Source organism: Faecalibacterium hattorii (assembly GCF_003287455.1).
GTDB classification, from domain to species: domain Bacteria; phylum Bacillota; class Clostridia; order Oscillospirales; family Ruminococcaceae; genus Faecalibacterium; species Faecalibacterium hattorii.
In genome coordinates, this window is sequence record NZ_PRLC01000005.1 from 112,435 (window position 1) to 156,121 (window position 43,687).

The window sequence follows — 43,687 nt, forward strand, 5'->3', positions numbered from 1 at the left end:
GCAGAGCCGAAACTTCCGAACCGGCCTGCGTGAAACGGAAGATGTTGTCGATGAAGAGCAGCACGTCCTGATTCTTGACGTCGCGGAAGTACTCCGCCATGGTCAGGCCGGACAGTGCCACGCGCATACGGGCTCCGGGGGGCTCGTTCATCTGGCCGTAGACCAGCGCGGTCTTGTTGATGACGCCGCTCTCGGTCATTTCGCCGTAGAGGTCGTTGCCCTCACGGGTGCGCTCGCCGACGCCGGTGAACACCGAGTAGCCGTTGTGCTCGGTGGCGATGTTATAGATCAGCTCTTGGATCAGGACGGTCTTGCCGACGCCGGCACCGCCAAACAGGCCGATCTTGCCGCCCTTGGCGTAGGGGCAGATCAGGTCAACGACCTTGATGCCGGTCTCCAAGATCTCAGTGGTGGACTGCTGCTCCTCGTAGCTGGGGGCAGGGCGGTGGATGGGCCAATAGGCCTCGGCTTCCGGGGCGGGCTTGTTGTCCACCGGCTCGCCCAGCAGGTTGAACACGCGGCCTAGGCACTGGTCGCCGACGGGCACCTTGATGGACTCGCCGGTATCCACGGCCTCGGTGCCGCGCACCAAGCCATCGGTGCTGCTCATTGCGATGCAGCGGGCCACATTGTCGCCCGTCAGCTGGGCCACCTCGACGATGAGCTTCTCGCCGTGGTTGTCGATCTCAATGGCGTTGAGCAGCTCCGGCAGCTGTCCATCCTCGAACTGGATGTCCAGCACCGGGCCGATGACTTGGATCACCTTGCCGATGTGTTTTTCGGACATAGGCTACAACTCCTTTTCTAACCTCTCAGTCGAGCCTTCGGCTCGCCAGCTCCCCTAGTAGGGGAGCCTCTGGCGTATCCAGCAAGCTTCATCCGACTGCCAAGGCCTCCCCTATTAGGGGAGGTGGCAATGCGAAGCATTGACGGAGAGGTTCATTTTCGTTAAATCTCCGCGCCGGCCACGATCTCCGTGATCTCCTGCGTGATGGCGGCCTGACGGGCGCGGTTGTAATACAGATTCAGATGGTCGATCATTTCGCCCGCATTCTTGGTCGCGGCGTCCATGGCGGTGCGGCGGGCGGCCAACTCGCTGGCCACGCTCTCGCACACGGCACCGTAGACGATGCCCGCAACATATTCGGGGATGATGGCACGGAACACTTCCTCGCTGCTGGGCTTGTACAAGATCTGGCTGCGGCGGGCGGCGGCCTTCTGCTCCTCGGTAGGCTCGATGGTCAGGGGCAGCACCTCCATGGTGGCCGCCGTCTGGGTCATCATCGAGTCGAACCGGGTGTAGCAGATCTTCACCGCGTCGTAGTCGCCTTTCAAAAAGCCCTCGGTGATCTTACGGGAGAGGGAGAAGCACTCGCCCACCGAGATCTCTGCCGCCAGCAGCACTTCGTCGGTGAACAGGTCGGCCCCGTGGTGGGCGAAATATTCCGCCGACCGCTTGCCGATGGGCAGCACGGTAACGGGGCCTTCCTGCGCGTCGGCCTGTTTCAGCACGTTGCTGTTGTAGCCGCCCGCAAGGCCGCGGTCGCCTGCGATGACGATGAGCAGGGTGCGTTTGATCTCGTCCCGGCGCAGATACGGGTTGCGGGCGCGGGGGTCCGCCGCCGCAATGCCGGTCAGTGTTTCGTGCAGCGTCTCAAAATAGGGGCGGCTGTGTTCGACACGCTCCTTGGCACGGCGCATTTTGGAGGAAGCCACCAGCTCCATGGCCTTGGTGATCTGCATGGTACTTTCTACGCTTTTGATGCGCAGCTTGATGTCCTTCATGGAACCTGCCATGCGTTACGCCTCCTTCCCTCAGTGCGCCTTGACGAAGCTCTCGGTGTAAGTGGACAGAACGCCCTTGAGTGCTTCCTCGGTATCCTTGTCCAGATTGCCGGTGGTGCGGATGGTCTCCATGACCTTGGCACCGTCGGCATTGTTGTCGAGATATTCGTACAGGCCCTTTTCGTACTCTGCCACATCCGGCACCTTGATCTTCACGAGGTAATCGTGGATGGTCGCATACAGGATGGCCACCTGCTTTTCCACGGCTACGGGTGCCGAGCGGTTCTGCTTGAGCACTTCCACGATGCGCTCGCCCTGTGCCAGACGCGCCTTGGTGTCGGCGTCCAGATCGGAACCGAACTGCGCGAAGGACTGCAGCTCACGGTACTGGGAGTAGATCAGCTTCAGGGTGCCCGCGACCTTCTTCATGGCCTTGATCTGGGCGTTGCCGCCGACGCGGGACACCGAGATGCCGGGGTTGACTGCCGGCATGACGCCGGAGTGGAACAGCTCCGTCTCAAGGAAGATCTGGCCGTCGGTGATGGAGATGACGTTCGTCGGGATGTAGGCGGAAACGTCGCCCGCCTGCGTCTCGATGATGGGCAGAGCCGTCAGGCTGCCGCCGCCCAGCTCGTTGGAGAGCTTGGCCGCGCGCTCCAGCAGACGGGAGTGCAGATAGAAGACGTCACCGGGGTAAGCTTCACGTCCCGGCGGACGGCGGATCAGCAGCGAGAGGGCACGGTAAGCCACCGCGTGCTTGGACAGGTCGTCGTAGATGATGAGGACGTGCTTGCCCTTGTACATGAAGTATTCGCCCATAGCACAGCCGGAGTAGGGGGCGATATACTGCAGCGGCGACAGTTCGGACGCCGTGGCCGACACGACGATGGTGTAGCCCATGGCCCCGGCCTCGGTCAGGCTCTGGACGAGGTTCGCCACGGTCGAGCGCTTCTGGCCGATGGCCACGTAGATGCAGATGACGTCCTTGCCCTTCTGGTTGATGATGGTATCGGCGGCGATGGTGGTCTTACCGGTCTGACGGTCGCCGATGATGAGCTCGCGCTGGCCGCGGCCGATGGGGATCATCGAGTCGATGGCCTTGATGCCGGTCTGGAGCGGCTCCTTGACGGGCTGGCGGTCGATGATGCCGGGAGCCTTGCTCTCAATGGCGCGGAACTCGGTGGTCTCGATGGGGCCTGCGCCGTCGATGGGCTGGCCCAGTGCGTTGACAACACGGCCGATCATGGCGTCGCCGACCGGCACGGAAACGACCTTTCCGGTGCGCTTGACGGTGCTGCCCTCTTTGATGCCGACGTCGGAGCCCAGCAGAACGATGGAGACGGTGTTCTCCTCAAGGTTCTGGGCCATGCCGTATTCGCCGTTATCAAACTGGAGCAGCTCACCGGCCATGCACTTTTCCAGACCGCTGGCGCGGGCGATACCGTCACCGACCATGATGACCGTGCCGACCTCGCTCTGCTCGATCACGTTTTCGTAGTGCTTGATCTGCGCCCGGATGATCTTGGAGATTTCTTCAGGTTTCAGTTGCATTGTCTTGTATTCACCACTCAATTCTTTGTTCAGATTATTGGGGCGGATTAAACGGTGATCCCTGCGATGCTGCGGCGGAGGCTGGCCAGACGGTTCTGCACCGTGCCGTCCAGCTCGGTGCCCTCGATGTCCAGCCGGATGCCGCCCAGCACGCCCGGCTCAACCTTGGTCTTCAGGTCGATCTTCTTGCCGGTCACGGCCTCCAGCTTCTCGTGGAGCCGTTCGGTCTGCTCCGCCGTCATGGGGATGGCGGAGGTCGCCGTGGCTTCGAGGATGCCGTGGGCCTGATTGTACTTCACGCGGAACGCGCGTGCGCAGCCGGGCAGCTCCCGCAGGGTGCCCTTTTCGCACAGGATCTTCAGAAAGTTCAGCACATAGAGGTGGACCTTGCCCCGAAACGCTTCGTCCAGCAGGGCGCAGCGCTCTTTTTTCGGGATGCTGGGGATGCTGAGCAGGTGGAGGTACTCCGGGTCACCCTTCAGGATGGCCGAAACCTCGTCCAGCTCGCCCAGAATGCGGGTCTCCAGCCCTTCCTCCGCTGCTAGGTCGTACAAGCTTCCGCCGTACATCCTTGCGATCTCGGTCATGATGCTTCACCCACATTTTTGATAAATTCGTCGATCAGGTCCTTGTGGTCGGCTTCCTTGATCTCGCGCTCGACCACCTTGGAGGCGATCTCCATCGCCATGCCGCCGATCTCGTCCTTGGCCTCGTTCACAGCCTTCTTGCGCTCCTGCGCAATGTCGGCTTCGGCCTTCTGCTTGAGGGCAGCGGCCTGTGCGCGGGCCTCGCCCAGCAGCTCTTCGCTGCGGGCAGCCGCAGTCTTCTGGGCCGATGCGACGATCTGGTTGGCCTCATTGCGGGCATTCTGCAGGTTCTGCTCATACTCCGCCTTCATGGCCTCGGCCTCGGTGCGGAGCTTTTCGGCGTCCGCGATCTGGCTGTCGGCTTTGGCCTTGCGCTCGGCAATGACCTTTTTGACCGGGTTCAGCAGCAGCTTTTTGAAGATCACGAGCTGGATCATCAGGTTGCAGATCTGGGCCACGAAAGTCCAGCCGTCCAGCGTGATCAGTGCCTGATAAAGTTGCATAAGCGTCTCCCCTTTCTTTTATATTTTTTCGGGGAGCGCTCAGCCCAGATAGTTCATGAACATACCGGGTGCGAGGAAGATCAGCAGCAGACCGGTGACGAAGCCGTAAATACCGGTGGTCTCAGACAGTGCGACGCCGAGGATCAGGGTGCTGGTGACGTCGCTCTTGCATTCGGGCTGACGGCCAACGGCCTCACAAGCCGCAGCGGCGGCGTTGCCTTCGCCGATGCCGGGGCCGATACCAGCGATCAGAGCAAGACCTGCGCCGATGCCGCAGCCAGCCAGAGCGATACCACGAGCCAGAAGTTGAAAGTCAGTCATAATAGTTGTCCTCCTGAAAAATTGTGTTGGGGGATGCCGGATTTAGTCCTCACCGGCAGCACGTTTGATGAAGATGGTGGTCAGAGTACAGAAGATGAACGCCTGAATACAGCCGCCGAACCAGTCGAAATACAGGCCCGTAAAGGCCGGGATGCCGATCTGGAACAGTTGGAGCTGGCTCAGGAAGCCGGGCAGCCAGCCGAACACGACATGGCTCAGGCTTGCCAGCGCCCAGTACAGCAGGGTGGAAATGACCGTACCGGACAGGATATTGCCAAAGTGACGGAACGCCATGCTGACGGGGGTCGAGATCTCCGACAGGACGTTGATGGGTGCCATGAGGAAGATGGGGTCGAGCAGCCCTTTCAGGTAAGCAAGGATGCCGTTCGTCTTGATCTTGTAGTACATGATCAGCACGAAGACCACGATGGCCCATGCGGCCTCGGTGTTGAGGTCAGCCGTCGGGCTCCACAGGCCCACCACACTGATCAGGTTGCACCCGATGCTCAGCGCGAAGATTGCGCCGACCAGCGGGATATACTGGTCAAAATGAGTTCCCATATTGTCACGGACGAACTGATCCAGCCGTTCTACGATGAACTCGGCGGCGGCCTGCCGCTTGGAGACATTTTCCAGTTTCAGGTCATGCCCCAGCCAGAAGGCCAGCGCCGTCAGCAGCGCCATCACGATCCACGTGCTCACGAGGGTCTGGGTGATCTTGAGATCTCCCAGCACCGGGATATTCGTATGGATGGTATACAGGATCTTTGCGCCGTTCAGTTCCATTTGTTAGGTTTCACCCCCTTTTTCACCGGGAGCTTCGGCCTGTGCAGGGGCCTCGGCCGGAGCGTCTTCCACCGAGACGTCCTGCGCGGGGGCCGCTGCAAGGGGCTTATACTTGCCCGTTATTTGCAGGTAATAAATGGTGATCCGAGGGAAAAACAACGGCAGGACACTGGCAAACGGCTGGAAGCAGGGGGCAGCGATGGCCACGATGACCCAGACGGCCTGCATCAGCATCCGGCTGTTGTGGGAAAGCTGCAATTTTGCCTTGCGGCGCTTTTCGTCCGGCTCGTCAAGGATCTTCTGCACGACGAAGCAGATGCCCGCAAAGTTTGCGACGGCGACGGCTGCACCCACGAGCCCGCCCAGCACAACGGTATCGTCGAACTTGACCCAGCCCACCAGATGCAGCGCCGCGAAGATCACCCACATGGCCGCCGTGCAGACGGCGGTGCCGCAGGTGATGCGCAGCAGTTCTTTTTTGGATTCCGGCTGCAATTTCATAGCAAACCCTCCAACGTTCATTGATGCGAGTTGAAGCCGACACGATGATTCTTGTCCTTTTTGGCGCGATCCATCCGCTCCTTGGCAAAGACCCAGAAATTTTGTGCCCCCGCAGCCAGCCCCAGAAAAATGCCCGGAAGGTACACCCACTCCGGCCACGCCCAATGGCTCGTGGCCCACCAGCAGCCGCCCAAGCACAGCAAAAGCGGCAGCAGCATATTCAGCCCCAGCTGGGTCAGCCAGACGATATCCTCCAGCGCTTTGTACAGGCCTTTCAACGGTGTTCCTCCTTCTGGTTTTGGCTGCGAAGCGCACACCATGCGGCAGCTCTTTCGCAAAGAATCTTTTTTGTCAAAGAATCTTATAGGGATAGTATAATTCAAAGCGTCGGATTTTTCAATCAATTTTCCACTGAATTCTAGTAAAACTTCATAGTTTGTTTATTCTTACTTCATAACTGTCCGCAGCAGACGGATTTTGTCCGCCACAGGCAGCATCATGACCAAAAAACGAATGAGTTCTTTGTGCAAAAAGCCCCGCCGGGCTCGTGTGACCGAACCCGGCGGGGTGAAAAAGAATTTCGATTTTTCGGCTTACCAGAGGTTTGCCGTCTCGTTGTACAGGCCCTCATAGCTCTTCGCGGAGAGATCCCAGCTGAAGTCGCACTCCATATCGTACTTGATGAGGTTGTTCCAGTCTTCCTTGTTGTAGTAGCGGTCCTGTGCGCGGCAGCATGCGTCATACAGCTCGTGGGCGCTGTAGCCCGCGAAGGTGAAGCCGTTGCCCTCGCCGAGGGTGCAGTCGTGGATGGAATCCCGCAGACCGCCGGTCTCGCGGACGATGGGAGGCGTGCCATAGCGGCAGGCGACCATCTGAGCCAGACCGCAGGGCTCACTCTTGGACGGCATGATGAAGACATCTGCGCCCGCATAGATCTCCTGCGAGAGGGCGGGTTCGAAGCCGATGTAAGTGCCGACGCGGCCGGGGTGGCGTGCGCACAGCTCGGAGAAGAAGTTCTCGTACTGGCCCTCGCCGCTGCCCAGAACGACCAGCTCGATGCCGCGGTCCACCAGACCGTCGGCGATGCTCTGGACGAGGTCGAAGCCCTTCATGCCGACCATGCGGCTGACCATAGCAAAGACGGGGCTGCCGTCCTTGTGCAGGCCGAACTTATCCTGCAACGCTTCCTTGCACTTGGCCTTACCTTCCACGCAGTTGGTGACGTCGTAGTTGAAGGGGATCATCGGGTCGGTGGCGGGGTTGTTGGCGTCCATGTCGATGCCGTTCAGGATGCCGCACAGCTTGTACTGCTTCTCCCGCAGCAGGGCGTCCAGACCGTAGCTGAACCACGGGTCGAGGATCTCCTGTGCGTAGGTGGGGCTGACGGTGGTGATCTTATCGGCGGTCTCGAAGGCACCCTTCATGAAGTTGGCGCAGCCATCGTACTCCACGATGTGCTGGTCACGGCGGCCGATGCCGCAGGTGTCCTCCAGAATGTCGGTGCCGTACTTGCCCTGATAGGCGATGTTGTGGATGGTGAAGATGGTCTTGATCCGGTTGAACTTATCCAGATGGCGGTAGTACAGGTTCAGGTAAACGGGCACCAGCGCGGTCTGCCAGTCGTTGCAGTTGATGATGTCCGGGGTGAAGTCGATGTAGAACAGCGTCTCCAGCACAGCGCGGGAGAAGAAGGCGAAGCGCTCGCCGTCATCGTAGAAGCCGTACAGGCCGCGGCGCTTGAAGTAATACTCGTTGTCGAGGAAGTAGTAGGTCACGCCGTTGACCTCGGCCTTGAACAGGCCGCAGTACTGGCTGCGCCAGCCCACGGGCACGGAATAGTTGGTGACATACTCCAGCTTATCGCGCATCTTCAGGTCGCCGTACAGCGGCATGATGACGCGGGCATCCACGCCGTCCTTGACCAGTGCCTTCGGCAGGGAACCTGCAACGTCGGCCAGACCGCCGGATTTGGCAAAGGGAGTCGCTTCCGAAGCAGCATACAGGATTTTCATAAGATCGCTCCTTTCCAGAAAAGCGGTTAAAAAAGAGCGGGCGGGGGCACAAAATGCCCCCGCCCCTCTTTTCGAGAGGGGCTACCGGGGAGGGAGCCGCCCCTGTGAAAAAATCAAAGGAAGGTCATCAGACCATGTGGTTCTTCTGCACGTAGACCGGGAAGCTCTCGGTGCCGGACAGCTTCTTGCCCGCAGTGATGCGGACGTTCTTATCGGTCACAACGCAGTCCAGCTGTGCGCCGATCTCCACGATAGTGTCCTGCATCAGGACGCAGTTCTTGACGACGGCACCCTTCTTGATGCGGACGCCGCGGAAGAGCACGCAGTTCTCGACGGTGCCCTCGATGACGCAGCCATCGGCCAGCAGAGAGTTGGTGACGGCGGAACCGGTGACGTAGCGGACCGGGTTGTCGTCGCGGATCTTGGTGTAGACCGGGCTGCTCTTGGGGAACAGTGCGTTCAGGTTCTTCTCGTCGATGAGCTTCAGGTTCTCGTCGAAGTAGCTCTTCATATCGCAGATGTGAGCCACATAGCCGGTGTACTCCACCGCACGGATGTTCAGGATGTTGACATTGTGGGCGAGGATGTCGCGCTCAAAGTAGATCAGGCCGCGGGCAGTGGCATCCTTGACCAGCTTGATCAGGGTCTCGCGCTCCAGAACGTAGATGTTCAGGTCGAGGTTCTGGACGCCGGGGCGGTAATCGTTGAACAGCAGCTCGGTCACGCGGCCGTCAGCATCGACGGTCAGGGTGTAGTTGTCGTTCTTACGGCCTTCGGGGATCTCAGTCTTCTGGTAAGCGATGGTCACATCGGCACCGCTTGCCTGATGGGCGGCCAGCAGGGCGTTGAAGTCGTAGTTGATGGCGATGTTGGCATCGCTCATGACGACGTACTTCTCCTTCTGGTTCTCCAAGAAGTTCAGGATGGAGCCCAGAGCCTCGACACGGCCGGAATAGATGCGCACGCCCTTCTCAGCGAAGGGGGGCACGATGTTCAGGCCGCCGTGGCGGCGGGCCATATCCCACTCACGGCCGGTGCCCAGATGGTCCATCAGGGAGTGGTAGTTCTTCCGCACCACGATGGACACGTTGGAGATGCCGCAGTTGGCCATGCTGGAAAGCACGAAGTCCACCATGCGGTAACGGCCGGCAAACGGGATGGATGCCATGGCTCGCTCGGTGACGAGCTCCGGCACGGTGGTATCATAGCTGTTGGGGAAAATGATGCCCAACGCATTGTTGTTCTGGCTCAGCATACTTCCTCGCCCTCCTTAACGGAATCAAATACTTTGGCGCCCTCTTTGATGGTTGCGCCCGCGCCGACGGTCAGGCCGGTGCCAACGTGTGCAATGGCACCGTCGCCACCGATCTTTGCACCGGCGCCCACGACCACATCTTCAGCGAGGATGCAGCGCTTGACCACAGCACCCGCCTTGACCACGACGCCATCCATCAGGACGGCATCCTCAACGGTCGCGCCCTCTTCCACGACGACGCCGGCGCTCAGGACGGAGTGCTTGACGCGGCCGTAGATCTGGCAGCCCTCGGTGATGAGGGAATCCTGCACGACGGCACGGGGGCCGATCTTCTGTGCGGGCAGAACGGGGTTGCGGCTGTAGATCTTCCAAGCCTTATCGAAGATATCGATGCCGGAGTTCTCCGGGTCGAGGACCTCCATATTGGCTTCCCACAGGCTGTCGATGGTGCCGACGTCGCGCCAGTAACCGTTGAAGCGGTAAGCGTACATCTTGCGGCCGTCACGCAGCAGGGCGGGGATGATGTTCATGCCGAAGTCGTTCTTGGAGTTGGGGTCTGCCTCGTCCTCTTCCAGATACTTCTTCAACACATCCCAGTTGAAGATGTAGATGCCCATGGATGCCAGATTGGACTTCGGCACCGGGGGCTTCTCCTGAAATTCGGTGATCTTGTCGTTCTCGTCCGCGACCATCAGGCCGAAGCGGGAAGCTTCCTTCCAATCGACTTCCATGACGGCGACGGAGAACTCCGCACCCTTTTCCTTGTGGAAGCGGAGGAAGTCGGCGTAGTCCTGCTTGCAGATCTGGTCACCGGACAGGATGATGACGTATTCCGGGTCATAGTTATCGATGAAGCTGATGTTCTGGTAGATGGCATTTGCGGTGCCCTTGTACCAGTCGGTGCCCTTGGCCTGTTCATAGGGCGGCAGGGTGTGGACGCCGCCGTGCAGACGGTCGAGGTCCCAAGGCTGACCGTTGCCGATGTACTCGTTCAGCTTCTGGGGCTGATACTGGGTCGCGATGCCAACGGTATCGATGTTGGAGTTCACGCAGTTGGACAGCGGGAAGTCCACGATGCGGTACTTGCCGCCGAAGCCGACCGCCGGTTTTGCCGTTTTCTGTGTCAGCGCATACAAGCGCGAGCCACGTCCGCCGGCAAGGATCATTGCCACAATTTCTTTTGCCATAGCTTTATTCTCCCCTTTTACACATTTCCGGATTGGTTTGAAATTGGAAATGGTCTAACGATGTGCGTGGTGCGTCCGGCTTATTTTTCGGACGCCTTGGGCTCCGCAGCCTTCTTGGCGCGGGGCTTGCGTGCAGGCTTTTCCGGTGCAGCTTCCGCCGCCGGAGCCGCCTCTGCTTTGGGTTTGCGGGTGCGCTTGGGCTTCTCCGCAGGAGCTTCCGCTTCCGCCTTGGCCTTTGCGGGGGCTTTCTTGGGTTTTGCAGCCTTTTCGGCTTTCTCGGCCTTGCCCGGCGCTTCCTCGGCTGCGGCAGCTGCCTTTGCCTTGGTGGTGCGGGTGGTCTTCTTGGGGGCCTTTTCCGCCTTTGCGGGCTTCTCGGCCTTGGCTGCGGTCTTCTTCTTGGCCGTCGTCTTTTCCGCCGTCTCCGCCTTATCTGCCGCCTTGCGGGTGCGCTTGGTGGGCACCTCGAAGTACAGGGTGCTCATGGGCGGCAGGGTGATGGTGATGCTCTGTTCAAAGCCGTGCAGCGGCTTCTTATGGGTGCGGACGGACTTGTTGTGGACCGTGCCCGAACCGCCGAAGGCCTCGTCGTCGCTGTTCAGCACTTCCTTGTAGGTGCCGGACACCGGTGCACCGAGGGTGTAGCCCTCGCGCAGGACGGGGTTGAAGTTGCAGACCACGAGGATCTGCTTACCCGCAGCATCCTTGCGCAGGAAGGCGACGACGCTCTGCTGGAAGTCGTCCGGGACGATCCACTGGAAGCCCTCCCAACTGTAATCGATCTGCCAGAAGGCAGGGTGCTCTTTGTAGAAGGCGTTCAGCGTCTTCACGTAGGTCTGCAGCTCGGTGTGCTTGTCGTAGCCCAGCAGCATCCAATCCAGCTGCTTTTCCTCGCTCCACTCGGTGAACTGGCCGAACTCCTGCCCCATGAAGAGCAGCTTCTTGCCGGGGTGGGCCATCATGTAGCCGAAGAAAGTGCGCAGGTTTGCGAACTTGGCCTCGTAGTCACCGGGCATCTTGTTGATGAGGCTGCCCTTGCCGTGCACGACTTCGTCGTGGCTGATGGGCAGCACGAAGTTCTCGCTGAAGGCGTAGAAGAAACTGAAGGTGACCTTGTTGTGGTTGCCTGCGCGGAAGAGCGGGTCGGTCTTCATGTAGCTGAGCATGTCGTTCATCCAGCCCATGTTCCACTTGAAGTTGAAGCCGAGGCCGCCGTCCGAAGCGGGCTTGGTGACCATGGGCCATGCGGTCGATTCTTCCGCGATCATGTACTTGTGGGGGTGGCGGCCCAGAATCGTGTTGTTCAGCTTGCGCAGGAAGGCCACGGCTTCCAGATTTTCCTTGCCGCCGTCCTTGTTGGGCTCCCACTCGCCCTGCTTGCGGTTGTAGTCCAGATACAGCATGGAGGCCACGGCATCCACGCGCAGACCGTCGATGTGATACTGCTCCAGCCAGTACAGGGCGCTGGAGATCAGGAAGCTCTGCACCTCGCTGCGGCCGAAGTCGAACACCATGGTGCCCCACTCCTTGTGCTCGCCGCGCTTGGGGTTCGGGTCCTCATAGCAGGGCTCCCCGTCAAAGTTGTACAGGCCGAACTGGTCCTTGGGGAAGTGGGCGGGCACCCAGTCCATGATGACGCCGATGCCGGCTTCATGGAGCTTATCCACAAAGGCCATGAAGTCCTTGGGGGTGCCGTAGCGGCTGGTGGGGGCGAAATAGCCCGTGACCTGATAGCCCCAGCTTCCATCGAAGGGATACTCCATGACGGGCAGCAGCTCCACGTGGGTGTAGCCCATCTCCTTGATGTACGGGATGAGCTGGTCGGCCAGCTCGGAATAGTTGTAGGGGACATTCTCGCCCTTGGTCTTCCAGCTGCCCGCGTGCATCTCGTAGATATTCATCGGCCCGTTGATGACATCGGTCTTCTTCTGGGCCTCCTGCCATGCTTCGTCGTGCCACGCAAAGCCGCTCAGGTCGTAGACTTTGCTGCCGTTGGACGGGCGGGTCTCAGCGTGGAACGCATAGGGGTCGGCCTTGTAGACAAGGTCGCCCGCACGGGTCGTCACGCAGTATTTGTAAACGTCATATTCTTTCATGCCGGGGATGAACAGCTCCCACACCGAGTCGTTGTCCACCTTGCGCATCGGGTGGCTGCCCGGTTTCCAGCTGTTGAAATCTCCCACCACGCTGATGGCGGTGGCATGAGGTGCCCAGACGCGGAACACCACGCCGGACTCTCCGGCGCGAGTCTCGATATGCGCACCGAAGTAACGGTATGCTTCGCAGTTATTTCCCTGCTTGAACAGATAAATCGGCAGATCCGAAGGGTCCGCGTGGATTTTTTCTTCCGTCGGTTTCATAAACAGCTCCTCCCCGTACAGGCCGCAGAGGGGCCCATACCTTTTTACTCTCTTATATTAAAGAATTTTCGCGCAATTTTCAAGGCTTTTTCCAGAAAATGTACCATAATCTTTTCGTTGATATTTTTTCGATATATACAACATATCCAATTTTACGCAAATTTTATAGGCAAACCTGACAGAATATAGAATAAAAAGAACACATCCGGCTCATTCTCTGCGCAAAATGCAAAAAGAGAACGAACCGGATGTGTTTTTCATTCCGTGTGCGTAGGATGTTCGATTTTCAGCTTACAACGTAGACATTGACCTGAATGGCCCCGTTGATGACCGACTCGGCATAGGTCTCGTAGAACAGATCCACGAGGATCTCGCCCTTCTGGACGGCGATGCCGGTGTCGGTGGCGATGGCGTAACCGTAAACGAAACGGCCATCGGTGGAAGTGATATACAACAGGGTGCCATAGGGGATAACATCGGGGTCCACGGCAACGGTGCCGTAGCCCAGACCCAGACCCGAGGAGCCCTTGCCGGTCTTGGAATAATAACCGGTGGCCTTGCCCGTCAGGACTTTGCTGTAGGAAGCGGGGGCGTTGGTGGTGCCGTCCGCGCCGGTCAGGGGCGAAACGGGCGCACCCACGCCGTAGGTCTTGACGACATGATCGGTGGGTTCGACGGTGGTGGTCACGTCAACCACCGTGCTGTTCTCCAGCTCGCCGTCCACCCAGCGCTCGCGGGTGGTGACTGCCTGCTGGCCCTCTGCACCGTGCTGCAAGGTCGTTGCGCGGCCGGTGTTGCGGAAGTACAGGCTGGTATAAACATACTGGGTGTCGTAGGGGATGGCCTGTGTCTCGACCTTGTCCTGATAATCGACCCGGTGGACAACGATGTTGCTGCCCGCCGTCACCAGTTGGTCAAGGGCCGGTTCGGTGTAGTCGTCGGCGTCCAGCGTGATGCCGGCACGCTCCAGCGCATCGGCCACGGTGCCAAAGGCAAGCTTGACCGGGTATTCCTGACCATCGGCCTGAATGGTCACGGTGAATGCGCGCTCGATGTTCAGGGAAGCGAGGCTGCCGCTGAACGCGGTGTAATATACATGGTCGCCCTCTTCGGCCTCAATGCCGGAAAGGCTCATCACGCGGGCGGGGTCGCTGTCAGCGCTGACCACCAGCTGCCGCGCACCATAGGAGTCAGTGACGTAGGTCAGCCGCAGATTCGCGGCGGTCACAGCCAGCGTGAACACGAGGCTCACAGCCATGACGCAGAACGCCAGCACACGGGGAGCGGCGGCACGGGTGCCGCTGCTCAATGCTTTCTTAAATTTGACGGAAGCGATACGGAACAACTCCTCTCTTTTTACAGTTTGGAATACGATGCGGGCCTTCCATCACCCGCCGTTGCACAGAGTTTTTCCCCTCCGTGTCCGGGAGCCGTAAGACGGCATTTCACTTCAACGTGATAAATTTTATACGCTGCAACGTCTGTTGAGCGGGAGCTATTTTAACAGACCGAAACCGATTTGTCAAATCGGGCATTTCGAGTTTGCTATATTCTTAACATAGTTTTTTGTGAATTTTGTACATAGTTTTCACTCAGAAAGAGGAATTTCGAGCGTTTCTTTCCGATTTTTTTACAAAAATCGGGCCTTGTTTGTTCACGATTTTTTAACATTTCAATTGGATCTTACCGGCATTTTTCGAGCGAATTTCCCTCTGTTTTAGGCGAAACAAACCATTCACGGACGCCATTTTCCACCCTAAAAAATGGCCCGAATTACTTCCAAAAAGGTGTTGTTTTCGTCCCGTTTTCCAGCCCGAAAATGTCACCTTGGCAAAATGCCGAAACGCAAAAAACCGCAATAAAAAAGACCACACTTCCGCATTCCGCCGCCCCGCTGTACAATCGGTTCAGACGCAGAAAGGAGGTCTGATCCATGACCCAAAAGGACCGCAAAACTCCCCCGCTGACGGTGCTGGATGTCTCCCGCTGGCAGGGCCGCATAGACTGGGACGCGGTGCAGCGCAGCGGCAAAATCGACGGCGTGATGCTCCGGGTGCTGGGCAGCAAGAACGGCAAGCCCTACCTCGACCCCATGTTCGAAGAACACTATGCGGCGTGCACCAGCCGGGGCATCCCGGTGGGCGGCTACTACTACACCTGTGCCGTCACGCCCCGGCAGACGGCCGAAGAGCTGGCCGCCCTGCGCGCTGCGCTGGAGGGCAAAACGTTCCAGTACCCCCTCGCCATCGACGTGGAAAGCGCCGGGCTGCGGGTGCTGGCTCCCGAAGCCCTCGCCGCCCGCGTGGCCGAAGCCGCCGCCCAGCTCGAAGCGTGGAACCTCTACGCCATGGTCTACACCTACACGAATTTCGCGGACACTGCCCTTGCGATGGACGCCCTCACCGCCTACGACCTCTGGCTCGCCGATTACCGCGGCAAATGCCCCACCCGCCCCCACGGGATGTGGCAGTACACCAGCAAAGGCCGGGTGGCGGGCATCGACGGCCCTGTGGATCTGAGCGACGCCGCCAAGGACTACCCCGCGATCTGCAAACGCACCGGCCTCGGCACCTTCCAAGCGGGCTGAGCCGGACACAAACGAAAGGAGATTTTATGAACCACAAGATCGCACCCGCCACCATCGCCCGCACCGCTGCGCTGGCGCTGGCGCTGACCAATCAGGTCCTCAGCGCCACCGGCCACGCGATGCTGCCCATCGAGTCGGCCCAGTTGGAGCAGCTGGTCTCCACCGGCCTGACCGTGGCAGCCGCCCTTATCAGCTGGTGGAAGAACAATTCCTTCACGCCGGAAGCCATCGAAGCCGATGACTACTTCTGCAAGCTGAAGGAGCACAAGTAACGCAACGCCCCCGGAACCGCGCGGTTCCGGGGGCGTTGCTTATCGCTTCCGTCTTGTGGAAAAAAAGCGTATGGGCAGATGGCGAAGAATGATAGTCAAAAATCATCTTGGCCAGCGCTCTTTTCTGGACATGAGTGGCGCGAATGGTACATGAGGATGCGTCTGGTACCAGTAAGCTGTGGTAGCGACATCATCCTGACGTTCAAAAAGACCTCCGTGACCGGCACCAATCTGCTGCAGAGTTACCTTAAGGTCCTTCTCAAAAAGGATAGGATCAAGAAGGTGCCAGCGGTAGAAGCTGCGTTGCGGCATCTGATCATCATTGTGGTAATCATTATGAAGGAAGGTATCGTGGCTAGAGTAGTAAGGATAGCCAAGATACGGAGTACAGTACTGATTTTCAACGGTTTGGCCATTTTGCTGTGTTGCAAAGCTCCATGCACCGCCGAAGTAATCTTCTGTTCCGGTTCCGCAAATGGTTGGATAATCCTTGTCTCCATCAATGTAGAATTTCATCTCACCTTCTCCGTACCAGTAGCGTTCGAGGCTGGTAAGCGCAAGATAAGTTCCAACGTACTGGCCTTTCCCTTTGATGTTGTCGAGGACAACGTAGTCTTTTGCCTTTTCCGTTATGCGCTGACGACGCCACTGGGCATGGAAATAGGCAGCATCCTCCGGAACCGTTGTCAGGCAATAGTCGATCTGATAAAAGAAGGCCGGAATCGGCTCATCGCACTGATTTTCAATGGTAATACGGGCGTTTTTACGGAACGGCATCGGGAAATAGCTGTTGAAACCACGGGTCGGATTGACAGCAATCGGGACTGAGTTTACCTGATAGGAAACACCGAAGCCGCAGCAGAAGAAATCGCCAAGCGGGCATTCAACGGATGGGAATTCTTCATCGTCCCAGTACATGCGCAGAACAAGATCCCGCAGAACATAACGGTTCCGTTCACTGGTACGGTCTATAACGGTGATCCAGATGTGCTGAATCATGCCTTCTCCCTGAATCTCACCAAGTGTTACGGTCTCTCCTGCTTCTATTTTCGGGATACACGGGGAACCTTTTCTGGACGGACCAAGATCGCTGGATGCCATGCCGCCTTTTCCTTTTTCTCCGTTCCGGTTTTCCCAGTTGATGGAACGGGACTGTCCGTTTTTCAGCCGGAAAATATTCTGTAAACCACAATCAAACATCATATATTCCTCCTACTAATTTTTGTCATTATCCCTTGCTATATTTAACCAGCAATTAAGTGGTCAAAATGGGCTTGTCCACCAGTAATTTGACCACTATAAACCCATAAATTTCCGTTCAAATTTCATCAAAACCGAACAGTCCATGCAGAATTTTGGGTATAGAAAAAGCCCGGAAAATTGCGTATTTCCGAGCTTTTTAGCATTTTTAAGTTGTAGATTAGCGCTTGGAGAACTGCGGTGCACGACGAGCAGCCTTCAGACCGTACTTCTTACGTTCCTTCATACGAGGATCGCGGGTCAGGAAGCCAGCCTTCTTCAGGACTGCACGGTTCTCATCGCTCTGCTGCAGCAGGGCGCGGCTCAGGCCGTGGCGGATTGCGCCAGCCTGACCGGAAACACCGCCGCCGGAAACGCGGACGACGACGTCATACTTGCCCTCAAGGCCCAGCAGGACCAGCGGAGAGCGGACGATCAGCTTCAGGGTCTCCAGACCGAAGTAGCTGTCGATGTCACGGTCGTTGACGGTGATCTTGCCGGTGCCGGTGTAAACGCGAACGCGGGCAACGGAATTCTTACGACGACCAGTGCCGTAGAAATAAGGTTTGGTTTCGTACATATTCGATTGCCTCCTTCTTAGAACTCGACGGTTTCGGGCTTCTGAGCGGCGTGAGCGTGCTCAGCACCCTGATAGCAGTGCAGACGGGTCAGAGCCTTAGCACCGATGGTGTTGGAAGGGATCATGCCCTTGACCGCGTAGGTCATCGCCAGATCGCTGTTCTCAGCCATCAGCTTGCTGTACTGGATCTTCTTCAGGCCGCCGATGAACTTGCTGTGGGTGATGTGGAACTTCTGCTCGGCCTTCTTGCCGGTCAGAACAGCCTTGTCGCAGTTGATGACGACAACGTAATCGCCGCAATCGACGTTGGGGGTGTAGTTGACCTTCTGCTTGCCACGCAGCAGAACAGCGGCCTCAGCAGCGACGTGACCCAGACTCTTGCCGGATGCGTCGAGCAGATACCACTTGCGCTCGACTTCAGCGGGCTTGACGAGAGTAGTGCTCATATCTATTTCCTCCTGATAAGTGTTTTAACGGTTCAGGCGCCCTTTGGGAGCGCGAGTGTCAGTATACATCACAAAAACGCGCCTGTCAACAGAATTTTTAGATTTTTTCAGTGCAGATTTTCAGTTCTCTCAAAATCTCTCGTTTTCTCTTGAAATCTCTTGATTTTGAAAATCGCATTTTCAAACACGATTTTTGCGTCCGGGGGCAGATTTCTGCGCCGCGGCGCTACAATTTTGGCAGAAGTTGTGCTATACTATATAAGATATTGTAAAAAGGAGATCGTTCCATGCCGAAGAACCTTCCATCGCAGGACTCCTCCCAGCAGCGGGCTTCCAAACTGCTGCTGGCGATGGGCGTGATCGTCCTGCTGGGTGCGCTGGCCTATTTTGTGCTGACGCTGGTGGTCAACCGCCGCACCCCCGCAACCCCCGATACCCACTACACCGCCGACAACGGCATCGTACTGAACTACGAAAGCGCCGTCTGGCCCGTCTGCGAGATGGCCGAAGACGATACCCTCGGCCACGCGCTCAGGCTGGCCTCCGGCACCGACAGCGACAACGCCAACTATCAGGTGGTGCTGTTCCAGCGGGGCGATGCCTCCACCTATGAGGACTACATTGGCCAGTCGGAGTCCGACCTGAAAAGCGCTTACGGCGTCATCAGCCCGCGCAAGGTCAAGATCACGGTAGACGGAGCCACCGTTACCGCTGTGCGGTGCGACATTCAGGCTTACTATGCCGTCCTTGCCACCGTGGAGTACGACAGCGGCGACGTCATCTACGTTTCCGGCCTGACCAAGCTGGCCTCCATCAGCGATATCGTGAATCTCGTCGAGAGCGTTTCCCTGTCCTGAAGCCAGATGCGCGTTTGGAGGAATGTTTCATGCAGACAACGAATTTTGAAAAACACGTCTGGGCCGAGATCGACCTCGACGCTTTGCGCGCCAACTTCCGCGCCGTGAAGGAGCGGGCGGGCAGTCTGCCCCTCTGCGCCGTCGTCAAGGCCGACAGCTACGGCCACGGCGCGGTCCAGTGCTCCCGCGTCTTCGCCGAGGAGGGGGCCGCGTGGCTGGCCGTCAGCTGCCTTGCCGAGGCCATGCAGCTGCGGCGGGCGGGCCAGACCCTGCCCATCCTCATCTTGGGCCATGTGGAGCCGGAGTTCGCCGCTGCCCTCATTGAGCACCACATCACCGCCGCCTGTTACTCCCTGCCGCAGGCCAAGGCGCTGAGCGCCGCCGCTGTGGCCGCGGGCGGGCAGGTGGACATCCACCTCAAGGCCGACACCGGTATGGGCCGCATCGGCTTTGCGCTCCGCACCGACTTCGACAAGGCCATTGCGGAAATGCTGGAAGCTTGCGCCCTGCCCGGTCTCCATATGACCGGCCTGTTCCAGCACTTCGCCGTGGCGGATGACAACAGCGCCGACAACATTGCGTATACAAACGAGCAGTATCAACTCTTTGTCCGCGCTTACAAGGCTCTGAAGGCCGCTGGGCAGGAGCCGCCGCTGGTCCACTGCGACAACTCCGCCGGGGTCATGCTCCACCCGGAGTGGCCCAAGGGCGAGATCACAGCTTCCTGCATGGCCCGCCCCGGCATCATCCTGTACGGCTTCGACCCCAGCGACGAAGTACGCTTCGGCAAGTTCCGCCCCGTGATGAAGCTCAAGACCGTGGTGAGCATGGTCAAGGAGCTGCAGCCGGGCCAGTCCACCAGCTATGGCCGCCGCTTCACCGCCGAAAAGCCCACCAAGGTAGCCACCCTCTGCACCGGCTACGCCGACGGCTACCCGCGCCAGCTGAGCTGCGGCAAGGGCATCGTGGAGATCCACGGCACCCCCTGCCCCGTGCTGGGCCGGGTCTGCATGGATCAGCTCATGGTGGACGTCACCGCCCTGCCGGATGTGCAGGAGGGGGACGAGGCGATCCTCTGGGGCGGCGAAGTCAGCGACAGCGCCGAGGACATCGCCCGCAAGACCGATACCATTTCCTACGAGGTGCTCTGCGGCGTTTCCCGCCGGGTGCCCCGCGTTTACCTTGAACAGGGCCGGATCACGGCCGTCGAGGACTGGATCTTACAATAACCCACCCACTATTTTCCGTTGGAGGAACAGATGGCAAGAGACAACATCCGCAATTTTTGCATCATCGCACACATCGACCACGGCAAGTCCACCCTGTCGGACCGCATTCTGGAACTGACCAAGAGCGTGGACGAGCGCACCATGGAGGACCAGATCCTCGACAACATGGACATCGAGCGGGAACGCGGCATCACCATCAAGGCTCGCGCCGTTACCATGAACTACACCGCCAAGGACGGCAAAACCTACGAGTTCAACCTCATCGACACGCCGGGCCATGTGGACTTCGCCTACGAGGTCAGCCGCAGTCTGGCCGCCTGTGAGGGCGCGATCCTCGTCGTGGACGCCACGCAGGGCGTTGAGGCCCAGACCCTCGCCAACACCTATATGGCCTTGGAGCACGACTTGGAGCTGGTGCCCATCCTGAACAAGATCGACCTGCCCTCCGCCCACCCGGACGAGGTGGCGCAGGAAGTGGAAGACGTCATCGGTCTGCCCTGCATGGACGCGCCCCGCGTCTCCGCCAAGACCGGCCTGAACATCGATCAGGTGTTGGAACGGGTGGTCAGCGACATCCCTGCCCCCACCGGCGACCCGGACGCCCCCCTCAAGGCCCTGATCTTTGACAGCATCTACGACAGCTACAAGGGCGTCATCGTCTACATCCGCGTCTTCGAAGGCACCGTCAAGCCCGGCGACACCATCCGCCTGATGGCCACCGGTGCCCAGTTCACGCTGGTGGAAGTCGGCCACATGGGTGCCACCAGCCTGACCCCCTGCGGCCAGCTCCAAGCCGGTGAAGTCGGTTATCTGACCGCCAGCATCAAGACCGTGCAGGACACCCGCGTGGGCGACACCGTCACCCTCGCCGACCGGCCCACCGCCGAGGCGCTGCCCGGCTACCGTCAGGTCAAGCCCATGGTCTTCTGCGGCATCTACCCCGCCGATGGTGCCAAGTACCCCGACCTGAAGGACGCACTGGAAAAATTACAGCTCAATGACGCCTCCCTGACCTTTGAGCTGGAGACCAGTGCTGCGCTGGGCTTCGGCTTCCGCTGCGGCTTCCTCGGTCTGCTCCACATGGAGATCATCACCGAGCGGCTGGAGCGGGAGTTCGACCTCGACCTCATCACCACCACCCCCAGCGTCCGCTACCGCCTGACCCTGACCGACGGCACCGTGGAGATGATCGACAACCCCTCCAACTACCCGGACCCCTCCAACATCGTCAAGCAGGAGGAACCCTTCGTAGACGTCCACCTCTACACCCCCAACGAATACGTCGGCAGCCTGATGGATCTGTGCCAGAACAAGCGCGGCGTCCTCATCGACATGAAGTATCTGGACGATGTCCGCGTGGACCTGCACTATGCGCTGCCGCTGGGTGAGATCGTCTACGATTTCTTCGACGCCATCAAGAGCCGCAGCCGCGGTTACGCCAGCTACGATTACGAGTTCAAGGAGTACCGCGAGAGCGACCTCGTCAAGCTGGACTTCCTGCTCAACGGCGACCCCGTGGACGCTCTGTCCATGATCGTCTTCCGCGACAACGCCTACGCCAAGGGCCGCCGCATCTGCGAAAAGCTGCGGGACAACATCCCCCGCAACCTGTTCGAGATCCCGGTGCAGGCCGCCATCGGCGGCAAGATCATCGCCCGCGAGACCGTCAAGGCCATGCGCAAGGACGTCCTCGCCAAGTGCTACGGCGGCGATATCTCCCGTAAGAAGAAGCTGCTCGAAAAGCAGAAGGAAGGCAAAAAGAAGATGCGCCAGCTCGGCACCGTCTCCCTCCCCAGCGAAGCCTTCACCGCCGTGCTCAAACTGGACAGCAGCGACGATTAAACTTTTATCCAAAATGCTACGCCCCCCGCGCCGTGCAGTAAAACCTGCCGACGCGAGGGGCGTTTGTGTTATTTCATTTTACCACGGCAATGCTTTGATGCAGTTCTTGATCCCTTTCAGGGAGTGGATCATGATCTTGGTATAACCGTAGATGAGGAGGGCTTCCTTCGCGCAGGTGACGCCAGCTTTCAGCAGCTGCCACGCGAACTGGAAGTAGGGCTTATAAGGGCGCAGGGTGTCCTTGACATCGGTGACGAAGTCGGTCATCCATGCGGGCGCGCCGCCGCTGACGAGCTGCTGCTCTTCGGGCGGGATGAGCGCACACTGTGCGGGGAGTTTCAGTTTGTGTTCCATACCGTTCCCTTTCACATCACAAGCCCGGCAGCGGCCAGAAGAAGCACGCCGCCCACGATGAGGATGGTCGCCTTATGGCGCTCCCAGATGCCCTCGGCGCTGTCCGCCGGGGCCGTCGGCTCAGTCACGGGCTGGTCGATGGGGTCCCACTGGGCGTAGATGGTGGCATCCTCGCCGGAAAATTCCGTTTCACCCGCTACGATCGCATCACCGCCTACGATGTCGGTGTACCAGCCCTTGAAGGTGTAGCCCTCCATGGTGGGGGTGGGCAGACTGTACAGCTTGCCGTCGCCGCTGGTGCGTTCCACCACCGGGATGCCGGTGCCGCCGCAGGTCTCGAAGTAGATGATGACCTTGCCGCCGTTCTCACTTTCGTCCAGCGGCTGTGCGGCCAGCGCCGCCGGGGCCAGCCCGCACAGCGCCACAGCGCAGAGCAGGACCGCGAGCATCTGTTTGATTCGTTTCATTGCACTTCCTCATTTCGGGGCGTTCTCAGACGCCGTAACCCTGTGCCTTGATGGCTTCCACGACCTGCGAGACGTACTTCTGGCAGGTGTCGTGGTCGGGGGCCTCCACCATAACGCGGACCACCGGCTCGGTGCCGGACTCACGGACAAGGATGCGGCCAGTGTCGCCCAGCGCTTCTGCAACTGCCTTGACTGCCTCCTGTACCGCCGGGTCGTTCTGTGCAGCCTTCTTGTCGGTGACACGGACGTTCTCCAGCACCTGCGGATAGATGGTCAGCGGCTCGGCCAGCTTGCTCATGGGCATCTTCTTGGCCAGCATCACTTCCATCATCTTCAGGCTGGTCAGGATGCCGTCGCCGGTGCTGGCGTACTTGGAGAAGATGATGTGGCCGCTCTGCTCACCGCCGATGCGGCAGCCATTCTTGGCCATGTACTCGTACACGTATTTGTCGCCGACGGCGGTCTTGGCGTAGCCGATGCCCAGCTCGTCGAAGGCCTTGTACAGACCAAAGTTGGACATGACCGTAGTGACCACCGTGTTGTTCAGCAGCTTGCCGCGCTCCTTCATGTAGCAGCCGTAGATGTACAGGATGTGGTCGCCGGTGATGACATTACCCTTTTCATCCACACACAGGCAACGGTCAGCATCGCCGTCGTAGGCGAAACCGATGTCCAGCCCCTTCTCTACCACGAACTTCTGCAAGCCCTCGATGTGGGTGGAGCCGGCATTGTTGTTGATGTTCAGGCCGTTGGGCTGTGCATTGATGACGTAGGTATCGGCTCCCAGAGCATCGAACACAGACTTGGCGATGGTCCAACTGGAACCGTTGGCGCAGTCCAGACCCACCTTGATGCCCTTGAAGGAGTAGATGCCCAGACTGATGAGGTAGCCCATGTAGCGGTTGCGGCCGGACACGTAGTCCACGGTGCAGCCGATGTGCTCCCGGTGGGCGAAGGGCAGCTCCGGCCAGTCCTTGTCAAAGACGTGGAGCTTGCCGTCGAGGTAATCCTCCACCAGCAGCAGGGTCTCTTCGGGCATCTTCTCGCCGTAGCAGTCAATGAGCTTGATGCCGTTGTCGTAGTAGGGGTTGTGGCTGGCGGAGATCATAATGCCACAGTCAAAATCATCCACGCGGGCGATGTAGGCCACAGACGGCGTGGTGGTGACATGGAGCAGATAAGCATCTGCGCCGGAAGCCGTCAGGCCCGCCACCAAGCTATACTCAAACATATAAGAGCTGCGGCGGGTATCCTTGCCGATGACGATGCGGGCCGGGTCGGTGTTGCCGTTCCGCTCCCGGATCATGTTGTAATACCAGCCGAGGAAGCGGCCCACCTTATATGCGTGGTCAGCCGTCAGCGTTACGCCGGCCTCGCCGCGGAAACCGTCGGTCCCAAAGTATTTTCCCATAATGTGCTCCCCCTTTTTTCGATGTTCTATATAAATTGGAAAGAATGCAATGATTTTCCTACACCCTATATAATAGCATACTGGAGGAAAAGAATCCACCTGTTTTGTTTTAATCTTGACCGCCTCGCTTCCGACTATATCTGCGACCGCTTCCAGTGGGATAAGGTCGTGGAGGCCACGCTGAAAGTCTACCGGGGCGAAGTGTAATGCCCCTTACCCAGCAAAAAAGCCTGTGCGGGATCGCTTCCGCACAGGCTTTTCTCATTTTCAGGAATTAATTGCCGCAGCTCTCGCAGTGGTCGCAGTCCTCTTCCAGCTTACCGACGATGGGTTCCGGATCGATCCCCTGACGGCGGTAGTAGTCGGACAGGGCAGCCTTGACGGCCTGTTCTGCCAGAACGGAGCAGTGGACCTTGATGGGAGGCAGACCTTCCAGAGCCTCGACAACGGCCTTGTTGGTCAGCTTGAGGGCGTCGTCAATGGTCTTGCCCTTGATCAGGTCGGTGGCCATGCTGCTGGTGGCGATGGCGGCACCGCAGCCGAAGGTGAGGAACTTGACGTCCACGATGACGTTGTTCTCGATCTTCAGGTACATGCGCATGATATCGCCGCACTTGGGGTTGCCGACTTCGCCCACGCCGTTGGCGTCGGGGATCTCACCGACATTGTGCGGATTTGCGAAATGCTCCATGACCTTTGCGCTATACATACTTGCCATTTTACTGCTCTCCCTTCAGGCTGTACTGACGGGCCTTGTTCTGGCCCTGCAGCCACATACAACTCATCGCACGGCGGCGGGGGATCACTTCCTCCAGCACGTCGCACAGGTATTTTGCTTCTTCCATCGTGTTCTGCGGGCCGAACGTGAACCGCATGGAGCCGTGGCCGATCTCTTCCGGCACACCGATGCTCAGCAGGACGTGGCTCGGATCAAGGCTGTCGGAGTTGCAGGCCGAGCCGGTGGAGGCGCAGATGTTGTGCATATCGAGGTCCAGCAGGATGGTCTCACCCTCCAGACCGGGGAAGCTGATGTTCACGTTGCCGGGCAGACGGGGGGTAAGGCCGCCGTTCAGCCGGGCTTCGGGGATGTTCTTCAGGATGCGGCCGATGACGTAATCGCGCAGTTCCTGCTCGTGGGCCATCCGCTTTTCCAGATCGGTCGTAGCCAGCTCCAGAGCCTTGCCCATGCCCGCGATACCGGCGACGTTCTCGGTGCCGGCGCGGTGGCGGGCTTCCTGACTGCCGCCGTCGATGAGGTTCTGGGGCCAGACGCCCTTCTTGCAGTAGAGGGCGCCCATGCCTTTGGGGCCGTTGAACTTGTGGGCGCTCATGGACAGCATATCCACGCCCAGCTCCTTGACGTCCACGGGGATGGCACCCACCGCCTGAACCGCGTCGGTGTGCATCCAGACGCCGTGCTTGTGGGCGATCTCGGCGATCTCCTTGATGGGCTGGATGGTGCCGATCTCGTTGTTGGCCATCATGATGCTGACCAGTGCGGTGTCGGGGCGGATGGCAGCCTCGACGTCCTCCGGGCGGATATAGCCCTCGGAAGTCGGCTTGATATAGGTGACTTCAAAGCCCATGCGCTCCAGAGAAGCCATGCTGTGCATGATGGCGTGGTGCTCGAACGCGCTGGTGATCAGGTGCTTCTTGCCCTGACGAGCCTTGGTGAAGGCCGTACCCTTGACGGCCCAGTTGTCGGCCTCGGAACCGCAGCCGGTGAAGAAGATCTCAGCCGGAGCCGCATTGACGGCCTTGGCGACCTGTGCGCGGCCGGTGTCCACGAACTCTTTTGCCTCGTAGCCGACGCTGTAATGGCTGCTGGGATTGCCGCATGCTCCGCTCAGAGCCTCGGTCATCACGGCCAGTACTTCGGGCGCACAGGCAGTGGTGGCAGCGTTGTCCAGATAGACAACCTTTTCAGAAATTTCCATGGGGATCCTGTCCTTTCCTCGGATGAAATCGGGTACTCTCGAACCCGAACCAATACTTTTGACTTTCTATTTATACCCTAGTATTCCCACTATGTCAATATGGATTGCGCAAATTCCGAGATTTTTTACAATTCATCCTTTGTTTTTCCCGGTCAGCTTTCCCAGCAGCACCTTCCAGCGGGGGTAGCCCCAGCGTTTGTCCTCCTCGAAATCGTCGGCCAGCTTCCACGGGAAGTTCGAGCCGTCGAAGTAGAGGTTCCCGGCCTCGTCCACGCGATCCAGCTTTTTGGGCAGATAGTCCTCGTCGTAGTAGCTCTTCCGGCGGTCGGGCAGGGCCCAGTGAAGGGTGCCGTCGGAGTCCATGCCGGACGCCCAGACGCCGAACACGAAGGTCGCCGCCTCGCCGTAGCAGTGCTGCTCGAACCGGATGGCACCATCATAATAGAACTTGATGACCTCCAGCGTGCCGGATTCCTTTTTGCCGTCCCGCCCCAGCGTCGGGCGGTAGTCCTGCTGATACCGGCAGCCGCAATGGCTGCCCGCAAACTGTTTCGCTGAAAAAGGCATAAGTTCACGTCCTCCTTCTACGTACTCCTTAAAAGTGTCCCTCAAAATCTCCCTCGATCTCATACGGCCAGCTCAGGATGCCGCCGAGGTCGTACAGGTTTTCGTAGCCGAGGCTCGCCAGCTTCTGCACTGCATCGGCGCTGCGGCGGCCGGTGCGGCAGTAGACGAGCCACGGCGCGCGCTTGTCGGGCAGCACCTCTGCGGCGCGGCTCAGTACCTCGCCCAGCGGCAGCAGCTTTGCGCCCGGAATGTGGCCCACGGCGTATTCGTCCGGCTCCCGGACATCCACCGCCACAGCTTTGCCCGCGTCCAGCAGCCGGATGGCTGCGGCGGGATCGATCTTTTGAATCATAGTATCCTCTCCTGAATCTCATACTTTCTCTATTATATGATACCAGACCTTTTTTGTTTCGACAAGAGAAAGCCGCGTTTTCACTTTTCAAAACCGCCGGAGCGTGTTATACTAAGAAACGAACAAGGAGTGCAACGCTATGAAATTTTCGACAAAAAGCCGCTATGCCCTGCGGCTGATGGCCGAGCTGGCCCGCTACGCGCCGGGCACTACCGTCTCGCTGAAGGAGATCAGCGAGCGGCAGAACCTGAGCTTGAAATATCTGGAGCAGATTGTGACGCCGCTGGCACGGGTCGGCCTCGTGAAGAGCGAGCGCGGCAGTCAGGGCGGCTACCGCCTGACCAAAGCCCCCGCCGACTACACCGCCGGCGAGATCCTGCGTGCCATCGAGGGCAGCGTGGCTCCCATCCCCTGCCTTGGCAGCGAGACCAACGAGTGCCCCATGTCCGACCAATGCTTCACCCTGCCGTTTTGGGCGGGGCTGGACGATGTCATCAACCAGTACATCGACAGTGTCACGCTGGAGCAGCTGGCCCAGAGCCTTTCCTCCGCCAACGATGGCTGCTGCGGCTGCAATTCAAAAAATTAAAATTCATGCTTGACATTTCGCCAAGAATCTTATATAATAATCAAGCATTCAGCGAATGCAGCATAGAATTAGGGGTATAGCTCAGCTGGTAGAGCAGCGGTCTCCAAAACCGCGTGCCGTGAGTTCGAAACTTACTACCCCTGCCACAAACGTTCGGAGCAGTAGTTCCGGACGTTTTGTTTTGCCCTTTTTGCCGGGTCCGGAAAGTTTTTTGCAGTTTTTGTAATTTCCCGCTTGACAAGAAGTCATTCTTCAGGTATAATAATGCTCGTTCCGGCGGTGAACAGCCGCGAACTTGAGCGATCATGGCCCGGTAGCTCAGTTGGTTAGAGCACCAGCCTGTCACGCTGGGGGTCGTCGGTTCGAGCCCGATCCGGGTCGCCATTTGCTGCTATAGCTCAGTTGGTAGAGCGCATCCTTGGTAAGGATGAGGTCTCCAGTTCGAATCTGGATAGCAGCTCCACAGCAAGACCACTTGAATCCTTGAGATTCAGGTGGTTTTTTGTTTGCTGTTGAAATTCAGACCCGATGATGCTATAATAAAGATAAAGAGAACGCTGTCCGGCAACGGTCAGCCCCTCTGCCGATTAGTCATAAGAAATGACCGCTAAGTTTCGGAGCTTTGGGCGGTCATTTCTTATGCAGGTATGTAAAAACAGTCCAACTGATCTGAAACGTCACATAGATCGCACCGCCAATCAGTGCGAGCAGCTGTAAAACTTCCGACAGTGTCATGGGCCATTCCCCCTTTCCGCCAAGGCGTCAGGGGAACCATTCTAAGAAAATCGCCTCCCCTGCGCAAGCAGAAGGGGCCGACCGCCTACCATATGGACAGCGTTCTCATTTCATAAGTATAACAGAAACGTCAGCTTCTTTCAATCTGTTTTGTCAGATCGAAGAAAGCTGGCGTTTTTGTTCCATCAAAATGCCCAAAACAGGGCTGTTCTTTCTCCGTTTCGTCCATTGAACTTTTCCACAATTTCCTGTATACTTAGTGTAATCTAATTAGTTATTTTTGTAACAATTGGCTGAGTATTGGATTTGGAGGTAGATTCCTATGGCACGTTTCACTCTTCCCCGCGATCTTTACCACGGCAAGGGCTCCCTGGAAGCCCTGAAGACCTTTACCGGCAAAAAGGCCATCGTCTGCGTCGGCGGCGGCTCTATGAAGCGGTTCGGTTTCCTCGACCGCGCGGTGGGCTACCTGAAGGAAGCCGGCATGGAAGTGGAACTGTTTGAGGGCATCGAGCCCGATCCCTCCGTCGAGACCGTCATGCGCGGCGCCGAGGCCATGCTGAAATTCGAGCCCGACTGGATCATCGCCATGGGCGGCGGCTCCCCCATCGACGCGGCAAAGGCCATGTGGATCAAGTACGAGTACCCTGACATCACCTTCGAAGAGATGTGCAAGGTGTTCGGCATCCCGCCGCTGCGCCGCAAGGCCCACTTCTGCGCCATCTCCTCCACCTCCGGCACCGCCACCGAGGTGACCGCATTCTCCATCATCACCGATTACCAGAAGGGCATCAAGTACCCCATCGCGGACTTTGAGATCACCCCCGATGTCGCCATCGTCGATCCCGATCTGGCCGAGACCATGCCCAAGAAGCTGGTGGCCCACACCGGCATGGACGCCATGACCCACGCCATCGAGGCTTACGTCTCCACCGCCCACTGCGATTACACCGATCCGCTGGCCATCTTCGCCATCCGAATGATCCAAGGCGACCTCGTGGACAGCTACAACGGCGATATGGCCAAGCGCGACACCATGCACAACGCCCAGTGCCTTGCCGGCATGGCGTTCTCGAACGCTCTGCTGGGTATCGTGCACTCCATGGCCCACAAGACCGGTGCCGCCTTTGCGGACTACGGTGCCCACATCATCCACGGCGCAGCGAATGCCATGTATCTGCCCAAGGTCATCGCCTTCAACGCCAAGGACCCCGAAGCCAAGAAGCGCTACGGCGTCATCGCCGACGAGATGAAGCTGGGCGGTGCCAACGACGACGAGAAGGTCAAGCTGCTCATCGAGTACCTGCGCGGCATGAACGACGCGCTGAACATCCCCCACTGCATCCAGCACTACGGCCCGGACTCCTACCCCGCCGAGCAGGGCTTCGTGCCGGAGGAGGTCTTTTTGGAGCGTCTGCCGGAGATCGCGAAGAATGCCATCGCCGACGCCTGCACCGGCTCCAACCCCCGCCAGCCCAGTCAGGAAGAGATGGAGAAGCTGCTCAAGTGCTGCTACTATGACACGGACGTTGACTTCTGAGCTTTTTGCGCTTTCCTGAGAGTTTCCTCTTTCCCATAAATGCAGAGCCGCAGACCGGTTGGTCTGCGGCTCTTGCGTTTTCAGACGAACATAAAAAACACCCCAAAGCCAAAGGGCCTTGAGGTGTTTTGAGCTGGAGCTGCTATCCAGATTCGAACTGGAGACCTCATCCTTACCAAGGATGCGCTCTACCAACTGAGCTATAGCAGCACAATCACAGCTCAATTAGTTTACCATAAAGCAGCTTTCTTGGCAAGAGGTTTTTGCGATTTTTTTGATTTTTTTGCAAAAAAGGGGCCGCCACGGCATATGGCGGCCCCTTTGTGGGTCCTATTACTCGATCAGGCCGTTCAGCAGCGCCAAGCACTTGCGGCTGTGGAGCTTACGGATGGCCTTAGCTTCGATCTGGCGGACACGCTCACGGGTGACGCCGAAATCGCGGCCGACTTCCTCCAGCGTGCGGGGGCGGCCATCGTCCAGACCAAAGCGGAGGCGGATGACCTTTTCCTCACGGGGGGTCAGGCTCTTGAGGGCCTGATTGATCTGCTGAGCCACCATGGCGCGGTCCGCAGCCTTGCCGGGAGCCTCGGCGTTTTCGTCGGCGACGAAATCGCCCAGCGAGGAGTCCTCCTCCTCGCCGACGGGGCTCTCCAAGCTGGCGGGTTCCTGCGCCATCCGCTGAATCTCGCGGACACGATCGACGCTCATATCCATGGCCTTTGCCAGCTCTTCCGGGGTGGGCTCGTGGCCGTTCTGGTAGACGAGCTGGTTGGTGGCCTGACGCATCCGGTTGATGGTCTCGACCATGTGGACCGGGATGCGGATGGTGCGGGCCTGATCCGCGATGGCGCGGGTGATGGCCTGACGGATCCACCATGTTGCGTAGGTGGAGAAGCGGAAGCCGCGGTCGCAGTCGAACTTCTCGGCGGCCTTGATCAGGCCGATGTTGCCCTCCTGAATCAGGTCGAGGAAGGCGAGGTTGTGGCCGACGTGCTTCTTGGCGATGGAGACCACCAGACGGAGGTTTGCTTCGCTCAGGCTGCGGCGGGCGTTCAGGCCGTCGCGGCGGATCTTCAGCAGCTCCTGACGGCGCTCTTCGGTCAGGGGGCCGTTCTCGATCTCTTCCTCTGCCTTTTCCTCCGCAGCCTTTTCCTCGGCGTCCTCGCCGGGCTTCTCACTGCCGTCCTCGTCGAGGTCCTCGGTGTAGCTCCGGCTGTTCTCATCCTCTTCGAACGAGAAGCGGGCGCTGTTCTTCTTGATGTACTCCGGCGCGCTGTACTTGATGCGGTCCGCCTGAAGGATGTGTGCCGCCTCGGCACCGGCATGGATGCGGCGGCTCAGCTCGACCTCCTGCTCTGCGCTCAGCAACGGGATCTGGCCGATCTGCTTGAGGTAGTTCTTCACGGGGTCGTCCAGCAGCTCATCCATGGCGGCCTTCAGGTCGGCGGGGTTCTCCTCTGCCTGTTCCTCTTCGCTGTCGTCGCCGATGCCCAGCTCGTCGCTGTTGGCCTCGGCGTTCTCCACCTCGGCAATGATGCTGTCCACGTCCAGACTGGCATCCTCTTCCGCTTCGTTGTCCAGAACCTTGATGCCGCGCTCCTCCAACAGGGTGTAGAGGGTCTCCACATCCATCCGGCACTGGGCGGCCAACGCCTTGGCCTCCTGTGCGCTCAGGGTGCCTTCGCCTTTCGTCAACAGTTCCTTCAAAGTCATGCCCATTTCGCTCTCTCCTTTTCACCTTGGGCGGTTTCCCGTTCAAAGTGACGTTGTATCATAGTTTTGCCCGCTGCCCGGCCGTTCAAATCACAAGGCCGCCGTTTACGCCGAACACCTGCCCGGTGATGTACCCGGCATCCTCCCCCGCGAGGAACACCAGCAGCTTTGCCACCTCGTCTGCGCTGCCGAGGCGGCCCACGGGGGTCTCCTCCGCCAGCGCCGCCTTATCCTCGGCGGTAAAGGCAGCCATCATATCGGTGTCGATGACACCCGGAGCCACGCAGTTGACGGTGATGCCGCTGGGGCCCTCCTCTTTGGCGAGGGCCTTGGTCAGGCCGATGAGGCCCGCCTTGGCAGCGGAATAGTGGACCTCGCAGCTGCCGCCGGTCTGGCCCCACATGCTGCTGACCGTCAGGATGCGGCCCGCCTTGCGGCGGATCATCCCCGGCAGTGCCAGCTGGCACAGGTGGAACGCACCGGACAGGTTCACGTCCAGCATATGCTGCCATTCGTCGGGGGTGATGTCGGTAAACAGCTTCTGTTGGGCGATGCCCGCGTTGCTCACCAGCACATCCACCCGGCCCAGCGCCTGTTCCGCCGCGCGGAACGCCACCTCACAGCTGGCGCGGGAGGCCACGTCGCACTGGACGGCGATGCAGCCCGGCAGCTCCTGCTCCAGCGCTGCCGCCGCGTCGGCATTGGTGTGGTAGAGCACCGCCACGCGGTATCCGGCCTTATAAAAGGCTCGTGCCGCCGCCGCACCGATGCCCCGGTCGCCGCCGGAGATCAGCACACACCGCACCGCCGCCGGTTCCGGCTGCTGCGGCGCTTCCGGCACAGCGGGCGTTTCGGGGACGTCTGCCGCTTCCGGCGGAACCGGTTCCGCCGCGGGCTTCCGGCCCAGCTCCGGCACCACGATGGTCGGTTCCTCATCGGGTGCAGGGGTCGGCGGCTCCGGCTTTTCCGGCTCGGCCTCCTCGGCGGGTGCCTTGGGCATCTCCACCGGGGCGGGGTCCTCGTCCGACAGATTGAATGTCAGCTCAAATTCGTCATCGTACAAGAGTCAGCCCTCCTGTCGCTTATTCTCTGCCGGTGCCAAGGGGCACTCCGGCAGGAGAAACCGCCGGCCCACGCTCCCCAGAACATCGCTCTGCTCATTTCTTCCGGTCAAGTCCGGTCCTGCGGCGTGCCTGTGGACGATCGCGTGTGGTTTCGACAAGTTTCCATTAAATAATATAGCACAATTTCTCGAAAAAAGAAAGTGGGAACCGAATGATTTTTCACGCAGTTCCCACTTTTTTTGATTTTTCACTTCGTGACCGGCGGCTTCCAGCGGGGTTTTGCGGCCCGCTTTTCCCGCAATTGGAGGAAAAAGGCCTGCAAAAGCGCCTGTGCCTCCTCGGCGCGGAGGCCCCGCTCCACCGCCGGGTGGTGGTTGAAGGGCATGGCGAACAGGTCGGCCACCGAACCGCAGCAACCTGCCTTGGTGTCTGCCGCGCCGTACACCACCCGCTTGATCCGGCTGTTGATGATGGCCCCGCTGCACATGGGGCAGGGCTCCAGCGTCACGAACAGCTCACACTGCCACAGCCGCCAGCCGCCCAGCTTTTTGCACGCCGCGTCGATGGCCAGCAGCTCAGCATGGTGGAGGGCGTTTTTCTCGGTCTCCCGCGTGTTGTGGGCCGCGGCGATGATCTCGCCGTCCCGCGCGACGACGGCTCCCACCGGCACTTCACCCAGTGCGGCGGCCTGTTCGGCCTCGGCCAGCGCTGCGCCCATCAGCTCGTAATCGGTCATGGTATTCCCCTTTCTGCCAGACAGTCGGCCAGCACGATCCCATTGTTCAAGATATGCAGCACAAGGCCGGGCAGAAGGCTCCCCGCCCGATCGGCTGCCCAGCCGAAGATAAGGCCCATCCCCAGCGCATACGCTTTAGCGGTCCAGCTTCCGTGCATCGCCGCAAACAGAACGGCTTGTCCCGCGATGGCCGCGTTCTTCCCCAGCGGCTGCAAAAGCCGGAGCGCGGCCCCGCGGAAGATCAGCTCCTCCGCCACGGGCAGCACGAGGCAGTTGCCCAGAACGCCCGCCAGCCCCGCCGGGGCCGCAGCCTCTGCCGGGAACAGCACGCTGAACGCCGCCGCCAGCCCGGCCCAGAGCAGGGCCGCGATGCCAAAGGTCTTCCAGCGGGCCGCTTTTTCCTGTTTTTCCTTCACGCACAGCCCTCCCATCGGCGGACATTGTACCATATCCGCTCCCCTTTGCGCAAGCGGCGGGTCGTTTTTGCGAAAATGCGAGGAAATTTTGTTAAATCAATTGACTTTTCAAGGCGGCATCTGGTATAATTTTCACGACTTTTTTGATGATTTGGTCGTTTTGCGACCGTGAGCCCTTGGAGGTACTACAATATGATCCGCATTCTTACCGATTCCGCGTCCGACATCCTGCCCGCCGAAGCCGAGCAGCTGGGCGTGACCGTCATCCCGCTGAACGTCACTTTGGAGGACAGCACCGTCCTGCGCGACGGCGTGGACATGACCCCCACCGAATATTACGGCATCCTCGCCGGGTGTCACAAGCTTCCCACCACCAGCCAGCCCAGCCCGGAGCTGTTCGAGAACTTCTTCACCGAAGCGGCCGCCGCCGGGGACGAGGTGATCGGCATCTTCCTGTCCCACGAGTTGTCCGGCACCTACCAGTGCGCCAAGCTCGCCGCCGATATGGTCAACGCGGACAACATCCTCTTCGTGGACAGCGAGAACGTCTGCCTCAGCGAGGCGCTGCTGGTCCGTCTGGCCGTCCACCTGCGGGATTCCGGCAAGAGCGCCGGGCAGATCGCGGCCATTCTGGAGCACGCCAAGGAGCACCTGCACCTCGTGGCCGTCATCGACGACCTGAAGTACCTGCGCAAGGGCGGCCGTCTGCCCGCCGCTGTGGCCGTCGCGGGCGGGATGCTGGGCATCAAGCCCCTCATCACCATCAAGGAAGGCAAGGTCGCCATGGCGGGCAAGGCCCGCGGTCTGCCCGGTGCCTACGTGGCTCTGTTCAAGAAGATCGAGGAACTGGGCGGCATCAACCCGTCCTTTGCGGCGCTGGCCGGTTACACCCTTTCCACCCGCGAGGTGGCCCCCATCCAGACCTATCTGCGCGACAACCTCCAGCAGGAGGACCCCCTCGTGCGCCAGATCGGCTGCGTCATCGGCACCCACGCCGGCCCCGGCGCCTTCGGTCTCGCCTTTTTTGACAAAGACCTTGTGCTGGACCTGTGATCGCGCCTTTCCAGATGCAAAATAAGGAGCTGTGTTTACCGCACAGCTCCTTATTTTTATGCTCACAACACCGCATCCGACGCGAGTTTGCCCAGCAGGAGCACGAGCACCACGAGCATCATGGGGCGGATGAATTTTGCGCCGTTCTTGAGGGCGAAGTGGGAGCCCAGCAGGTTGCCCACGATGCCGCTGATGGCGCAGGGGATACCCACCGAGAAGACCACCAAGCCGCTGGCCAGATAGGTGGCGAGGCCGGCGTAGTTGCTGGCAAGGTTCAGCACCTTGGCGTTGCCGCCCGCGGTGCGGAGGTCAAAGCCCATCAGGGTGGTGAAGGCGATGATGGCAAACGTCCCGGTGCCGGGGCCGAAGATCCCGTCGTACAGGCCGATGCCAAGGCCGATGGCGAGGGCCAGCGCAGCCTTTTTCGCGTTCATGGTGCCATCGTCCCGGTTCTCGTCCGGCAGCTTCCGCCGCCAGAGGATGAGCACCGCCGCGATGGGCAGGATGACGAACATCATGGCCTGAAGCGCCTCATCGCTGAGCAGCAGCACGACGTGGGAGCCGAGGGCGCTGCCCGCAAAGCTGCCCACCGCCGCCAAGAGGCCGACCTTGATGTTCATGGCCCCGCTGCGGAAAAAATTCACCGTCGCAAAGGTGGTGCCGCACGCGGCGCTGAACTTGTTGGTGCCGTAGGTGTAGTGGGGCGGCAGCCCCGCAAAAAGGTAAGCGGGCAGACTGATGAGCCCGCCGCCGCCCGCTGCCGAGTCCACAAAGCCCGCAAAGCCGGTCATGCACATCAGGAAGACCAGCATGAGGGGAGAGATCGTGTTTGTCATAGATACAGCTTCCCCTCACATGCAAGGATCTGGTCGAGGATCATCCGGGAGACGCGGGCACCGTAGACCATGGCGGGGTGGTCGTTGTACTCGATGATGTCGTGGAAGTCCTTGTTCATCAGGACGATGACGTACTCGCCATAGGGAGTGTGGACGATGCCGCCGTCGTTGCGGCATGCGTTCATGCTGCCGCTCTTGCTGGCCACCCAGATGAGCTCCGGCTCGCCGGTCTCCTCACAGTCCAGATAAAACTGGGGGAAGTCGTGGGTCAGCATGGTGTTGTAATGCTGCTGGCGGAAGATGGCAAGCATCTCCGCGCTGGCCTCCTTGCTGACGAGAGTGCCCTTGGCCACCTGCGCGAACAGTGCGGCGTAATCCCGCGGGGTGGTGGTGCCGAGGTCGTCGTAGCGGTCAAAGTGGAGGGGGTTGTGGAGCACGGTGTCCGCGAACCCCAGTTCCCGGATGCACGCATTGATGGTATCCAGCCCCAGATAATCGATGATCATGTTGGTGGCGATGTTGTCCGAGCAGATGATCATCATGGTAGCGGTATCCTTGACCTTGAGCTTTGCGCCCACGCCCAGCGCCCGCAGCATTCCGGAACCGTCAACGAACTGGCTCTCCTCGTAGGTGATCTCTTCCTCAAGGCTGGCCTTGCCCCGGCTGACTTGGAGGTAGAGCGCCGCCAGAATGAAGGCCTTGATGGTGGAGGCCGTCTCAAATTTTTCGTCCGCACCGATCTCAACGGTGTGCCCCTGTAAGTCGTCCACAAAGACGCTCATCTTCCCCTGATAGGAGTACAGCTCAGCGGCGATCCGCTTTTCCAGTGTCATATTTTTATCCATAACGGAATATTCCCTTCTGTTTTTACAAATTCTCCTCAAAGAAGCGCTGGGCGTTGCGGTAGAAGATCCGCTCCACCTCGTCCTCGGTGAAGCCTTCCTTCCGCAGGGCCTCGGCCAGCAGCGGGAGCTTGGAGCAGTCGTCCATTTCCAGCTTGCCGCCGATGCCGTCAAAATCGCTGCCGAGGCCGATGATTTCGATGCCGCCCACCTGCTTGAAATGGGCCGCATGCTTTGCCATCAGGGCCGTGGTGCTGCGGCAGAGCTGCGGGCGGGGCTGGTCATCAAGGAAGCCGCTGCAATAGTTCAGGCCCACCAGACCGCCGCGCTCTGCCATGGCCCGGATCATCTCGTCCGTCAGGTTGCGGCAGTGGGGTGCCAATGCCCGGCAGTTGGAGTGGCTGGCCGCAAAGGGGCGGGTGCTGTGCTCGGCAATGTCCCAGAACCCCTTATCGGACAGGTGGCTCACGTCCACGATCATATGCAGCTTTTCCATCTCCGCCAAAAACTCGAAGCCGCGCTCCTTCAGGCCGGTCTCGGTGTTGGGCTGGCAGGGCCAGATATCCCCGCCCCCGCCGGGCACCACGTTGGGGCTGGCCAGCTCGTTTTCGTGGTTCCACGTCAGGGTCATCATCCGGGCACCCAGCTCGTACATCCGGCGCAGCACGCCGAGGCTGCCCTTGCAGCAGCCGCCCTCTTCGATGGTCAGCATTCCGCTGATCTTGCCCGCCGCCGCATTTTTGCGGATGTCCTCCGGGCGGTAGACCGGCGCGATCTTGTCGGAGTACTTCGCCATAATCCGCTTGAAGACATCCACCTCTTCCAGCGCCGTCACCAGCGGGTCCGCGCCGGGGGTGGGATCGGCCAGATTCACAAAGGCGGCAAAGCATTGCAGCATATAGTCGCCCTTCTGCATCTTTTCCAGATCGATGTGCAGGTCATTTTGGGCGAAGCTCTTGTCCTCGCCCCGCCGCTCCGCATAGCGCAGCTCGCTGAGGGTATCACAATGTAGATCGAAAACTTTCATAAGTGCTGTCCTTTCTATAACAGTTCCTTTATACAACTTCTCCGTCTCGCTCACGCTCGACAGCTCTCCTAGTAGGAGAGCCTCTGGCGAAACCGTTCACTTTGCATAGACTGCCAAGGCCTCCCCTATAAGGAGAGGTGGCATTGCGAAGCAATGACGGAGAGGTTGTACGAAGGGAAACTTCATCCATTTCAAAACAAGCTTCCCACCGCATACAGACTCTTCACCAGATCCTCCCGGTAGAGCGGGTCGGCGGGGTCAAGGCTGTTGAGCACCACACCGCCGCTCCGGGCGGCACCGGTGGAGTGGATGTACCGCCCCTCGCCCAGATAGAGCGCGATGTGGCCGGGGAAATAGAGGGCGTCGCCCCGCTTGGCCTGTTCCAGCGGGATCTTGTGCATCGGCCAGCCCTCCACGAGCTTTGCATCCCGGTAGATGAGGACGCCGCACTGCATATAAGCGCTGCTCACAAGGCCGGAGCAGTCGATGCCGCGGCCCGACTTGCCGCCCCAGCGGTACTCGGTGCCCAGATACTTCTTGGCCTGTTCGGCCAGCGCATTGCGGAACGCCTCCTCGCTGCCGCCGAACCAGCGGTCAATGGCGCGGGGGACCAGCTCTTCCGGCTTGCAGCCCTCGGCCTTGGCAAGGGCCTCGTCAAAGGTCCGCCCCGCTTCCTGCGTGAAGACCGCCGTCATCGAAAAGCGCACCGGTTCCAGCGCCACATCCCGGACATAGCCGCTGCGGCCATCCACCAGCCCCACCTTGGCCCAGCCCGTGTGGGCTTCCGCTTCCGGGTCCGGCAGACGGCGCAGCACCGCGCCGCGTTCCAGCTCTGCCAGCCGGACGCCCTGCACCTTGGGCAGGGTCAGCACGTCGGTGGCCCGGCCCGCCAGCACCAATTCGGCAGAAAGATATCCCCGCAGTTCTTTTTCGCCGCAAAAATACAATTCGGACGCGAATACATATCCGTGGTAGCCGTAAAATGTGACCACTTCGGCCATGGTTTCCGGCAGGGTGATCCCGTCCGCCGTCACGCCGCCGGGCTCGGTGCGCACCTGACACACCTGCCCGTACAGCCCCTCGTCCCCGATGGTGGACACAACGCCCGCATCGCTTTCCTTCGTCGTCTCCGGCAGGTCGTAAATGGTCACGACCGGCCGTGCAAACATTGCAAATTTCATCCTTCCGGCACCTCCAACAGTTCCAGCAGCTCTTCCGGCTTCATGGACAGGATGGCGCCATCCGCGCTGCCTGTCACCGTTTCCGCCAAGGACTGCTTGGCTTGCTGCAATGCAACGATCTTTTCTTCAATGGTATCCTGCGCAATGAGCTTATACACCTGCACCGGGTTCTGCTGGCCGATGCGGTAGGCGCGGTCAGTGGCCTGATTCTGCGCCGCCACGTTCCACCACGGGTCGTAGTGGATGACGATGTCGGCGGCGGTCAGGTTCAGGCCCGTGCCGCCCGCCCGCAGCGAGATGAGGAAGACGTTCACCTCGCCCCCGTTGAACCGCCGCACCAGTTCGGCGCGGACCGGCTTCGGGGTAGAACCCTGCAAGGTGAAGTGGCTGATGCCCTCGGCGTCCAGCCGCTTCGCCAGCAGGTCGAGCATGGAAGTGAACTGGCTGAACAACAAGATGCGGTGGCCGCCCTCGACGGCGGAGCTCACCAGCTCCACGCAGGCGTCCAGCTTGGCGCTTCCGCCCTCCCAGTTGTCGGCGATGAGGTGCGGGTCGCAGCAGATCTCCCGCAGCCGCATCAGCACGGCAAAGACGGCCATCTTGTCTTCGGGTTTTGCGGCCCGCAGCTTCTCGCGGGCGTCCACCACCGCCGCCAGATACAGCTTGCGCTGCTCGGTCTCCAGCTCGATGCGGTAGATGTTCTCCGTCTTCGGGGGCAGTTCCTTCAGCACGTCGGCCTTCATCCGGCGGAGGATGAAGGGGCCGGTCAGTTGGTTCAGCCGCCGCACCGCAGTCTGGTCATCCTCCTGCACAATGGGCTTCTCGAACCGGGCGCAGAATGCCTTGTAAGGCGGCAGATACCCCGGCATCAGGAAGGAGAAGATGCTCCACAGCTCCCCCAGCCGGTTTTCCACCGGGGTGCCGGTCAGCGCAAAGCGCACCCGGCTGTTCACCCCGCAGACGGCCTTATATTTCTGGGTCGTGTGGTTCTTGATGGCCTGTGCCTCGTCGAGGATACAGGCGTAGAATTTCTGGTTTTCGTAAAGGACCTCGTCCCGGCGGAGCAGGTCATAGCTCGTCACCACAAGGTCGGCGGCCTCCCACTGTTCCGCCAGCGCCGCGCGGTGGGCCGCATCGCCGTCCACCACCACGCAGTGCAGTTCCGGCGTGAACTTTTCGCACTCCTCGGCCCAGTTCAGCACCAGCGACGCCGGGCAGACGATGAGGCTGGGCAGGGGGTTCTCCCCCAGCTCCTTAATGGCCAGCAGGTAGCTCAGCACCTGCACCGTCTTGCCAAGGCCCATATCGTCGGCCAGAATGCCGCCCATGCCGTAGCCATCCAGCGTTCGCAGCCAACGGTAGCCGTCCCGCTGGTATTTTCGCAATACTTTTTGTAGAGAGGCCGGAGGGGTATACTCGCTGTCCTTCACCGCGTGGAAGCTCCGGCTGATCCGCCGGAAGGCATCGTCCCGGTTGAAGCGGATGCCGCTCTGGCCCGACAGCGCCCAGTCCAGACTGGGGGCGCGGTAAAGCGGCAGCTCAGCGTGGTTCCTGCCCAGCTTCGCGCCCGAAAGCTCCAGCGTCTCGTTCAGTTCGTCCAGCCCTTCAAGGTCATCGTCCAGCTTCAGCAGCCGTCCATCCCGCAAGCGGTGATACCGCTTTTTCTGGTGGAGCGACTTCAGCAGGGCTTTCAGCTCCCCCACCGGGAACTCGCCGGTGTCCACCTCTAAGTCAAGGACACTGCCCTGCACCGACACCCCCACCGAGATCTTCGGCGGCGGGGCCTGCAAGTTCCGGAAGGCGTCGGTCAGGTAGACTTCGCCTTCGTTCATCAGGGTCGGGACGCCCTCGTCCAGAAAGCGGTAGACCTCTTCTTCGTCGTAGGTGCTGTACTGCAGCGGCTCACCGGGCTGTAAATACCGCCCCAGCAGCTTGGCCGCCCGGTTTTCGGCGCGGGCATCCCGCAAAAGGCCCTGCGGCGGGGGCGTAAAGGGAGCCACACGGTCCTCGCCGTACAAAAATTCCAGATGTGCGCTCACGGCTCCCATCTGCGGTGCATCCAGATAGAACTGGGTCACCGGCTCCAGCGGGATCTGGTTCAGCAGCAGCCGCTCCGGGTCCTCAATGGTCACATGCCGCCCCAGCTCCGGCAGCACATAGCTGCAAAAGGCCGTGGCGTCCTTGCTGGTGAAAAACAGCCGCTTCCCGCACAGGGTCTTCAGCGCCGGGGCCATCCGGATCGTGGCGGCACGGTCCAGCCGCCAAAGCGTGTCCTCGCTGAACAGATAGTCGAAATCCAAGCCGCTCACCCAGCCCAGCGACGGTTCCACGGCGATCTCCACACCGCCCCGCCGCCGTTCCACTTGCAGCGTCAGGGCCGGAACATCTTTTTTTAAGGTATAACCGCCCACTTCGCCCCGGTCCGCGTACAGCGTCACCAGCGCGTCGAACAGCTCCCCCGTCAGCGCCATGCCCCCAGCCGGGCCGGTCTCGGCATAGCGGCTGTAGGTGTAGCCCCGCGTTTCCAATTGCTTCCGGCTGATGACCTCCCGCCGGATCAACCCCAATAGCTGCTGGGCATCCGGCGTAAAGGCATCCCACCGGTGCTGGAACGTCAGCGATTTACCGTAGCTGACGACCCGGCTCTCCTCGATATCTTCCAGCAGGTGTTCGATGCTTTTGACGACATACTGCCGCCCGCCGCCGGAGATGCGGAGCCGCAGCCACGGCGTGCCGTACTGCAGCAAGGTCAGTTCCGGTTCCAGTTCCACAAAGCCGGTGCGCTGAGGCAGGGTGTTGTCCTCCAGCTCAGCCAGTGCCCCTTCCTGATAGGTGCGCAGCAGTGCACGGGCTGCGTCGTCGGACTCCGGCTCGTCGCTCCGCCATTTTTTGCCGAACAGCATTTCAAGGCCCGAAACATAGCTGTCTTTCCGGGGAGCTTCCGGCTCCTCTGCGGGCTTTTCGGGCAGGTTGGCCACCCCGCGCACCACGCCGGGGATCTCCGCCGGCTCAGTCTGTGCGCACCGTTGTACCTTCACCTCTTTTTGTTCTTTCAGGTCATACAGCAGCAGCGCACCGATGTGCTCACAAAAAAGCCCATTGCCATTATCGTTATACGGACAGGTACAGCTTGCACTGACGAAACTGCCATTTTGCCGCAGCCACGCCTCCGTGGTATACAGATGATCACCGCTGCCTCCGATTTCTGCGCAGAGATGCCGTACTCCATTTTCCTCCGTCTCGCAGTCAAAGGATTCGATATGCTTCATGTAATTTTCGGCCCGCGCAAAGATCGTGCCGCCCAGCAGATAGTGGATGTCTTCCATGTCCATTTCGGGTTCCCTCCCCTGCCTGTGCTCTATTGGTTAAGCATACCGCACCGGTGGGCCAGATGCAAGGCTTTTGCCGAAAAAATCCGCCGCCTCTTTTGCAAGGGCAGCGGAAGGAAGCCTTATTCTTTTTCCAGATAGTAGCATACAAGGTCGGTCGGCCCGCGTTCGGCGTGGTGCATCGCCTTGTGCTCGACGCCTTCGTAGACAAAGCCCAGCTTTTTCAGCAGTTCTCCGGAGGCGGTGTTGTAGGCATAGTGTCCACCCGTGAACAGCACGGTCTCGGTTTGGGCAAAATAGGCTTCGACCACTGCCGCCAGCGCCTCCCGCGCAAAGCCGTTCCGGCGGGCGTCCGGCGCGATCTCAATGCCCAGCTCCCAGCCCGGCACCGCCCGCTCGGCATCCATCATTGAGATCACACCGACGACCCGGCCTGTCTCCTTTTCTACAATGCTGTACCGCATCTGCCCGGCAAATTTCTGCATTAAGCGGCGGTATTCGTCGTCCATAGCGTCAAATGCGTGGTAGCCGCCGCAGTCCAGCGTGGTCTGCTCGTCCGAAAAAATTGCAAATACATCTTCGGCATCCTCTACCGCAAACTGCCGCAGCAATAAGCGCTCTGTTTCAATCGGTAAAGCTTCCATTTATTCTCCATCTGTATATATCTTATAGACATTTTCGATTTGATATGGGTCACTCAGTAATACCCTGCCATCCGACAGCACCGTAAGTTCATCCCCTACCGCAAGGTCTTCCAGCTTTGCTTGCTTTCCGTTTTTTGTTCGCAGCTTTTCCGAAATCTTGTGGAACGCATATAGCTTCCCGTTTTCTTCTTCTGCCATCAGAAAATCATTTTCCTCGTCAATTGCAGTGACGGTAACTGCCGTATGGGTGCTGACTGACGCCAGAATTTCCTCAATTTCCTGATAAACTGCCTTTCCGTTCGGAAAAATGTAGGCCTTTTTCCCATCGACCAAACAGATTCGGCTGTCCGCATAAAATGCAAGCCAAACCTTCGCCTCGTCATTGCTGCCGAATTGAAGGATCACATCCTGCCCGCCTGCGTCGAAGGTATCCTGATTGATGCAGGGCAGGTAGATTTTCTTGCCCAGATATTCTTCGAGCGCCTGATATAGCTCCGTCGAAGCGTTGGTCTGGAAATCATTCATCTCCACATTACCCCGGAACGAGTTCAGGTTCATTTCCGCCACGGCAAGCGTATCACTTTCCCGGATGGGCTTGGCAATCTTCTGCACCCGGTACACCGCAAGAGAGCCAAACGCCACGCACAGAAACAGCGCCACTCCGGCAGCCGCCAGAATGCGCTTGTGCTTTTTGCTTATTTTCACCGTCAAAAGGACGCTCACAAAGCACACTGCCATTGGCAGCAGACACATGACCCAGTCCATCGTTTCATCTCCCTCGCGGTAGTTTCTTTCATTATACCGGAAACCATGCAAAGGTGCAACAAAAAACGCCTCAGGAGAAATCCTGAAGCGTTCTGTTCAAGTCGGCGACTACCTATTTTCACGCGCCGTTTCCAGCGAACTATCTTGGGCACGAGTGAGCTTAACTTCTGTGTTCGGAATGGGAACAGGTGGAACCTCACCGTCATCGTCACCGACCATATGACTGGTTCAG

At 59.6% G+C, this 43,687-nt stretch carries 43 protein-coding genes, 4 tRNA genes and 1 rRNA gene (1 of these 48 cut by a window edge); 11 read left to right on the plus strand and 37 right to left on the minus strand.

From position 1 onward, the window contains the following. The 14 genes from atpD to C4N23_RS05050 form a co-directional block, all read right to left on the minus strand. Positions 1–787: the 5' portion of a F0F1 ATP synthase subunit beta gene (atpD, locus tag C4N23_RS04985; RefSeq protein WP_055187642.1), read on the minus strand. Its footprint begins 608 nt before the window's first position; 787 of the gene's 1,395 nt are visible here — the first part of the coding sequence; the start codon lies at positions 785–787; its stop codon lies off the left edge, out of view. 161 nt (positions 788–948) lie between these two features. Beyond that, positions 949–1,797, minus strand: coding sequence for an ATP synthase F1 subunit gamma (gene atpG / locus C4N23_RS04990; RefSeq protein ID WP_112144511.1), 849 nt, complete (start codon positions 1,795–1,797; stop codon positions 949–951). 18 nt (positions 1,798–1,815) lie between these two features. Continuing rightward, positions 1,816–3,336 carry a F0F1 ATP synthase subunit alpha gene (gene atpA, locus C4N23_RS04995; RefSeq protein ID WP_055187646.1) on the minus strand — a complete coding sequence of 507 codons (1,521 nt, stop codon included), beginning with the start codon at positions 3,334–3,336 and terminating at the stop codon, positions 1,816–1,818. Positions 3,337–3,383: 47 nt separating this feature from the next. Then, the gene (gene atpH, locus C4N23_RS05000; protein WP_055187648.1) at positions 3,384–3,923 is read right to left on the minus strand and encodes an ATP synthase F1 subunit delta; all 540 of its coding nucleotides are present in this window, start codon (positions 3,921–3,923) and stop codon (positions 3,384–3,386) included. Continuing rightward, positions 3,920–4,426 carry a F0F1 ATP synthase subunit B gene (gene atpF / locus C4N23_RS05005; protein ID WP_055187651.1) on the minus strand — a complete coding sequence of 169 codons (507 nt, stop codon included), beginning with the start codon at positions 4,424–4,426 and terminating at the stop codon, positions 3,920–3,922. The genes atpH and atpF overlap by 4 nt, the downstream gene beginning before the upstream one ends. A gap of 39 nt (positions 4,427–4,465) precedes the next feature. Next, the gene (gene atpE, locus C4N23_RS05010) at positions 4,466–4,747 is read right to left on the minus strand and encodes an ATP synthase F0 subunit C (RefSeq protein ID WP_055187653.1); all 282 of its coding nucleotides are present in this window, start codon (positions 4,745–4,747) and stop codon (positions 4,466–4,468) included. A 42-nt stretch (positions 4,748–4,789) separates the two neighbouring features. Further along, the gene (locus tag C4N23_RS05015) at positions 4,790–5,533 is read right to left on the minus strand and encodes a F0F1 ATP synthase subunit A (protein ID WP_112144514.1); all 744 of its coding nucleotides are present in this window, start codon (positions 5,531–5,533) and stop codon (positions 4,790–4,792) included. 3 nt (positions 5,534–5,536) lie between these two features. Beyond that, the gene (locus tag C4N23_RS05020) at positions 5,537–6,034 is read right to left on the minus strand and encodes an ATP synthase subunit I (RefSeq protein WP_055187657.1); all 498 of its coding nucleotides are present in this window, start codon (positions 6,032–6,034) and stop codon (positions 5,537–5,539) included. A gap of 17 nt (positions 6,035–6,051) precedes the next feature. Continuing rightward, positions 6,052–6,312, minus strand: coding sequence for an AtpZ/AtpI family protein (locus tag C4N23_RS05025; protein ID WP_242983726.1), 261 nt, complete (start codon positions 6,310–6,312; stop codon positions 6,052–6,054). Positions 6,313–6,627: 315 nt separating this feature from the next. Beyond that, entirely contained in the window at positions 6,628–8,046 is a 1,419-nt protein-coding gene (locus C4N23_RS05030) for a glycogen synthase (protein ID WP_112144519.1), read from the minus strand. A gap of 127 nt (positions 8,047–8,173) precedes the next feature. Beyond that, a complete protein-coding gene (gene glgD, locus C4N23_RS05035) occupies positions 8,174–9,301 on the minus strand; it encodes a glucose-1-phosphate adenylyltransferase subunit GlgD (protein ID WP_112144521.1) in 1,128 nt (375 codons plus the stop codon). Beyond that, the gene (locus C4N23_RS05040) at positions 9,295–10,488 is read right to left on the minus strand and encodes a glucose-1-phosphate adenylyltransferase (RefSeq protein ID WP_112144524.1); all 1,194 of its coding nucleotides are present in this window, start codon (positions 10,486–10,488) and stop codon (positions 9,295–9,297) included. Before C4N23_RS05040 ends, glgD begins: the two co-directional genes overlap by 7 nt. An 80-nt stretch (positions 10,489–10,568) precedes the next feature. Continuing rightward, complete coding sequence (gene glgB / locus C4N23_RS05045; RefSeq protein WP_112144526.1) at positions 10,569–12,845, minus strand: 1,4-alpha-glucan branching protein GlgB; 2,277 nt, start codon at positions 12,843–12,845, stop codon at positions 10,569–10,571. 286 nt (positions 12,846–13,131) lie between these two features. Further along, positions 13,132–14,190 (minus strand): resuscitation-promoting factor, encoded by a 1,059-nt coding sequence (locus C4N23_RS05050; protein ID WP_242983727.1) that lies wholly within the window; start codon positions 14,188–14,190, stop codon positions 13,132–13,134. A 588-nt stretch (positions 14,191–14,778) separates the two neighbouring features. Between C4N23_RS05050 and C4N23_RS05055 the strand changes: the two genes are divergently transcribed. Together C4N23_RS05055 and C4N23_RS05060 are read left to right on the plus strand one after the other, a co-directional pair. Next, entirely contained in the window at positions 14,779–15,432 is a 654-nt protein-coding gene (locus tag C4N23_RS05055) for a GH25 family lysozyme (protein WP_112144528.1), read from the plus strand. A gap of 26 nt (positions 15,433–15,458) precedes the next feature. Further along, the gene (locus C4N23_RS05060) at positions 15,459–15,704 is read left to right on the plus strand and encodes a phage holin (RefSeq protein WP_055192053.1); all 246 of its coding nucleotides are present in this window, start codon (positions 15,459–15,461) and stop codon (positions 15,702–15,704) included. A gap of 102 nt (positions 15,705–15,806) precedes the next feature. Here C4N23_RS05060 and C4N23_RS05065 read toward each other — a convergent pair whose 3' ends face one another. The 3 genes from C4N23_RS05065 to rplM all read right to left on the minus strand — a co-directional run bounded on the left by C4N23_RS05065 (position 15,807) and on the right by rplM (position 17,969). Further along, on the minus strand, positions 15,807–16,907 hold the full coding sequence (locus C4N23_RS05065; RefSeq protein ID WP_342587741.1) for a glycoside hydrolase family 172 protein: 1,101 nt from the start codon (positions 16,905–16,907) through the stop codon (positions 15,807–15,809). A gap of 217 nt (positions 16,908–17,124) precedes the next feature. After that, positions 17,125–17,523: a 30S ribosomal protein S9 gene (rpsI, locus tag C4N23_RS05070; protein ID WP_055192056.1), complete on the minus strand. Its 399-nt coding sequence runs from the start codon at positions 17,521–17,523 to the stop codon at positions 17,125–17,127. 17 nt (positions 17,524–17,540) lie between these two features. Further along, positions 17,541–17,969 (minus strand): 50S ribosomal protein L13, encoded by a 429-nt coding sequence (gene rplM, locus C4N23_RS05075; protein WP_055192058.1) that lies wholly within the window; start codon positions 17,967–17,969, stop codon positions 17,541–17,543. Between the two features lie 287 nt (positions 17,970–18,256). On the opposite strand from rplM, the gene C4N23_RS05080 reads away from it, so the two are divergent. Genes C4N23_RS05080 through lepA form a run of 3 tightly spaced genes read left to right on the plus strand, consistent with a single transcriptional unit; the run spans position 18,257 to position 21,897 of the window. Beyond that, a complete protein-coding gene (locus tag C4N23_RS05080) occupies positions 18,257–18,826 on the plus strand; it encodes a hypothetical protein (RefSeq protein WP_112144533.1) in 570 nt (189 codons plus the stop codon). Positions 18,827–18,855: 29 nt separating this feature from the next. Continuing rightward, positions 18,856–20,055: an alanine racemase gene (gene alr, locus C4N23_RS05085; RefSeq protein ID WP_112144535.1), complete on the plus strand. Its 1,200-nt coding sequence runs from the start codon at positions 18,856–18,858 to the stop codon at positions 20,053–20,055. 30 nt (positions 20,056–20,085) lie between these two features. Beyond that, entirely contained in the window at positions 20,086–21,897 is a 1,812-nt protein-coding gene (gene lepA, locus C4N23_RS05090; RefSeq protein ID WP_112144539.1) for a translation elongation factor 4, read from the plus strand. A 78-nt stretch (positions 21,898–21,975) separates the two neighbouring features. Here lepA and C4N23_RS05095 read toward each other — a convergent pair whose 3' ends face one another. The 7 genes from C4N23_RS05095 to C4N23_RS05125 all read right to left on the minus strand — a co-directional run bounded on the left by C4N23_RS05095 (position 21,976) and on the right by C4N23_RS05125 (position 26,985). Further along, on the minus strand, positions 21,976–22,251 hold the full coding sequence (locus tag C4N23_RS05095) for a hypothetical protein (RefSeq protein ID WP_112144542.1): 276 nt from the start codon (positions 22,249–22,251) through the stop codon (positions 21,976–21,978). Between the two features lie 11 nt (positions 22,252–22,262). After that, positions 22,263–22,718, minus strand: a complete 456-nt coding sequence (locus C4N23_RS05100; protein WP_112144544.1) for an InlB B-repeat-containing protein — start codon at positions 22,716–22,718, stop codon at positions 22,263–22,265. Between the two features lie 25 nt (positions 22,719–22,743). Then, the gene (gene glmM / locus C4N23_RS05105; protein WP_112144547.1) at positions 22,744–24,129 is read right to left on the minus strand and encodes a phosphoglucosamine mutase; all 1,386 of its coding nucleotides are present in this window, start codon (positions 24,127–24,129) and stop codon (positions 22,744–22,746) included. A gap of 274 nt (positions 24,130–24,403) precedes the next feature. Further along, complete coding sequence (gene nifU / locus C4N23_RS05110) at positions 24,404–24,847, minus strand: Fe-S cluster assembly scaffold protein NifU (protein ID WP_112144549.1); 444 nt, start codon at positions 24,845–24,847, stop codon at positions 24,404–24,406. A 1-nt stretch (position 24,848) separates the two neighbouring features. Further along, a complete protein-coding gene (locus C4N23_RS05115; protein WP_112144551.1) occupies positions 24,849–26,066 on the minus strand; it encodes a cysteine desulfurase family protein in 1,218 nt (405 codons plus the stop codon). 132 nt (positions 26,067–26,198) lie between these two features. Further along, positions 26,199–26,633, minus strand: coding sequence for a hypothetical protein (locus C4N23_RS05120; RefSeq protein WP_112144554.1), 435 nt, complete (start codon positions 26,631–26,633; stop codon positions 26,199–26,201). Positions 26,634–26,661: 28 nt separating this feature from the next. Next, on the minus strand, positions 26,662–26,985 hold the full coding sequence (locus C4N23_RS05125; protein WP_097839862.1) for a rhodanese-like domain-containing protein: 324 nt from the start codon (positions 26,983–26,985) through the stop codon (positions 26,662–26,664). Between the two features lie 139 nt (positions 26,986–27,124). Here C4N23_RS05125 and C4N23_RS05130 point away from each other — a divergent pair, with 139 nt between their 5' ends. From C4N23_RS05130 to C4N23_RS05150, 5 genes are all read left to right on the plus strand, one after another. After that, the gene (locus tag C4N23_RS05130) at positions 27,125–27,574 is read left to right on the plus strand and encodes an RrF2 family transcriptional regulator (protein ID WP_055192080.1); all 450 of its coding nucleotides are present in this window, start codon (positions 27,125–27,127) and stop codon (positions 27,572–27,574) included. 70 nt (positions 27,575–27,644) lie between these two features. Then, positions 27,645–27,720: transfer RNA gene (locus tag C4N23_RS05135), tRNA-Trp, on the plus strand. A 161-nt stretch (positions 27,721–27,881) separates the two neighbouring features. After that, positions 27,882–27,958: transfer RNA gene (locus tag C4N23_RS05140), tRNA-Asp, on the plus strand. 3 nt (positions 27,959–27,961) lie between these two features. Further along, a tRNA-Thr gene (locus C4N23_RS05145) sits at positions 27,962–28,037 on the plus strand. A 594-nt stretch (positions 28,038–28,631) separates the two neighbouring features. Beyond that, positions 28,632–29,849 carry an iron-containing alcohol dehydrogenase gene (locus C4N23_RS05150; protein WP_055192082.1) on the plus strand — a complete coding sequence of 406 codons (1,218 nt, stop codon included), beginning with the start codon at positions 28,632–28,634 and terminating at the stop codon, positions 29,847–29,849. Between the two features lie 134 nt (positions 29,850–29,983). Here C4N23_RS05150 and C4N23_RS05155 read toward each other — a convergent pair. The 5 genes from C4N23_RS05155 to C4N23_RS05175 all read right to left on the minus strand — a co-directional run bounded on the left by C4N23_RS05155 (position 29,984) and on the right by C4N23_RS05175 (position 33,778). Beyond that, positions 29,984–30,059: transfer RNA gene (locus C4N23_RS05155), tRNA-Thr, on the minus strand. Positions 30,060–30,182: 123 nt separating this feature from the next. Next, positions 30,183–31,568 (minus strand): RNA polymerase sigma factor, encoded by a 1,386-nt coding sequence (locus C4N23_RS05160; protein WP_112144556.1) that lies wholly within the window; start codon positions 31,566–31,568, stop codon positions 30,183–30,185. A 79-nt stretch (positions 31,569–31,647) separates the two neighbouring features. Further along, positions 31,648–32,625: an elongation factor P 5-aminopentanone reductase gene (ymfI, locus tag C4N23_RS05165; RefSeq protein WP_181567071.1), complete on the minus strand. Its 978-nt coding sequence runs from the start codon at positions 32,623–32,625 to the stop codon at positions 31,648–31,650. A 248-nt stretch (positions 32,626–32,873) separates the two neighbouring features. Then, positions 32,874–33,362 (minus strand): nucleoside deaminase, encoded by a 489-nt coding sequence (locus tag C4N23_RS05170; RefSeq protein ID WP_097839865.1) that lies wholly within the window; start codon positions 33,360–33,362, stop codon positions 32,874–32,876. Beyond that, positions 33,359–33,778 carry a CPBP family intramembrane glutamic endopeptidase gene (locus C4N23_RS05175; protein WP_181567072.1) on the minus strand — a complete coding sequence of 140 codons (420 nt, stop codon included), beginning with the start codon at positions 33,776–33,778 and terminating at the stop codon, positions 33,359–33,361. The genes C4N23_RS05170 and C4N23_RS05175 overlap by 4 nt, the downstream gene beginning before the upstream one ends. 192 nt (positions 33,779–33,970) lie before the next feature. Here C4N23_RS05175 and C4N23_RS05180 point away from each other — a divergent pair, with 192 nt between their 5' ends. Next, positions 33,971–34,831: a DegV family protein gene (locus C4N23_RS05180; protein ID WP_112144560.1), complete on the plus strand. Its 861-nt coding sequence runs from the start codon at positions 33,971–33,973 to the stop codon at positions 34,829–34,831. A gap of 62 nt (positions 34,832–34,893) precedes the next feature. Here C4N23_RS05180 and C4N23_RS05185 read toward each other — a convergent pair whose 3' ends face one another. The 8 genes from C4N23_RS05185 to rrf all read right to left on the minus strand — a co-directional run bounded on the left by C4N23_RS05185 (position 34,894) and on the right by rrf (position 43,671). Beyond that, positions 34,894–35,667 carry a TSUP family transporter gene (locus C4N23_RS05185; protein ID WP_112144563.1) on the minus strand — a complete coding sequence of 258 codons (774 nt, stop codon included), beginning with the start codon at positions 35,665–35,667 and terminating at the stop codon, positions 34,894–34,896. Next, a complete protein-coding gene (locus C4N23_RS05190; RefSeq protein WP_112144565.1) occupies positions 35,664–36,512 on the minus strand; it encodes a serine hydrolase in 849 nt (282 codons plus the stop codon). The genes C4N23_RS05185 and C4N23_RS05190 overlap by 4 nt, the downstream gene beginning before the upstream one ends. 22 nt (positions 36,513–36,534) lie before the next feature. Beyond that, the gene (locus tag C4N23_RS05195) at positions 36,535–37,536 is read right to left on the minus strand and encodes a dipeptidase (RefSeq protein WP_055192096.1); all 1,002 of its coding nucleotides are present in this window, start codon (positions 37,534–37,536) and stop codon (positions 36,535–36,537) included. 191 nt (positions 37,537–37,727) lie between these two features. Further along, the gene (locus tag C4N23_RS05200; RefSeq protein ID WP_112144567.1) at positions 37,728–38,717 is read right to left on the minus strand and encodes a C40 family peptidase; all 990 of its coding nucleotides are present in this window, start codon (positions 38,715–38,717) and stop codon (positions 37,728–37,730) included. After that, the gene (locus C4N23_RS05205; RefSeq protein WP_112144569.1) at positions 38,714–42,049 is read right to left on the minus strand and encodes a DEAD/DEAH box helicase; all 3,336 of its coding nucleotides are present in this window, start codon (positions 42,047–42,049) and stop codon (positions 38,714–38,716) included. The genes C4N23_RS05200 and C4N23_RS05205 overlap by 4 nt, the downstream gene beginning before the upstream one ends. Before the next feature lie 119 nt (positions 42,050–42,168). Next, on the minus strand, positions 42,169–42,690 hold the full coding sequence (locus C4N23_RS05210) for a GNAT family N-acetyltransferase (RefSeq protein ID WP_055192103.1): 522 nt from the start codon (positions 42,688–42,690) through the stop codon (positions 42,169–42,171). Next, positions 42,691–43,455, minus strand: coding sequence for a hypothetical protein (locus tag C4N23_RS05215; protein ID WP_112144572.1), 765 nt, complete (start codon positions 43,453–43,455; stop codon positions 42,691–42,693). Between the two features lie 99 nt (positions 43,456–43,554). Further along, positions 43,555–43,671 (minus strand): 5S ribosomal RNA (rrf, locus tag C4N23_RS05220). Positions 43,672–43,687 lie beyond the last annotated feature (16 nt).

Bases quoted from the DNA above. Each gene is read 5' to 3' on its own strand.
- C4N23_RS05055 (WP_112144528.1), top strand. From the start codon at position 14,779: ATGACCCAAAAGGACCGCAAAACTCCCCCGCTGACGGTGCTGGATGTC.
- C4N23_RS05200 (WP_112144567.1), bottom strand. From the start codon at position 38,717: ATGAAATTTGCAATGTTTGCACGGCCGGTCGTGACCATTTACGACCTG.
- C4N23_RS05170 (WP_097839865.1), bottom strand. From the start codon at position 33,362: ATGACCGATTACGAGCTGATGGGCGCAGCGCTGGCCGAGGCCGAACAG.
- atpE (WP_055187653.1), bottom strand. From the start codon at position 4,747: ATGACTGACTTTCAACTTCTGGCTCGTGGTATCGCTCTGGCTGGCTGC.
- rplM (WP_055192058.1), bottom strand. From the start codon at position 17,969: ATGAGCACTACTCTCGTCAAGCCCGCTGAAGTCGAGCGCAAGTGGTAT.
- C4N23_RS05160 (WP_112144556.1), bottom strand. From the start codon at position 31,568: ATGGGCATGACTTTGAAGGAACTGTTGACGAAAGGCGAAGGCACCCTG.
- C4N23_RS05065 (WP_342587741.1), bottom strand. From the start codon at position 16,907: ATGATGTTTGATTGTGGTTTACAGAATATTTTCCGGCTGAAAAACGGA.
- C4N23_RS05210 (WP_055192103.1), bottom strand. From the start codon at position 42,690: ATGGAAGCTTTACCGATTGAAACAGAGCGCTTATTGCTGCGGCAGTTT.
- C4N23_RS05180 (WP_112144560.1), top strand. From the start codon at position 33,971: ATGATCCGCATTCTTACCGATTCCGCGTCCGACATCCTGCCCGCCGAA.
- alr (WP_112144535.1), top strand. From the start codon at position 18,856: ATGCAGACAACGAATTTTGAAAAACACGTCTGGGCCGAGATCGACCTC.
- atpA (WP_055187646.1), bottom strand. From the start codon at position 3,336: ATGCAACTGAAACCTGAAGAAATCTCCAAGATCATCCGGGCGCAGATC.
- C4N23_RS05185 (WP_112144563.1), bottom strand. From the start codon at position 35,667: ATGACAAACACGATCTCTCCCCTCATGCTGGTCTTCCTGATGTGCATG.
- glgD (WP_112144521.1), bottom strand. From the start codon at position 9,301: ATGCTGAGCCAGAACAACAATGCGTTGGGCATCATTTTCCCCAACAGC.
- C4N23_RS05100 (WP_112144544.1), bottom strand. From the start codon at position 22,718: ATGAAACGAATCAAACAGATGCTCGCGGTCCTGCTCTGCGCTGTGGCG.
- C4N23_RS05095 (WP_112144542.1), bottom strand. From the start codon at position 22,251: ATGGAACACAAACTGAAACTCCCCGCACAGTGTGCGCTCATCCCGCCC.
- C4N23_RS05060 (WP_055192053.1), top strand. From the start codon at position 15,459: ATGAACCACAAGATCGCACCCGCCACCATCGCCCGCACCGCTGCGCTG.
- C4N23_RS05120 (WP_112144554.1), bottom strand. From the start codon at position 26,633: ATGCCTTTTTCAGCGAAACAGTTTGCGGGCAGCCATTGCGGCTGCCGG.
- C4N23_RS05040 (WP_112144524.1), bottom strand. From the start codon at position 10,488: ATGGCAAAAGAAATTGTGGCAATGATCCTTGCCGGCGGACGTGGCTCG.
- C4N23_RS05020 (WP_055187657.1), bottom strand. From the start codon at position 6,034: ATGAAATTGCAGCCGGAATCCAAAAAAGAACTGCTGCGCATCACCTGC.
- C4N23_RS05125 (WP_097839862.1), bottom strand. From the start codon at position 26,985: ATGATTCAAAAGATCGATCCCGCCGCAGCCATCCGGCTGCTGGACGCG.
- C4N23_RS05215 (WP_112144572.1), bottom strand. From the start codon at position 43,455: ATGGACTGGGTCATGTGTCTGCTGCCAATGGCAGTGTGCTTTGTGAGC.
- C4N23_RS05080 (WP_112144533.1), top strand. From the start codon at position 18,257: ATGCCGAAGAACCTTCCATCGCAGGACTCCTCCCAGCAGCGGGCTTCC.
- C4N23_RS05190 (WP_112144565.1), bottom strand. From the start codon at position 36,512: ATGGATAAAAATATGACACTGGAAAAGCGGATCGCCGCTGAGCTGTAC.
- glgB (WP_112144526.1), bottom strand. From the start codon at position 12,845: ATGAAACCGACGGAAGAAAAAATCCACGCGGACCCTTCGGATCTGCCG.
- atpH (WP_055187648.1), bottom strand. From the start codon at position 3,923: ATGACCGAGATCGCAAGGATGTACGGCGGAAGCTTGTACGACCTAGCA.
- glmM (WP_112144547.1), bottom strand. From the start codon at position 24,129: ATGGGAAAATACTTTGGGACCGACGGTTTCCGCGGCGAGGCCGGCGTA.
- C4N23_RS05205 (WP_112144569.1), bottom strand. From the start codon at position 42,049: ATGGACATGGAAGACATCCACTATCTGCTGGGCGGCACGATCTTTGCG.
- C4N23_RS05150 (WP_055192082.1), top strand. From the start codon at position 28,632: ATGGCACGTTTCACTCTTCCCCGCGATCTTTACCACGGCAAGGGCTCC.
- C4N23_RS05115 (WP_112144551.1), bottom strand. From the start codon at position 26,066: ATGGAAATTTCTGAAAAGGTTGTCTATCTGGACAACGCTGCCACCACT.
- rpsI (WP_055192056.1), bottom strand. From the start codon at position 17,523: ATGTACGAAACCAAACCTTATTTCTACGGCACTGGTCGTCGTAAGAAT.
- nifU (WP_112144549.1), bottom strand. From the start codon at position 24,847: ATGGCAAGTATGTATAGCGCAAAGGTCATGGAGCATTTCGCAAATCCG.
- C4N23_RS05015 (WP_112144514.1), bottom strand. From the start codon at position 5,533: ATGGAACTGAACGGCGCAAAGATCCTGTATACCATCCATACGAATATC.
- C4N23_RS05195 (WP_055192096.1), bottom strand. From the start codon at position 37,536: ATGAAAGTTTTCGATCTACATTGTGATACCCTCAGCGAGCTGCGCTAT.
- atpG (WP_112144511.1), bottom strand. From the start codon at position 1,797: ATGGCAGGTTCCATGAAGGACATCAAGCTGCGCATCAAAAGCGTAGAA.
- atpF (WP_055187651.1), bottom strand. From the start codon at position 4,426: ATGCAACTTTATCAGGCACTGATCACGCTGGACGGCTGGACTTTCGTG.
- lepA (WP_112144539.1), top strand. From the start codon at position 20,086: ATGGCAAGAGACAACATCCGCAATTTTTGCATCATCGCACACATCGAC.
- C4N23_RS05030 (WP_112144519.1), bottom strand. From the start codon at position 8,046: ATGAAAATCCTGTATGCTGCTTCGGAAGCGACTCCCTTTGCCAAATCC.
- C4N23_RS05130 (WP_055192080.1), top strand. From the start codon at position 27,125: ATGAAATTTTCGACAAAAAGCCGCTATGCCCTGCGGCTGATGGCCGAG.